This is a genomic window from Brucella anthropi ATCC 49188 (genome assembly GCF_000017405.1).
GTDB classification, from domain to species: Bacteria; Pseudomonadota; Alphaproteobacteria; order Rhizobiales; family Rhizobiaceae; genus Brucella; species Brucella anthropi.
The window spans coordinates 2834864-2887297 of the sequence record NC_009667.1 but is presented as its reverse complement, the minus strand read 5'-3'; the positions used below and the strand labels follow the sequence as shown (position 1 = coordinate 2887297).

Genomic DNA, 52434 nt, shown 5'->3' with positions numbered 1-52434 from the left:
ATCATGAAAGACCGAGAGTTGTGATCTCAGTCCCGATTTTCCTCCAGTAATTGGAGGAATCCGAGGGGCAATGCACTGAGTCCCAACATTGGCCGCGAGTTTTTATCCGCTCCCTCAAATACTATAATTGCTTCCCCATAGCAGAGGGCATTTAGTGCAGACCATATCGGGACGGGATGATTCCATACCGGGCTCTTTCAACGCCTCAATGTAACGGAGGGCGCGCGCCTCATAAGAAGCCGGATCGTTAACGTGATGCAACTCTGGTGAGACAATGCAAATGCGATAGCCCGCCTGTCTAAGCGCCAGAGCTTCATCTGGATGAAGCGGCATACCAGTAAAACTATCAGCCCAGATCCAGTTAATGCTACGGTTCTCACCGTGCAAATAGCTGGCAATGCGTAGCGCTGTTTCAATACTTTCAAGCTCTGAAACGCGTACCGCAAAATTTGGCAATCCCTCAAGTGCATATTTACGTATAAAGGGGATGCTTTCATCCAGAATGAAAAAATCGCTAACCCCATATTCAGCAAGCAAAGCAGTAAGGCGAGGCTCCAGCCCCTCTTCCTTCACATTGGCAATTAGAAAGCGATGCCGGTATTGCTTGAGCCAGTCCTGTAGCAGGACCGCGCGAGTTATAAATGGATCATGTGTCACCAATATATCATCACCATGATTACGCAGATCAATCTCCACGCCAAACTGCGGATCTGTATCAGCAAGTTCCGCTACTGTATTGCGGCGATGATGGATGACAATCATGAATCTTGCCCTTGCTGAGCCGCCAACTCGCGACGTAAATCAAAAATATAAGCAAAAGTGCGCCTGATAAGCTTAATGCGCGTTTTCCAGTTGCCACCACCCTTTGCCTCACCGTGAATACGTTTGGCAAAATAGACTGGTACTTCCAGAATGCGATAACCGTGTATCCGCGCTTGGTACAATAGGTATAAATCCAGCGAAAAATCATGCGGCGCGCGGGTCGAGATAAATTCCTGATAGAATTCGCATGAGAACAGCTTTGGCTGCGCATTAACATCATCAAACGGCACCCTAAGTACAACAGACGCAATCGATTGCATGCCAAAAGTAAAAAACCGTTCCAATAACTGGCGATTACGTCTTTTACCTTTTACAATAATCTTTTGCCCAGCATGCTCTTTATAAAGATCAAAAGCAATTAAGACATCGCGCGGGTCTGTCTGCATATCGGCATGCGTCCATGCAAGTACTTCACCACTCGCTGCTTCAAGGCCTCGCAGGATGCCATATCCATACCCTTGGTTAACCGGAACCGTTATAACGCGTATCGCATCGCCTTCCTGCAACTCGCGGCGCAGCACGTCGGCGGTATTGTCCTTTGAGCCATTATCAACCAGCAGAACCTCAACGTCGTCTCGTCCTACAATAATCTCACGTAGACGGGTAACGATAAGCGGAATGTTAAGCGCTTCGTTATAGCAAGGGATAGCAATCGATAGTTTCATGATGCCCAAGGCTCGTTCTGAATAAAGGAAGACCAATATGCGAGTGTATTCTCGTAAGCTTCATAATCACTCGGTGTGCCCCAGCAGTGATACCGCGCAACCTCAGTGACGCGGACGTCCCGTCCCGCATTGATGAGATAATCCATAACCTGGTCAACATAGAACTCGCCGTTGATCCGATCATCGGCAGCAATCATCTGATCGGCCGCAGCGACGAAATCACTACCTCGACGAAACCAGAATGTGCCGACAACAGCGTGATCCTCCATCGGAGTCTGGCTGATCGGCACTTTGATGGAAACACCGGTTGCCCGAGTATCCTGAGCTTTAATCCAGCCATAAGCCTGGGGCTTGGCCAATACAGCCTCATTATGACGAAATGTGAAAATGATAACCTCCGATGCTTGCGCAGCTTTGGCAAAAACCTCCCGGGCTATATCCATACCGTTGTCGCATGCGGCAATCAGCAATGGCTTATCGTTGTTAATCAGCGAACGGGCCAGCAAGCATGTGCTTGCCTGCCCCTCTGTTAATGCATCAACAGTTATAAATTGCGCACGTGGGAAGCGTTCGCGCAACACATCGCAAACACCATCCCTGACATGGAAGTCGCGCACAACAAAAATGAGATGCGTATCATCCGCATCAACATTCACCGGTAGATCCTCAACCGCCGCGACAACCATGGGCACATGCGCGTTGCGATGCCGACTGGAGACAGGAATGATAGGTTTATGCGTTTTGTAGCCTGCCTCGGAAAAGCGCGAGCCCGCACCGGCCATGGGGATAAGAATGTTCATGATTGGCGCTTCCGTGCGATTGCGGTCCAATAACGGTATTCGTCAAGATCCTCGGGAGTGCCCCATTGGCAAAAATGTGAAATGCCCTCAGGCACTGCAACTCGCAAACCGTCACGTATGAGGTGATTGTATACCATGCTGACGTAATACTCGCCGTTTAAGGAGTCGCCCATATCCATTAACCGAGTGCAATACTTCTTCATTAATCCACCAGAGTGGAAGTAATAGATACCTGGCGAATGTAACGCCTTGGTCTTGTCAGCTTCAAAACTATACTTTTCACGGATTTCGATCAAATTACCTTGCGCATCAACCCGACAAGAGGCGTAAAGATTTTTCACAGGCAACAGATGCGGATGAAACCCCTTATAACATGGTACCGCTCCAAGATAATCGTCAACTGCCATTGCGGCCTTGAATGCGTCGTAATCCCAACGCATGTAATAGTCGCAATAACTGACCAATACCGGACGATCATTATCAATTTCATCCGCGGCTGCCATTAGCGCTGCAACCGGCCCCAACTTGGCACCTTCTGTAACCGCAATTCGGCCATTTGGGCGAAGATCGGTTAGAATCTGCGCCATAGCTGTATTTTCAATATGCTCACGTCGGCAAATAAATAGAGGTTCTTCTTCGCCAGGAAACATCCTTAGCACCCACTCGATCATGGGATGATCATCAATCTTAATCAGGGGCTTTGGATCAGTGTAACCCACGCGTGCAAAGCGTGAGCCTTGACCTGACATGGGAATAACAAGCTGAAGTTTCATGTTTGAGCTACCTTTTGGCGGTGTTTTTCCGATTCCATACCAACCAAAACGGCCTTTTCCGCATCCTCGATAAAATTAAGGGTTAATCCCACAGCCGGAATCGCATGCAATAAATAGGAATAAGCCTGCGCCGTCTGATGACCCGCTATCGAAGCACTCAATTCAGGACTATATTGATAGACAGCTTGATCGGGAAATAGCAGTCCCTCATCGTGAAAATCACCAGATGTATTCAGCGGGAATACAGGCAGAGACGGAAAAAGAGCGCGCACCTTTTCGTTGACCGCAGCATGCAGTGCATAAGCTGCCTCCGGAGTATCCGCTGATATGACTAAACCATGGTTCTGCAGAAAAATGATGGAGGTTTCCGTCAGCTCTAGATGATCAGTGATCGCCAATGTCAACGGTAGACCCGGTGTAGCATAATCAACCCATACAGCCTCAGGAATAGTACGGGCAAGCAAATCTCTTCCTTCAACTGAACAGGTCAGAATGTTCGCCCAGATAGAATGTGAATGCACTACGCATTCGTCCAATAAGGCATGAAAGCCCGATTCAATAGATGGACGATGGTGTGTCTCACTTTCTTCCAACAAGCACCTCATCAAAAGGTTATTATAATCCGCTTCTGTGCGGCAAGTTCTAAGTCCATTGATCAACCGATGTTTATCAACCGCTAAAAATCCCGTATTAGCCTCGATGGCATCTAGATTAATACCTGAAGCCTTAATGTACATAAGATCGCTATCATTCATCTTGAGTGATGTGTTCCCACCACCCCCTTGCACAAAGGAAACATCTGCACCTAGGCGACGTGAAATAGCGGCAAGTTGCAACAACTCAGTTTTCATCAAGTGATTTCCACCCATGGAACATGCAGTAGCTTAAGATGAGTTGGATGACGCCTATCCAACCGGTGTGCCAATGCGGATCATAGACACCAAACTCCTCCAGCCCTCCAACGTGCTTTTCCGCTAGCGCTAGAATATCTTCAAAATCCACAGGCACTTTGAAATCAAGAACTTGCCTGTCATCATTGTCGTAGTAATGGTGAACGTCTGTTGAAAGGATAACATGCAGATCTTCGACAAGAGGATCAAGGAAATATGAATTGGAAAGCGTGACCCGCAGCCATTCACGCAATTCTACCGCAGAGTTACCGATCATTACGTCAGAGATCGGATCGTGCACCATCATAGACACCACGATATCAGCGTATTTCTCCTGTGTTGTAATATATTTGGCTGAGTCAGCTTCCCTGCGTTTGACAGCCGCGATGACTGTTTCCTTAGTATAATTACGCTTTTGCATATCTCGAATCACCTTGCGGTGCAAAAGCAGTGATGGATCGGGCTTCACGAAGACCTTGAGATCAAACAGCTCACGCGCGGGCTGCAAGTAAAATGTATGGAGTCCTTCCAGAACCGTGACAGATTTGGGGTGGATTGCCAACTCTTCAGTAAAATGGCCAGTATTGTGGTCATAATGTCGTCGCTTAATTGGCCGATTCTGACGCAAGGCATTCAAATAATGCAGTTCATTATGCAGTTCGTTAGCGCGCGGATCAAGATGAGTTAGCTCGCTCCACCGATCATGACCCCGTTGCCATTTATGCATATCATCACCGCAAACAACCGCGACATGCCGAGACCCGAACAGATCAGAAATTGCCGCCGATACAGTTGATTTTCCGGCACCTGAATCGCCAGCAACACCAAACATGAAGGGGCGCGCTGAGAACTTTCGCTGACGTGGCAAGTAGATACCGCGATAATACATTATGCAGCAGCAAATTAGCAGGGAGGTCTGCAAGGTCGTAAAAAGAAGATTCAGAACGACCTCAGCGTGTATGCCGATGCCTTGCAGATAGTTAAATAATGCCCCCAACTCACCAGTCTGCGACCATTGCCAGACCGTGGCGAAATCTGAAACCGGCGTCAAAGCAAAATAAGCCAGATAAAACACCTGAAAGGCAGCAAACGGCAGCAAATATGAAGGATCAAGCCGCACAAAGAAATACACGAAGAACGGCAAAACCCAGAAGTACCATCCCGGTGACGGCACAACAAACAACAGAATAATGCCAAACGCAAAGCCCGTAAAAGTCAGGAAACGGTCGCGATTATGAACTCGAATATGCATTGAATAGGCGATCAGACACAATAGAAGCGCCGGGATCAAATAAACAGCCAGCCCCGGTTGAGAGGTTGGAATGGCAGCGAGCCAAATCTTGTCCTGCTGGTGGTTTTGTAGCACCATATTGATGAAACCTGCACTTCCAAGGAAAGGTAGGTTTGTGATGACAAAAACCGCTATCGTAATCAGCAAAAAGCGTGCAACCGCCCATAAACTCCACTGATATTGCCAAATAAAAACTAATGCAAACGGCAAAATTAGCAATGTTTGTGTTTTCGCGCCAAGGGCAAGCCCAAATGTTACTGCCGCCAATGTTGGGCGACCGGATGTAATGCAATATACACATAGAAATTGCAGCGCAACGGGGATTACATCGAGCTGGCCATGTATATAGCTTATATAAAACAAAACAGGCGATGCCCAATAAAGCCAAAGAAGAATATCAATTTTTTGGCGCATCCAGCGGCACAAGATCAGAAATATAACCAGATCTGCCGCTAAAAGAGGAAGCCGATAAATGAGCAATAGTGCAGGCCGTGATAATTCGACAAAACCGGCCCAATAGACCAGAGTTCGCGGCAACGCCATTACATACAGCATCGCTGCAGGATAAGGAAAACTTACCTCCTGTCCAGCCTGCCAAAAAGTCTCATATGTGTTAGCAAGAGGGTTCGCGGCGAATGATTCGATAAATGGAATAAATAATTCCGTCATATACACCGAGCCAAAACTGGCCGATGCAACTAGCTTGAGTAAAAGAACACCCCAGAAAAAAGGGGAGCGCGTGACCTGCCCGGTCCATTCCAGAATTCTAGCACGAAACTGATAACGATCGACTGGAGTTGTATATTTCATTACCGGAATACTAGATATCTTGTGCCGATGAAGTTTGTGCAGGTTGTCAGAATGATAGACATTCCGTTCGCAACGAGCGGGTTGATCCGTGCGTAAGCAACTAATACGTGAATAGCGAGAAGCCCCAAGCACAAAGATGTCATATATACAACGATATAGCCAGCAATAATACTAGGACTAGAAGGCGCTGTAGCTCCAAAAGTCCAACGTTTGTTAAATATATAGCCAAAAGCCAAACCTACTAAAAACCCCATAGCAGAAGCAGGCATATAGCCCAGCATCTTACCGGAATATAAGCCCGTAAAGACCAGATAGTTGATAAAAGTCGAGGCACCGCCCACGATGAGAAAGCGCATTAGTGGCGTTGTCATAATCCGTTGCGCAATCACGATGCTTCTTCCGGTTTATCAAGGCAGACTAGATAGGGCCGAATGCCAAGAGCGGAAGCCCCCTGTATATCTTTGCGCAGATCGTCCCCAAGCATAATGGCTTCAAAAGCGCCAATCCCCAGCTTGCGTAATCCGGCTTCAAACATACGAGGATCTGGCTTTTCAACGCCGGTTTCTTCAGATGTCACTAGATGCGTGATCCTATTTTCCAACCGCAGACGCTTTAGCTTGTCGATCTGCACATGCACCGTCATATCAGTAACAACACAAACCGGTATATCTGCATCATTGCAACGCTCAAGGAGCCGCAACGCCTCCTGATCTGCTGTCATATGTTCGATAAAAGACTGCCAATAAATACGATCAAGCTCACGCGCAGCCAGAAAGGGTGCGCGCCATCCCAGCTCCTCCCCCATAAGCTGAAAGGCAAATAGCCGAGATCTTCCAGCGCCTTGGCTAGCTAGACGCGCTGTGACTCGATTGCGTGCATTTCGGTAAAGATTAAAGAATGCTTCCTGTTCCAGCCCATAAGATGCATACTCAAAGGCAGTTTTCAACGCATATTGGTGACAGGGCTTATAGGCATAAAGCGTTCCATCAAGATCCGTCAGAACGCCTTTTACGCCATCGAGCGAAATCTCTGAAAAACATGCAGCACTCGGCTGATCGCTATGCATCCTATAGAATCCCGCTGTCATGATAAAGCCCGGCGCGATATAGCACTGGCCACCCGCAGTGTAAACGGGGTAATCCCCCCGCCATGGCATTGACTGTGAGCGCAACGAATAGCCCACGTCTTTCGTGATTGACGGAATGGGTTTTGGCTGTCAGTCAGAACTTCTGCTTTGCCCGCTTCGGCATAAAGTAGGTCCGGATATTGACAAGTGCTTCGGCGACGTCAGTGACGTCCTTGCGGGTGGCTTTGCGTTTTGTCTCTCCGAGCTTTCGAATTGGCGCAATGATATCGCCAGTCCCGGCATGACCGCGAAGAACCGGCTGCCAAAGCCTCGGCGCGTATCCTGTTGCCAGCAAAAAGCAGAGGTCCCAATCGAACGGATCAAAGGTTTGGTCATCGATCCTGGTGAACCTGGGCCTGTGGTCTTTCGGGGTTTCGGAAAGGTTCGCGGAGATACGGTTATATTCCGCAACGATCGTCTGCACGGCCCGATGTTCGGTTGTTTCCATCGGCAGGTTCAGGGCGTCCGGGCCAGTCAGTTCCGGGATCCATTTGCGTGGGTCGATGAACTTCGGGCCGATGATGAGAGCCGTAAGATAACCATCGAGACCGCTCATTGACCAGATTGGCGATGCCGGACGACGTGCCCTGATAAAGGCTTCGAACCCCTCGTCATCGAGCTTCGGTCGTGCCGTCGTCGCCTGGCTGTTGTGCATCATGCCGCCCGTCGCTCCTGCTGCGTCATCGCTTCACGCTCAGCCTTCCAGGCCCACGGCAGGAGACTTTCCATTTCGTTGGCTTTCACTTTGCCGGAGATGATGCGCTCCAGCACATCGGCAAGCCAGACCTCGGGGTCCACACCATTCAGTTTACAGGTGTTGACGAGCGATGCGAGGACAGCGAAAGTCTTTCCACCCCGCTCGTTGCCCACGAACAACGAATTCTTCCTCGTCAGGGCCACGGATTTCATTGAACGCTCGACCACATTGGAGTCGACCTCGATCCGGCCATCATCAAGGCAGGCTGTCAACCCGCTCCAATGGTTGAGCGTGTAGCTGACGGCCTTGCCAAGTGCCGATTTCGCCGACACCTCGTCGCGCAGTTCGGTGAGGTGGGCCTTCAGCTCCCTCATGACTGGAGCTGCCTCGCGACGTCTCACGACGAGCCGGGTATCGGCGCTTTCGCCGCGCAGTTTTGCTTCGATCCGATAGATTTCCGCAATCCTGGCAAGGATCGACAAAGCCTCCGAAGAACCCGTCAGCTTGACGACATCAACGAACTTGCGCCGGGCATGGGCAAGGCAGAAGGCTAGCCGCATGGGTGCGACATTGCTCTTGCCCCGACGTTTGACCATGGTTTTATAGGCTTGGTATCCATCGACTTGAAGCACGCCGGTAAACGACGACAATTGTCCCTCGATCTCGCGGGCGCTGCGGCTTTCGGTAAAGATATAGGCCACAGCCGGCGGTGCCGGACCATTCCAGGGACGGTCGTCAACCGCCTGCGCCCATAACTGGCAGACCTTGGTTCGTTTGCGGCCCGGCTCGAGCCGGGGCAACGGCGTCTCGTCACAGAACACTCTCGGCTGCGAGCGGATAAAGGCGGTAAGCGCGTCATAGAGAAGCTCCAGCCACCAGGCGACCCGCATCACCCAGGCGCCAAGCGTACCGCGATCGATGATGACACCGCAGGAGGCCAGCATTTGCGCCTGTCGATTGAGCGGGAGATGCCAGGCAAACTTCGAAACAGCGACATGCGCGGCAAACGCAGTGGTCACCATGCCACCGTCCATCACGCGCGCCGGTGCAGGTGCTTGCACGATGGCACTCTCACAGGCCCGGCATGCATAGCGCGGCCGGATCGTCCGTTTGACCCGGACAACAGCAGGTACGATGTCGAGCGCCTCGCTGACGTCCGTGCCGATGCAATGCAGTTCGAACGAACAGCAGGGGCAAATCTTGCTCTCCGGCTCGATGATCTCTTCATGGCGCGGAAGATGCTTCGGCAAGCGGCCGATATTGCGGGCAGGTGACCGCCGTGCCTGTGTTTTGTCTTCACCGACCGGTGCGGCATCGTCATTGGCTGCAACGGGAATATCGCTTAGATCGCCCAGGTCGAGCGTTGCCTGGGCCGGATCGATGATCGTCATCTTCTCCGACTTCGTCCCGAAGAGCTGGCGCTCAAGGAAGGCAACACGCGCTTTGAGATCGGCATTCTCTTCGTCGAGCGAGAGAATAATCCGGGTCAATTGCGCAGCATCCTGGGGCAAGGGATCGGGTCGAAGCAGCATGACTGACCCTACCATATCAGCCTGAATTTTCAAGCAAAACCAATAGGATCAGCCTGTTTTTGAGGGGCGTCTCACCGCGTTTCGCCTGACCCGCGTCCAGTCAATGCCCGCCAGCAAAAGCGAGAACTCCTGGGCACTCATCTGTATTGCACCATCGCGGATCGGGGGCCAAACAAACTTTCCGCTTTCCAACCACTTCGTCGCCAGGATCATGCCTGACCCATCCCAGTAAATGCAGCGAAGCCGATCCAGACGCCTGGCGCGGAACACAAACACGTCGCCACAATAGGGATCGGCCATAAGTGCTGACGCCACCAACGCCACAAGGCCATTCATGCCGCGCCGGAAGTCGACCGGTTGCGTTGCCACCATGATCTTCACGCCACTCGGCGAAACGCCGATCACCGGCGACCTCGCAAGGCCGCCACCATCGCTTGCGCCAGTTCTGGTGCTATCGGGCCAATAACCGTCATGCGCGCGCCAGCAATCTCGACCTCAATTCGACCGACGCCAAAGTGGGCCACATCTGGCGGCGAGCCTGGGACCGACGCTTGATCGCCAGTCACCGTCACCGGCACGAACATCGCCTGTTGCGCACTGACCCTCGCGGATCGTTGAGACGTCAGCCCAGCGTCCCGGCGCCAGACGTTCAGCAAGCCGCGATTGACGCCCCAGCGCCGGGCAACGGCTGAGATGTTCACATCAGGTTCCGCGCTTTCCGCAAGGATCCGTGCCTTCTCCTCGTCAGTCCAATTGCGCCGCTGACGCCGGCCGGTAATCACCTCGATCCGATGGTACTTTCCCTCATGCCTGGCTTCATCCATGTCTTCAAGCATGGCATCAGCGCGATCTCCAATCATCTCGGTCCGCTCCTATCAATAAAGAAGCTTATCTCGCGGCATCATTCACAAAAGAAAAGGTGGGCTGTTCGTAGCGCTCACAACTGATCAGACAGCACATACCAACCGACATGGCAGCTGGTGTGGACGTCTCTGCACGTCCGCCAGAGACGCGAGGGTCTGTCTTGGAAAACCTGACACGAAAGCGGCTTCGATAATACGGATAGGAATAAGGGGAGAATGGCATGAAACTCTGGATCTGGTCTGATGTGCATAATGAACTGCAGGATGTTGCCTATCCACCACGGGAAGAAGCACCGGATTGCGATGTGATTATGATTGCTGGCGATCTTAATGCGGCTCCAGATATTCACATAACACTGGAATTCCTGATCAGGCGCTACGAAAAGCCCATTATCTATGTCCCCGGAAATCATGAATTCTATCAGAACAAATGGCTTATCGGTGATCGGGATCGTTCGCTTGAAAGCGATAGGCAGACCATCAAGGCAATCGAAACTCCTTCTCAGCAATGGCCGCAACGGTTTTATTGTCTCGATGCCGATACGGTGATTATCGACAACATTCGCTTCATTGGCGCAAGCTTATGGGTCGATTTTGAGATGAAACTCGCCGCGAAGTCTGATCTACGACAGCGAATGTTGATGGCGCGTCAGATGCTCAACGATTTTCATGCAATCTACATGCAAGATGGCAATCGCTTCACGCCTGAAAACATGCTCGACCTGCATCGTTCAGATGCAGCTTATATTCGACAAAAGCTGGCAGAAGCGTTTGATGGCCGCACCGTGGTGTTGACCCACCATATGCCGCATCCAGATTGCACACCGCCGGTCTATATGGGGCAAGATGCAAATTATCTGTTCGCATGCGGTGCCGAAGCCTTCAATGTCATCCTTCATTCCGACCAAGCCCCAGATCTGTGGATCTGTGGCCACACGCATCATGCTTTCGACGTTCAGATCGGCCAAAGCCGCATTGTCTGCAATCCTTACGGTTACCGATGGGAGCAGGGCAGAAACGGGTTTCGGTGGGATTTCGTCATCAATACCGAATCGGTTAGCGTGAAGTATCGCTGAAAGTTCGAAAGCTGAAGGGCTACATATCTCGAACTGCCTCTGAGGGGAAGGAGCTCCTAATCAAAACGATTGAAGAATGTTCGTTTATTTGTACCGAAAGGTAGTGCGATGGGGGAGATGAATGGGGCATAGCGCCCCAAAAGAACCTTATTTGGTGGAAACCAAGTAGTTGACTTGGGATAGCTATTTCTTCAATTACCGTACAATGCAATGGTAAAAATTTATTCGAGGAAGTGGCATTCGTGACAAATAGAAGATTGGCCCGGATAAAATCATGAGTACCGACATTTCCGCAGTAAATGCGGCCCGTGAGGTTGTAATAGCCGAGCCAACAAAAGGAGCTAAAGTCGCTCTTCGTGACATTTCGGAAGCTCTATTAAAATATCGGTTGGCTTTGATTTTCGGATGGCAGGATGTGGCGCAGCGCTATCGTCGCTCCCGTGTCGGTGCATTCTGGCTGACCTTGAATATGGCTGTATTCATCGGTGCGCTTGGTTTGATTTTTGGAACGCTTTTTCAAAGCGAGATGCGTGAGTTTCTGCCGTATCTTTGTGCTGGTGTTATTACTTGGGGCTTTATCTCAACGTGTCTGAGTGAGGGATGCACAACTTTTACCTCTTCAGACGGAATAATTCTGCAAGTTAGAATGCCTTTGTTTACTCATATTATGCGAGCTGTGTGGAGAAATGTGATAATATTCGCCCATAATATTATTATTTTTCCCGTTCTTCTTCTTATTTTGGGTAGAATGATCAGTTTCAATGCGCTTTGGGCCATTCCTGGTTTTCTCCTATTGTGTCTCAACCTATCGTGGATGATGCTCATTCTGGCTACTTTGTGCGCGAGATTCCGCGATATGACCCAAGTTGTAACAAATATTCTACAAGTACTATTCTACGCTACGCCCATCATGTGGATGGTTAAGATTCTACCTGATCATGTCTCCCGGGCATTCATTGAATTGAACCCATTTTATCACTTTATAGAACTTGTAAGGGCTCCACTATTCGGCTCCCCGCCATCCTTGCTTGATTGGATCTTTGGGGCTGCATGCGCGATAATCGGCTGGATTGTCGCAGTTGTATTCTTCGGGCGGTATCGTTGGCGCGTAGCGTATTGGTTGTAGAAAATGAGTTTGATTCATCTTCAGAATGTGAGTGTCGAGTTCCCTATTTATAATTCGACAAGCCGTTCGCTCAAGAATAGAGTTCTTAGCATCGCTACAGGTGGAAAAATCGAACGACGAAGTGATCGTCTGGTGATTGTGCGGGGCCTTGATAATGTATCTATGACGTTCAGGGATGGAGATCGCATTGGACTAATCGGTCACAACGGATCGGGAAAAACGACTCTACTGCGTGTCTTGTCGGGTATTTATACGCCTACACATGGAAGTTCAGTGATTAATGGCCACTGTGTGTCTTTGATCAATATCAACTTGGGAATAGATCCGGATGCCACGGGGCGGGAAAATATTCGTCTCCGCTCCGCAATGATGGGTATGTCACCTGAGGAGATTGCTGAGAAGTTCGATCAGATAGCGGAGTTTTCGGGACTTGGAGAGTTCTTGGATGTTCCGTTCCGCACTTATTCGTCTGGTATGCAGTTACGGCTTGCATTTGCAACTTCGACGGCTGTTAGACCAGAAATTCTGATAATGGATGAATGGCTTTCAACCGGTGACGAGGATTTTAAAGAACGCGCGAATGCGCGAATGCGCGATCTGGTCGATTCTACAAAAATACTCGTTCTCGCAAGCCATTCAAAAGATTTGATGGAAAAGAACTGTAATAGAATTATCTGGCTCGAACATGGGCGAGTTAAAATGGATGGATCTCCTGGTGAGGTGCTGACGACTTATTTTGGTGGATGACAGAATGAAGCTATCTATTGAAACGTGAAGGCCGGTTGAACGAATGGCCTGCGAGACCACCGTCGATCTTGGGGGGGGGTGAGTTAATCTTTCGTACTGTTGTGAGGTTATTGAATAGCCATGCCAAAACTTGCCAGCCGCTTTAGGCAGTTGACTAACGCGTTTCGCTATCTGGCTCGCGGGGATGTTTCAGGACTGTTTAAACGCCTGAAATGGTACGGGCGCGAGTATCATCATGTGAAATTGCGTAAGCGGCTCGCAAATGGAAATGGCATCGTTTGGGGGATTCTGTGTACGCCGCACACCCTTTTCATCGCTCGGGCAATATCTGAGCGTCTAGCAAGTCACGGGATCGAAAGTGAAATCGTAACATACTCTTTAAAGAGTTTTAATCACGATTTTTATATAGTTCTATGTGCGCAAATGTTTAAACATCTCCCTCCAGCAAATAAACGTATGATCTTTCAGCTCGAGCAATCGGTGAGTTCAAGGTGGTTTACTCCACAATATATGAATGCCCTAAAAGAATCTTTGGGGGTAATTGAGTATTCTTTAACAAATATTGATTTCTTGGCCCAAAATGGGGTGAGATATCCAGATGTGCATTATCTGCCTATTGGTGCGTTGCCGAATGAGGCTGTTGCGGGTAGTGCAAGGTCCAAAAAATATGACTTTGTATTTTATGGCGATAGCTTAAGCAGCGAGAGGCGGCGCAGATTTCTAGAGAAACTGCAGGAGAAATATAACGTAAAAGTATGTAACGATCTATTTGGCAGCGAGCTTTATGCTGTTATCCAAGAAGCTCGAGCTGTTATTAATATTCATTATTATGAGGGCGCTTTGTTAGAAATGCCTCGTATATGCGAGTGTATTTCTTTAGGGGTTCCGGTTCTTTCTGAAGGAACATCAGATCAGAACGAATACCCTGAACTTGAAGGTGCGGTGAAATTTTTCAAGGAAGGGTCAATTGATGATATGATTGTATCTGCATCAGAGATGCTAAGTAATTTGGAAGCTACAAATAAAGCCCTTGAATCCGCTGTTTCTGTGAGCGCTGCACGTTTCAATTTTATGATGGATCGCTTTCTGGCGGCAATTGGAGTTGTTCCAGCCAATGTTATTCTCAATCGTCCAATCTATGTCGCCAGAAAGAGTGATTTTTTAGCGCTTTCGCTGCCGGAAACAATAGAACGGCGCAGAATGATAGGTCAGTTGCTGCCGGATGGTTGTGAACTATTCGATGGCATTCGTCATAGTTCTAGTTGGATTGGCTGCGGATGCAGCTTTAGTGCGTTGTCACGATATGCTCTCGCAAATGATATAGCCAAGATGACAGTCATTGAAGATGATGTTGATCTTCCAAAGAATTTTAATGTTACCTTTCATGAAGTCAATGAGTATCTTAATGCGCGTAATTCAGATTGGGATATATTTTCAGGTTTGATGGCAGATGTTCATCCTGATACGAAGATTCTCGCTGTTGAGCATGTTGGTGATCGTACTTACGTTACTATCGACAAGATGATGAGTTGCGTTTTTAATATATATAATAAACGTGCTCTGGAAGTTTTATCGCAATGGAATCCGCTCGATACGGATGTCGCCACAAATACCATTGATAAATATTTAGAGCGCTGTGAAGGTCTTCGAGTTGTTTTGGCCTTGCCATTTCTTGCTGGCCATAAGGAGAACGTGACGTCAACGCTTTGGGGCTTTGAAAACGGGCGTTATACTCCAATGATTGCCGCTGCAGAGCGGAGAATTGAAGCCTTGGTTCAAGAATGGGACCGTACGCAAACACTGTGATACAGCAATCTCAACCGTACATCTCCTCCCCTTTTTTTAATGGTTTCTAGTCGTTAAGTTTCGCATATCGGCAATCGATCTGAAAGCCCCGCGAATCCCCCCCGATTTGATCGCTGACCCGAGGCGCTTAAAATTGGAAGAATAATAACTTGGCCGAAGTATGCAGGAAATCAGACCATGTAAAACACGAGTACTGGCTATGCTTTTCCGGTCCAACCAAGAAAGGTGAGGCCCCTGTTGACCAACGGTATACCCTCCGTGATGGCCTGATCGGGAAGCGAAGGCTTCTCCAATAGAGTAGGCAATATTGTTTGTCGAGTTCGCGCAAAGGTGGTGCGCCAGTTCAGCTTGCGATTGGTTCCACTTTGTCCGATCTGCCACATTTACAGTATTGGCGACATTGCTTCCAACGTCACGAATTGAAATGCCCGATAACAGCTTGGGAGCGCTGAAAAATATAGAGTGTGGGTTAAGCAAAGCGAAGAGCGAGACAGTGAAGTCCTCATAATAAGTTATCTTCTCATAGGTTTCTTTTGGTTGCTGCGATAAAACGAACCGACTATAAAACGCACCGCACATTGGGATATAATTATTCCCTGTGAAATTCTTCGGCCAATCCTGCGCAACAAAACGTCTCTGTGGGCGGAGCGATGAATTACGCCAGTCGGTTTCACCGGCGACTATGATCTCTTCGGAGAAGTGTTGGCTCTCAACCACAAGGCTCGCGTATCTTGGAAGGCACGTAAGCAAATCGGAAACGTATGCCGCCTCGTTTGGGAACACCCAATCGTCGTCATCAAGGAATAGAATGAAATCTTCGTTGATTGAATTGACCGCAACATTAATCAGATGATTTCTGGTATCCGCGCCCGATGGGCATTTTGCTGCGATCACTCCGACGTTGGCGGGTAGCTGGTCAATCTCAGCACGGTCAATACTTTCAGTTACAACATAAGTCTTGATAGACCGGTTCTCAGTAGCCGCTGCAAATGCCAATGTGCTGGTTATGGCACGCAGAAGCAGGGGAACATTGCGAAACTGTGATCTGAGCACAAACGCAATCTTTGCATCCGTTCGTCCTAATGCCGCGTTTCTTAACGAGGTTGTACAAATATCGAACTGCCCTCGCTTCTTTCCTGTAAAAGGTAATTTGAGAGTGCCATTCAAAGAGGTAATAGAGCGGTTGGAGAGCTTGCCGGAAAGGTACTCGATCAACGCTTTCGAGCCGAAAGCTCGATCAAATTCTGATTGGTTACCCTTGCTGTTATGGTAACAAGCCAGCTGTGGTGCCAATAGAACAGCCAAACCGGCAGCGAGTGTTTCAATCGATAGGCATATGTCATAGAACTGGAACCCTTCAAAATTGGGAAGACGGGCTCCAGCATCACGCAGTGCGCGACAGTTAATCAGAATAGAATTGCCGTCCACCGTCTCCGCTGGAAGGATGTAGCCGCCGAGCGATGGCCCCCCGTGGGGATCGGATAAAAAACGACAAGCGCGCCCACCGCCTGTTAAGGTTGGAGCGGTTATTCCCGCATTTCCGCAGATGCCCCAGTTAGGCCAGTTAGTATTGAGTTCTTCGATGAGTGTAGCAACATAATCATTTATAGACGACGGGAGAAAAACATCGTCATGGACGAACAATGCATAATCGTCGTCGCCATCAATGATCGTTTGCAGGAGTGTGAATAGGGAACTCGAACCACGGTGAAGAATTACATTATCAGCATTCGGGTTATTTCTTCCAAACTGTTGCGCATAGACTTCGTTTCGCGCCGCAACGTGAATTCTCATGAGCGTATCTCGTGAAACTGATTTATGCCTGTGATTTTGATCTGTGGTGTTTTGGTCAAGTCGATGCCTTTGATCGGGGAGAAAGATTGGAAATTCTCCCGGATATCGTTGATAGATGCCGCAACTACTTCCTTGTCTGGGAAATTTTTTAACATCTCAAGGGCCTTTCCCTCCCCATCCTCACCAAAGAACTTACGTGACAAAAGAATGAAGTTTCGAATCGAGAAGAACTTTTCGTTTTCCAGAAGATCATCCCGATAGAAATATCCCCCTGTGAAGTGGGTTGTAACTGCTCGTGGTTCATAAACCACCGATGCTCCCTGAAGCCACATGCGCCAGCTTACATCCACGTCTTCTAGGTAAAGAAAGAAACGCTCATCCATCCCGCCAATTGAACGATAGAGTTCCGTGTCAAAAAGACAAAATGCGCCGCTTGCCCACGGTGTGGTCAGGTCAAGTGGGTCGTATTCTTTCGGGTGCTCGAACGGCCACTGGCGTCCTTCTACGATGCCGACAGGCTTCTTTGTAGCAGCATATCGGTCAATTAATCGGTCAATTGCGCTGTCGTGAAGGATACAATCGGGGTTGATAATAACAAACACAGTGGACTGCGCGTTCTTGGCGAGTAAGTTATGTCCTTCTGCAAAACCTATTGCAGCTCCAGTTTCTTGCCGAACGACGGAAACCTCGATCCTTTCTGAAACATCCAGGAAAACATCTAGGTCGGAAGGGCCAGCGTAATTAACAACGTTGAAGCGAATGTTTCTCTTGGTGGCCTTGAGCAGGCTTGGGATCAGAATTTCATTCAGGTGGCGATGGTGATCGCGCCCAAATACGCAATTAACATCAATTGCTTGGTTCAACATTTCGTACCAATCTCATTCAATGATGCGATCCAAATTCGCTCCCCCTTTCCGTTTTCAGCTAAATGGATAGACTAAGTCAATGCCATAGAGGGAAATAGCGAATGGATTTTGTTGGGAGAGACGAAAGCATACTCAATAAAATTGGATCAAAGAAAGGGAAAACACTTGAAATAGGCCCTCTGTATCGTCCCCTCGTGGGGTAATCCCCCCGTTTTTAACGGGGCTCGTCAGTAGAATTCACGCGGCCATTTTCAGTTTCTGTGCGGGCGTTACGCCGCCGATGCCCATATTGGGACGTTCGTTGTTGTAGGTCCATAGCCACTGCGTGGCAAATTCCTGCGCCTCCTCAATGCTTTCGATGATATATTGGTCGAGCCATTCATTCCGAACGGTGCGATTGTAGCGCTCAACATACGCATTCTGTTGTGGCTTGCCGGGTTGGATATGGCTCAAGGCGATGCCTTGGTTGGCAGCCCATTCCATCAGTTTGCCACTGACGTATTCCGGCCCATTATCAACACGAATTGCGAATGGTTTGCCGCGCCATTCGATGATCTGGTTGAGGCTGCGGATGACGCGTTCGGCAGGCAGCGAGAAGTCTACCTCAATGCCCAGACCTTCGCGGTTGAAGTCGTCCAGGACGTTCAGCAGCCGGAATTGCCTTCCATCCTCCAGCCGGTCGGCCATGAAATCCATGGACCAGACCATGTTCGGCGCATCTGGCACGGTCAGAGCATCGGGCTTGTCCCGCTTCAACCGCTTGCGCGGCTTGATCCTGAGGTTCAATTCAAGCTCACGATAGATGCGGTAAACGCGTTTATGGTTCCAGTGATGCCCCCGGACATTGCGCAGATAAAGGAAACACAGACCGAAGCCCCAGGTCTTCTTTGCCCGCGTCAGTCCGATCAGGAGATCGGCAATCTGCCCGTTCTCGTCGTTCAGCCTGGCGCTGTAACGATAGCATGTCTCGCTGACCTCGAAGGTGCGGCAGGCAAGCGCAACGCTCACCCCTCGCAACGCCACTGCTTTCCCGGCCATCTCCCGGCGTTGAGATGGCCGTGTCACTTTTTTCCAAGAGCCTCTTTAAGCAGTTCCGCCTGCATGCTCATCTCCGCATACATCTTCTTCAGGCGACGGTTTTCGTCTTCCAGAGCCTTCATCTGACTGATCATCGAGGCATCCATGCCACCGTATTTGGATCGCCATTTGTAGAATGACGCAGTGCTCATTCCATGTTCCCGGCATAACTCGGGTACAGGAACGCCGCCTTCCGCCTGGCGAAGGATGGCAAGGATTTGTGGTTCGCTGAATCTGCTCGTCTTCATTAAAATCTCCTCGATCATATAGCCCGAGAAAATTCTACTTTTGAAGCCCGTTATTTGGTGGGGGGATTACCGTGGAGCGCGTTGAGGGGCGGGTATTCTTCGCTGACCACTGTTCTCACGAGGAATTAAAGGAGAAATATAAGAACGATCCCTTAGTCTCTCAGATGGACTTAGCGCCAGTCGATTTTGTGATTTCTGATGGCGATTTGGAGCGAGGGTGCAAGCGTGAAGCGCCGTATGACGTAATTATTGCGTCACACGTCATCGAACATGTGCCGAACTTGGTCGGATGGTTGGTTTCAGTGCGCAACTTGCTCTGTGATGGTGGTGTTCTGTGTTTGGCCGTGCCCGATAAAAGGTTCACGTTTGATTATCTTCGGAGACTGACAACGGTGAAGGACGTTGACGAGGCTCAGGCAGAAAACCGTATGAGACCGTCGTTAGATACTGTCTGCGACAGTTATAGAAATGTCATCGGGATCGGGCCGGGAACTCTGTGGGAAGCTAAACCTGACTTAAACGCAAACCCTGTCGGTTGGCCTAGCCATGTTGTGCAGGAAAAAATCAAAGCGCATCTTCGCGGCGAATATGTTGATGTTCACTGTTGGGTTTTCACGCCATGGCAATTTCTATCACTGATTGGTCATATAGTGTCCAGGTATGATGTCGGGTTTGATTTAAGGTACTTTCGGACCACTCAGCCGAACGAAGAAGAGTTTCACGTTCAGCTAGAGAAAGTGAAATCCACAGGTACAAAATGGTCAGAATTGGCTGAGTATCACAGAAAATATGCAGCAAGGCCGACCTTCAGTTTAGCGAATGACTGAAACATGAAATTGTCGGTCACTTAAAGTCGTCCCAGAGGGGCTGCTTTTTCTTGCCGTAATACGTTCAAGTTGAACTTGCGGAAAATAATAATGATTAAATCTAAATGTTGCATCAATAAAATAACATAATTATATTTATTAATTCTGTTTAGAAATATCTGGAGATTTTGATGTACCTTAATTCCCAATCACTTAAACCCTCTCTCCATATTCGCGATTCGGCGTGGCTGGAACATTCACCATTTGCCTTCTGGCTCATTGATGTTCTCCGACCGAACAAATTGGTCGAACTTGGCACGCACAATGGATTTTCTTTTTTATCACAATGCCAAGCAGTTAAATCTCTCAAACTCAATGCCTCAGTATATGCCGTTGATACCTGGCAAGGCGATGAGCATGCGGGTTTTTACGACAATAACGTATACGAAAGTCTAGAAGAAGAAGTACGCGCCCTGTATCCTGGCATCGGTAGGATGATCAGAGCAACATTTTCTGATGCTCGGAGCCAATTCGATAACTCTTCCGTTGATCTGCTTCATATTGACGGCCGCCACCGATATGAAGACGTAAAAGAAGATTTTCAAACTTGGGTTGATGCCTTGTCTGATAAAGGAGTCGTTTTGTTTCATGATACATCCGTTCGTCGTAGCGACTTTGGCGTCTATAAATTTTGGGCCGAAATTTCCTTAAATTACCCCTCGTTCGAATTTTACCACGGCCATGGCTTGGGGGTTCTATTGGTAGGTAAGAATGTTCCACAAATCTTGACAGATCTTTGCACCGGAAGTTTTGAACAAGAAAACTTCATCCGTGAAGCTTACGCCCGCCTTGGTTTTATAAACACTTGTCAATATGAAGAAAAGAAGTTTTATGGAATGCAGCAACAACTGCAACAAAAAATAAATATTAGTAATTCAACAATTGAGGATAAAAATTGCACTATAAATAAATTAAGTGAAGAGATTAAATTATTGCATAGAAAAATAAATGATTTAAATAATATTAATAAAATTAATACATGTAAACTTAATCAAGAAAACTTGGACTTAATTAATAAATTAAAGTGTGTCGAAGGATTAAATGAAAATATACTGTCATCGACCAGCTGGAGGATAACATGGCCTATGCGCGCAATCAAAACGATCTTCATCCGTTAGAGCCTGTTCCAAAAAGGATTGAGCGATTTCAGTAGGTTATGATTCAATCGGATTGCTTACATTCGATGGAGATCATGATGGCCTGGACTGCAACCGCTCGGCAACAATATGGACGACGCAACGCGCGCTATGCAAGCGATTTAACGGATGCGGAATGGACTGTCATCGAACCGATGATGCCTGCACCGAGCCGTCTCGGACGCCCTCGCAAGACGGATTTGCGAGAGGTGGTAAATGCGCTGCTTTATATTGCTTCATCAGGTGGCGCATGGCGGCTTTTGCCCACGGACTTCCCACCATTTTCCACGGTGCAAAAATACTTTTATCGATGGCGAGATGAAGGGATGCTGCGCACGATCAACAACGCGCTCGTGATGACAGCACGCGCGTTGACCGGAAAGCAGCCCAGCCCTACCGCTGGCGTGATCGATAGCCAGTCAGTAAAAACCACGGAAAGTGGCGGAATACGGGGCTTTGACGCGGGAAAAAAGATCAACGGTCGCAAGCGTCATATTGTGGTTGATACCCTCGGCTTGATGGTTGGTCTGGTGATCCATTCTGCGGGTATTCAAGACAGAGATGGTGCACCTGATGTCTTGAAAACCATCCTCAAACGCTGGCCGTGGTTACGGCATATCTTTGCTGATGGTGGATACGCAGGACCCAAGCTCAAAGGCAGGCTGGAAAAGGTCGGAAAGTTTACGCTGGAAATCGTCAAACGATCCGATCACGCTGCGGGCTTCAAACTCTTACCACGCCGATGGGTGGTCGAGAGGACCTTTGCATGGTTGGGACGTTGCCGCAGACTGGCTAAAGATTTCGAGAAAACCATCGTGTCTGCTGAAGCATGGGTCTACATCGCAAACATCCGCCTGCTTACCCGGCGCGTCGCAAGAGCCTGATATCGTTACGTTCATTATGATTCAGGCTCTTAGGTTCCATCTTCATACTTGCACCATCAGAAAACAACAGTAAGCGGTCAGCCGATGACGTCTTGCTTAAAATTCCAGGGCATGAGTGCTTCGATTTCGGTGACGGGCCAACCCTGAACGATGCGGGTCAAGGTCTGCGAGAGCCAGGCAAGCGGATCGACATTATTCATTTTGGAGGTCTGAAGAAGAGTAGCGTAACGTCCCGATTGCTGCCGCCTTTTGAACCAAGGCCTCGTGGCATAAGACACGTGTTTAACGACGTCGTTAGCGACGTGTCTTATGCGAGGATTGGATGCGAGTTGAGGTTCTTGGCGCGGAACGGCGTCGTCGCTGGGGCGATCAGAAGAAACTGGATATCGTCATGTCGATTGGGATCGGCGGTGCGACGGTCACGGATGTGGCTCAGCGGTACGATGTGACCCGTCAGCAGATTTACACATGGCGACGGGAACTGAAGAAGAAGGGTCTTCTGCTCTCTTCGCGGGAAGCCGTATTTCTTCCTGTTGATATGGGTAGTGAGCAGATCCCTTCTGGGGTTAGCGATGACGCTGATGCTTCGTCCTCAATGATTGAATTGCACTTGCGCTGCGGTCGCAGCCTTCGTTTCACGAGCACGCTGGAGGATACGGTGCTGGCACGGCTCATCCGGACGGTGGAACAGGCATGATTGGACCGGGCACTGGCGTTCGGGTTTACCTTGCCTGCGGCGTGACAGATATGAGGAAAGGTATTGAGGGCCTTTCGATGTTGGCGCAGGATGTCTTGCGCCAGAAGCCGACAGGTGGAGCTGTCTTCGCCTTTCGCGGGCGGCGTGGTGATCGGGTGAAGCTGTTGTATTTTGATGGCCAGGGATTTTGCCTTTACTATAAAATCCTGCAGAAAGGGCGTTTCCCCTGGCCTTCAGCGGCCGATGGGACGGCTCGACTGACAGCAGCGCAGCTGGCGATGCTATGGGAAGGAATAGATTGGAGACGTCCGGACTGGGGTGCTCCGCCCGCCCGCGTCGGTTGATTTTATCTTACTGAAACTACTTGTTTTTATGGCGTTCTGTCCTGACTTATGCTAGTCAGGATCATGTCGAATGCGAGCTCAATTCTTCCTGATGATCCAGCCTTTCTGAAGGCAATGATCACCGCCTTGCAGGCGGAGAATGCGAAGATGTCGGCGGCGTTGAAAGCACACGATCACCTGATCCAGGGTCTGAGGCTACGCATTGCGCGATTGAAGAAACAGGTCTTCGGCAAGTCTTCTGAAAAAATCGAGCGGGAAATTGCGCAACTGGAACTGGCGCTGGAGGATCTGTTGATTGCCAGCGCCGAACATGAGGCCGGGCCCGTCGAAGAGCTTGAAAACGATACGGCTTGCGGTCCGGAGGAGACTTTAAAGCCCAAGTCATCACGTCGGCGTCCACGTGTGTCGGAAAATGCTGTTCGCGAACGTCGTGAACTGGATCCCGGTCATTGCTGTCCTGCGTGCGGAGGCGAGTTGCGTTTTGTTGGAGAGGATGTCAGCGAAATCCTCGACATGATCGCAGCGACGATGAAGGTCATCGAGATCGCCAGGCCAAAGAAGTCATGCCGTTGCTGTGAGAAGATGGTGCAGGTTCCTGCTCCCAGCCGCCCGATACCGGGCAGTATGGCTGGTGCCGGGCTTCTGGCCTATATTCTGGTCTCCAAATTCGATGATCATCTGCCGCTCTATCGCCTCAACGAGATATTCGCGCGGATGGGGGCCGATATACCTGACAGCACACTGGTGGATTGGTGCGGTCGTGCCATGCAGGTGCTCCGTCCGCTGATCGAGCGCATTGAGATTGAGATCATGAAAAGCGATCTCCTCCATGCTGACGATACGCCGATCCGGGTGCTGGATCGCTCATTGCGCGACAAGGGATTGGGCAAAGGTGTGAAGAAGGGCAGGATCTGGACATATGTCCGCGATCAGCGTCCATGGGCAGGTAGTGCGCCACCAGGTGCGGTTTATTACTTCGCGCCCGACTGGAAGGAAGAGCACGTTCATCGCCATCTCGAAAAGGCGAGTGGCATTCTTCAGGCCGATGGCTACAAAGGCTATACGAAGCTATATGAGCCGGGATCGGACGGAAAGCGTCGGTTCTGGGAAGCTTCATGCTGGGCGCATTGGCGGCGTGACTTTCATGACATCTGGACCGCGAACAAATCCGGGATTGCGCGCGAGGCTCTCGATCGGATCGGTGCGCTGTATGATATCGAACGGGATATTGTAGGCCGGCCCGCCGATGTACGGCTCGCCACGCGTCAAAAGCACAGCAAGCCAAAGATCGATGAACTGCACGCATGGGCAGAAAAGCAGTTGCTTCGCATTCCGGGAAAAAGCGAACTTGCGAAAGCTTTGCGCTATGGGCTGAGCAGATGGCCGTCACTCTGCCTGTTCCTGGAGGACGGACGCGTGGCCATGGACAACAACGCTGCGGAACGAGCCCTCAGACCGATAGGAGTAGGACGCCGGAATTGGTTGTTCGCAGGCGCTGACACCGGCGCGGAAACCTTGGCACGCGCCATGACGATCATTGAAACAGCGAAGATGAACGGCATCAACCCGCAAGCTTATCTGGCCGATGTGCTCGACCGCATTCACGACCACAAGATCAATCGGCTCGATGAGTTGCTCCCGTGGAATTGGAAGCCCCTCGCAGCTGAACATGCAAAGGCAGCCTGATGACCACGGTCAGATTTGTTTACACGCTCGACTATGTCGCCGAAATGCTCGAAGAGGATGTCGATCTTCTTCAGGCGATCATCTACAATGATGACAACTTGACCTATGGCAATATCATCAGTGTCGTGACCGGAGACGACCAGTCTACAAGCGCCCTGACGGACGACGGCATTGATGAGCTAAGACAGATGCTGGCTGACGCCCGTAAATCAGTCGAAAAATGGCAAGAATTCCTCGAATGCTTTGTCGATGACGAAGAGATAGTCGCCCGCCTCAAGACATATTCACCACGGTAACAATCGGGCGGTTACAGAGTAGCCAGGGTTGCCCATGTTTTTCCTCCGCCTTCGCTACCAGCAAAGAGGCTATTTTTTCTCGTAATTGTCTGGGGCCTGATCGCTCGCTCGACAATGTTGGAGTCGATTTCGATACGGCCGTCCGTTAGGAAGCGCTCCAATGCCTCGCGCCGCTTGAGCGCATAGCGGATCGCCTCTGCGGTTTTTGATTTTTTCGAGACCTTGCCGAGTTCCGTTTCCCATATCTTGAAGAGATCGGCGACAATACTCGCGGACCTTTCCTGCCGCAGCACGGCGCGGGTCGCGGCGTCCTTGCCGCGAACCTCGTCCTCGATCTTCCAAAGCTCGCGCATCGCGATGACCATATCCGTCGCGGCCTGCGAGACCCCAGTGATGTGCAGGTTGTAGAACTTTCTCCTCACATGTGCCCAGCATCCGGCGAGCCGGATCGTTTCATTGTTGCCGGATTTCACCTGCGCCTCGGCCAGGCTAGTATAGGCGTTGTATCCGTCAACTTGCAGAATGCCGTTAAACCCGGCGAGATGACGCGCCACGCACTCCGTGCCTCGGCTGTCTTCAAACCGGTAGGCCACCATCGGCGGACTGGTTCCACCATAGGGTCGATCATCTCGGGCATAGGCCCAAAGCCATGCCTTCATAACCTTTCCTGAGCCGGGCACCAGGGTGGGCAAGGTCGTTTCGTCGGCGAAGATCCGCTCGCCCTCCTTGACCCGTTCAAGGATATAATCAGCGCATATCTGAAGCTCGAAGCCGAGATGCCCCATCCATTGCGCCATCAGGTTCCGGCTGATCTCGACACCATCGCGCAGATAGATCGCTTCCTGGCGATAAAGCGGCAGCCCATCAGCGTATTTGGAGACCGCGATGTAGGCCAGCAGCCGCTCCGTCGGCAGGCCGCTTTCGATGATATGCGCCGGTGCCAGCGCCTGCAGAACCCCGTCATGACCTCTGAATGCATATTTCGGGCGCCGCGTCACGATGACCCGGAACTTCGGCGGCACGACGTCCAGCCGCTCGCAGCGATCCTCACCAATCAGAACCTTTTCCAGTCCCTCGCATCCGGCCGGGATTTCCGGCTCGATGACCTCTTCGATGCGTTCAAGGTGTGCGGCAAAACCCTTGCGCGGACGAGGTGCGCGCTTCGGCTTGTCGCCAGACCCGCCCCGATCGATTTCACGCTGGAGCGCCGCAAGTCCCGTCTCAACCTCCTCGAAGGCAAAGGACACCTGCTCGTCGCTGACCCCAAGGCGAAGACGCTCGGAGCGCGTGCCATGTTGCGTGCGTTGCAATACCTTCATGATCGCCGTGAGATTGGCGATCCGCTCGTTCGCCGCCGCCTCGACTGCCTTCAGCCGTGTAACCTCTGCTTCGGCGATTTCAACGGCGGCCAGCGCTGCTTTTGTTTGTGCCTCAGAGGTCACAAGCCGGGCTTGCGCCAGAGCGATCCGCTCCTCATTTGCCGCCTGTTCTCTCGCCATCGCGAGGACCATCGCCTTGAGCGCATCAACGTCATCAGGAAGGGCGGAAACAGGCGATGTCATACGTCACAATAGAGCACAAAATCCCTGTTTTTCAAAGGGTTCGTATGCTCTCGGGGTCAATTAAAAAGACGATTTCATCCCGTCAGCTGTGGGCGTTTGACCCGCGCGGGACGGATTTTCTTCCAGTCAAGGCCAGCCAGAAGTGCCATCAGCTGAGAATGATCCAACCGCATGCGCGCCGCCGATATTCCAGGCCAGCAAAAGCCGGTTTCTTCAAGGGTTTTCGAATAAAGGCATACCCCGGAGCCATCCCACCACACGATTTTCAGCCGATCCGACCGCTTCGATCGGAATACATGAAGCGCACCGGAGAACGGATCGAGACCGCCGTCCCTTACAAGCGCCATCAAGGAGGCTGCGCCCTTGCGAAAGTCGACTGGCTGAGCCGACACGTAAACCACAACACCCGACGCGATCATGCCTGTCGCACCGCCCGAATGATACCCGCCAATTGTCGAGGTTCAATATTGCTGCCCACGCGCATCACCACATCCCCAACGACAATTTCCACCGCCGTACTGTTCACAGCATCAAAACGGGTAAACTTCACCGGCGCCTCTTTCTCATCCGTGGATGGAGCAATCATCCCCGATGAAAGCGCTTTCCGACGCCAGGCGAACACCTGCGAGGGATCAAGATCATGACTACGGGCTATCTGAGATACATTGGCACCAGGTAATAGTGTCTCTGCCACGATCCTGGCTTTTTCTTCCGGGGACCAGTGCCGAAAACGACGAGCTGGGCTATGTGCCAGCCGGACAGGATCGGCAGTGAGAACTTCGAAGTTCTTAGTGTCGGTCCACAAAGAAGTTGAATGATCTGAATCAGTTGTGATTCTATGTTGTTGATCTGAATCGATGAGGCATGGAAGCGATGTGGACGAAAGCGAACCGTGGGAAATACAAGCGTGATGGTCTGCGCTATCCGAGCGATCTGACGGACGCGGAATGGGGTCTAGTCGAGCCTTTGATCCCGCCCGCCAAACGAGGCGGGCGCAGGCGCGAAGTTGATGTGCGCGAGGTTGTCAACGGCCTGCTTTACGTGCTGAGCACAGGCTGCCAATGGCGAGCTGTGCCGAAGGATCTGCCGCCCAGGAGCACGCTGTTTAGCTATTTCGACCTATGGAACTGGGATGGCACACTTGCTCGCATACACGAGGAACTCTACGTGAAATGTAGGGAAGCCATGGGCCGTGAAGCCAGCCCAACTGCAGCGGTCATCGACAGCCAAAGCGTCAAAGGCGCTGAAAAAGGGGGCGTTGTATCGACCCGTGCGGGTATGATGCGGGGAAAAAGATCAAAGGCAAGAAGCGCCATATCCTCGTCGATACGGTAGGGCTTTTGCTGCATGCGTTGGTCCATCCGGCCGACATCCAGGATCGCGACGGCGGCGTTCTGGTTCTGAAGACGCTGTTTGGGCGTTATCCTTTTTTGAAGAAGCTGTTCGCTGATGGCGGTTATCAGGGCCCCATCTTCGCCAAGGGTCAGAAGAAGGCCATGCCTGGGGTTGCGACCGCCATCATCAAGCGATCTGATGTCGCCAAGGGATTTGAGGTTCTGCCGAGGCGTTGGGTGGTCGAACGGACTTTCGCGTGGCTGGGCCGATGCCGCAGGTTGGCCAAGGACTTCGAGAACCTCACCCGCAACGCCCTCGCTTTCCTCAAATTGGCCTCGATCCGCCTCATGCTGAGAAAGCTTTGTTCAAAATGAATAACTTTCCGGACAGACTCTTAGTATCAGACATATGTTCGTTCATATGACTCTCCGCATGATTCACGCAGAAAGAATGAACCGATCCTACCCGTCAGCGCTACGTGGGAAGCCGTGACCGCTTACAAACAACATGAGACTTCTGTCTCAAGCTTGAACTCGCGGCTGAACTTCGTTCTTCGCATTCCAACTCTCCAGTTCCGTTAAGCGCCTTATCTCGGTGTCCACGAACCCGGCAGTAGGTCAAGGCCTGCCGTTGGTTTTTTTGGATTGGAATGCATGGGCACGATAATCCCAAAAATTAGAACAGTTTAACTCCATATGCTCTATAAAAGGTGATCGCGGACTGGATAAATATTTTTATATGCCAGAAACCCTTCGTTGAGGCGTGCCCGCCTGCATGGATTACTCGGACTGTCGGCACATAAGCCGTATCGGCGATCTTATGCACTCTTAACGAAAGGTCAAAATCTTCAAAATATAAAAAGAAATTATTACTAAACCCTCCTGCTTTTCTTAAAATAGTGCTTCTAAAAAACATGAAACACCCACTTACAATAGGGGGGTGCCAATAGGTATCCTCTTGTGTTTCAGTTTGCATCTCATATCGCCCTAAACGTGCAGAGAAGAGTGAGCGGATTTTTCTGGGGGCGAAGCCTCTTAGTATCAAATCGAATACTGCCGGATAGCGCTTGCAAAGATATTGTCTTTGCCCATTCGGCCAAACTGCATACGGGCTCAACAATCCACAGTTTTCATTGGCTCTCATGAAAGTTAATGCGCTGACTAGTGCATCTGGTGCTAGTTGAATGTCTGGATTGAGAATTAGATGAAATTCACCCATCTGTTGAATTGCAATATTGTGGGCTCGGCCAAAGCCGATGTTGCCTTGTCCCTGCACTAACGTGATGGGTAAATCTGGATATTCGCGTCGCAGAAACGAAGCAACCTCATTATTAACGGAATTGTCAACGATTGTAATTGATAAGGATCCGGGTACGAACTGTTTGAGCGTAACTTTCAAGCTATCCAGAGTTTTTTTAAGCTCATCAAAATCAGGATTAAACGTAACAATTGAAATCGTTAGCAATGGCTGCTTGTTGATTTGAGGATCCGCAGCTAAAACATTATAGGTCATTCTTTAAATTCTCGGTTCGCTAGGTAGGCCGGGCGTCGTCAAAACGATGCCATCATCTTAGGCATATTAGGTGATTATATGAACGAAACAAAAGAAGTAAGATGATAGGAGTTGGAATCGGATGAAAGGGATTATTCTCGCTGGGGGTAGTGGTACGAGGTTGTTCCCTTTAACAATCGCGGTCTCAAAACAGATTCTACCGATTTATGACAAACCTATGATCTATTATCCCCTAAGCGTGCTCATGCTGGCGGGCATCCAGGATATTCTGGTCATTTCGACACCGCATGATTTGCCTCTATTTCAGAAATTACTCGGTGACGGTCATGAGTTCGGTGTGAATTTCTCGTATGCAGAACAGGCTCATCCGAACGGTCTGGCAGAAGCTTTCATCATTGGTAGAGAGTTTATCGGCGATGATAGCGTTGCAATGATCCTCGGCGACAACATTTATTTTGGTGACGGTCTTTCGAATCTTTCGCAACTCTCCTCTCAGCCGATGAAGGGTGGAACTGTTTTTGCTTATCGGGTGGATGACCCGCAACGCTATGGCGTGGTGGAATTTGATAGCAAGACCGGACAGGCAATCTCGATTGAAGAAAAGCCTGAAAAACCAAGGTCCCATTGGGCTGTAACTGGTCTCTATTTCTACGACAACAAAGTGGTCGACATTGCACGTTCGATCAAGCCTTCCGCTCGTGGCGAACTTGAAATCACCACGGTGAACAACGTGTATCTCGAACGCGGAGAGCTGAATGTTCAACGTTTCGGACGGGGATACGCGTGGCTCGATACGGGGACGCATGACAGCCTCCACGAAGCATCATCATTTGTCCGGACTATAGAAAAGCGGCAGGGTATTAAGATCGCTTGTCCAGAAGAAATTGGCTTGGATAAAGGGTGGCTGAGTGGTGAAGCTGTGCTCGAACGCGCGGCCAAGCTTGGTAAAACTGAATATGCTGCATATCTTCGTCGTCGTGTTGCAGAATTAGGAAAAGATTGATGCAAGTTCGTCCCTTAGGTTTAGACGGCGTTTTCGAGGTCAGCCCGCGTAAATTTGGTGATGACCGTGGCTTTTTTTCCGAGACCTACAATGCGAAATCATTCGCGGAGGCTGGTATTGATCTGACTTTTGTTCAGGACAATCATTCTTATTCGGCTGCCAAGGGTGTTGTGCGTGGGCTTCACTATCAGTTGCTACCATTTGCACAGGACAAACTGGTGCGTGTTACGCGTGGTGCAATTCTGGATGTTGCGGTCGATATCCGCAAAAGTTCGCCAACATTCGGGAAGTGGGTCGCGCTGGAGGTGTCCGCTGAAAAGTGGAACCAGATTCTGGTACCGAAGGGCTTTGCACACGGCTTCATGACACTCGTTGAAAACACCGAGGTTATCTACAAGGTCACGGATTACTATTCGCCGGAGCATGACCGCTCGATCCGGTTTGATGACTCTGCCATCGGTATCGATTGGCCAATAGCATCGTCAGGCGTCCAGCTTTCCGATAAGGATAGCAAGGCACCGCTGCTTGCCGACGCAGAAGTTTTTGCTTGAGGAAGTGATATGAATATTCTCGTTACCGGTGGAGCAGGGTTCATTGGTTCGGCCGTCTGTCGGCATCTGGCTTCTGATCCGAAGGTCAATGTCGTCAACCTCGATAAACTGACCTATGCGGGTAATCTGGCATCACTTCGCCAGATCGAAAACCACCCAAATTACAGCTTTCTTGAAGCCGATATTTGTGACGACACGAGCGTTCTGGAAGCATTGCGCGCCCACGAAATCGATGTGGTCATGCATTTGGCGGCGGAAAGCCACGTAGACCGTTCAATCGATGGTCCGGGTGCATTCATTGAGACGAATATCGTCGGAACGTTCCGTTTGCTCAATGCGGCACTTGCTTATTGGCGAGAACTGCCGGAGTCGCGCAAGTCGAACTTCCGCTTCCACCACATCTCGACGGATGAAGTGTTTGGCGATCTGCCGTTCGATAGCGGCATCTTCACCGAAGAAACCCCCTATCAGCCGTCCTCACCGTATTCGGCTTCAAAAGCCGCATCCGATCATCTGGTGCGCGCTTGGCATGAAACTTATGGTTTGCCGGTAGTGCTCACCAATTGCTCGAATAATTATGGGCCGTTCCATTTTCCGGAAAAGCTGATCCCGCTCGTCATTCTTAACGCGCTCGATGAAAAGCCACTGCCGGTTTATGGGGCAGGGGCAAATGTCCGTGACTGGCTCTACGTCGAGGACCATGCGCGCGCCTTGGCACTCGTTGCAACAACGGGTAAGCTGGGCGAAAGCTACAATATCGGTGGGCGTGCAGAGCGTACCAATCTTAGTGTCGTTGAAACGATCTGCGCTATCCTCGACAAGAAGCGGCCTCGTGCAAACGGTAAGAGCTACGCTGATCTGATAACCTTCGTGACAGATCGACCTGGTCATGACCGCCGCTATGCGATTGACGCTTCGAAGATTGAACGTGAATTGGGCTGGAAGCCGCAGGAAAGCTTCGAGACGGGATTGGAAAAAACTATTCAATGGTATCTCGATAATGCATGGTGGTGGGAGCCGATCCGCAGCGGTACATACGCTGGTGAGCGTCTGGGTAGCACGTCAGCAAAAGGGGCCAAGGCATGAAAATCCTTGTGACCGGGCGGGAAGGGCAGGTTGTTCAGAGCCTTCTTGAGAAGGCAGCTCAACGTTCCGATCTTGAGGTGATTGCGTTGGGTCGCCCGGAACTGGATCTGGCAAAGCCGGACACAGTGCGCAGTGCCATCGCGGCGATCAAGCCCGACATCGTCGTGTCCGCTGCCGCATACACTGCGGTGGATTTGGCCGAGGATAACAAGGAACTTGCGTTTGCGGCGAATGCCACTGGCGCTGAAGTAGTTGCCGAAGCCGCGAAGGCCTGCGGTGCTCCCGTCATCCATCTGTCGACGGATTATGTTTTTGCGGGCGACGCTGACGAACCGTACGTTGAAACGGACGCCACCGGACCTCGCGGTGTTTATGGTAGCTCCAAGCTTGAAGGCGAGCGTCTGGTTGCACAATCCAATCCGCAACACATCATTATGCGAACGGCGTGGGTTTATAGCCCCTTTGGCAAGAATTTTGTCAAGACGATGTTGAAGCTCGCAGAGACGCGAGATGCTCTCTCGGTTGTTTCCGACCAATGGGGTAATCCGACTAGTGCTCTTGATATCGCCGATGCGATTATCCAAGTCGCCGACCATTTGGCGGCTACGCCAGACTTTTCAGCTTATGGTGTTTATCATCTGGTTGGTATGGGCAATACAAACTGGAGTAGCTTTGCGCGCGCCATATTCGATGAAAGCGCCACGCTCGGCGGACCGACTGCGAATGTTACAGATATTACGACAGCCGATTATCCGACTAAAGCGGTACGCCCTGCCAACTCCCGCCTGTCGACTGCTAAATTCCAACAGGTGTTTAACTGGTCCGCACCGCATTGGAAGTCATCATTACGCGATGTAGTGGCCAGACTGATCTAACGTTTTGACATCAGAAATTCTCAGCGCGGCATCGTTCGGCGAACGGTGCCGCGTTTTTCGCTTACCACAGTTATAATTTCCGCTTGGTAAGCACTCTTGACGCTGTGCGCCAACTGTAGCACAAACCTATGACACATTTGGCGAATGCGAAAAAATGATTTATTGAAATCATTGAGGAATTTGGTCTGGCTGGGAATCCAGGCGTCCCGGTGGGCAAGATCACGCGGCCCATTTCAGTACTTAAGAGCGCGTCAATTCCATCGCGATTAGAGCGTTTCCCTGCCTGATTGAATCAGCAGGCTTTGCAAATCAGTTACTTTCTGATTCAAGCTATCTGCCGATGGAGGTCGGCAGATATGTCGCGAGCCCTTTCCATTGATCTTCGAATACGTGTAGTTGCTGCCGTTGATGGCGGTGCATCGCATCGAGAGGCTGCTGAGCGTTTCGGTGTAAGCGCAGCCAGCGTTAGCCGTTGGCGTAACCTTCAACTCCAGCAGGGAAATGTTCGACCCGGTCCACTGGGCGGCGACCGCAATTCTCACAAGACAGAAGCTCATGCTGATCAGATCATGATCTGGCTCGCCGAACACAGGGACGGTACTCTCTTCGAACTTCGCAGTGATTTGGCCGCCCAAGGCATCATAATCAGCAAGTCGGCACTGCACCGCTTTCTTGTCCGGCACGAACAAACGCGTAAAAAAAGACTGGCCATGCTGTAGAGCAAAGCCGTCCAGACGTTCTGGAAAAGCGGCAATGCTGGTTCGAGGAGCAACTTGATCTCGATCCAGAGCGGCTCGTGTTCATCGATGAGACCTGGACAGCGACCAATATGGCCCGTAGTCATGGGCGGTGCCGCAAGGGTGAGCGGTTGCGAATGGGTTTTCCTCACGGCCATCGCAAAACGACCACGTTGGTTGCGGGGCTGCGCAATACGGGAATGGTCGCGCCACTTGTCATCGACGGCCCCATCAACGGTGATTGGTTCGAGGCGTATGTCGCTCAGGTGTTGGTTCCAACATTGAAACCAGGTGATATTGTCATCCTCGATAATCTGTCCAGCCACAAACGACCGGCAGCAAGAGAATTGATCGAGGCGGTCGGCGCGACAATGATGTTCCTTCCACCTTACAGTCCAGACTTCAACCCGATCGAAAAGGCCTTCTCCAAGCTGAAGGCGCTTTTACGAAAGGCTGCCGAGAGAACAGTCAATGGGCTTTGGGATCGCATCGGTCAGATGGTTGAACTCATCGAACCGCAAGAGGCTCAGAATTACTTCAACTCGTGCGGATATGATCCAACTTGAAAGGGAAACGCTCTAGAACAACGTGCCAAACTCCACAGCAATTATTAACGCAGACTGCGTTAAGGATTTGAAATTGCCTGCCTATACGGATTATGACCCACAATAAGGTGCATATGATTGCACCATTGTGGGGATCATAGTTTTCAGGTTCACGTTATAAGATGATAAAACTTTTGAGCTGGGGGGCGCTTGCGGGCGTTACTTCTTTGACATTGGAAAAGAACTGGCGGAAAGCATGAGCGGCACATCCCTTAAATTTGGCACAAGCGGTCTGAGGGGATTGGCGAACGAACTGAATGGTTTGCCCGCTTATGCCTATTCTCTTGCTTTCGTTGAAATGCTGTTGAAAGCTGGAAAGCTGCAGAAGGGCGACAAGGTTTTCGTTGGTCAAGACCTTCGCCCATCCAGTCCGGCTATTGCAGCACTTTGCATGGCGGCAATCGAGGATGCGGGGTTTCAGCCGGTCGATTGTGGTGTTCTGCCAACCCCGGCTTTGAGCCACTTTGCGATTTCGCAGCAAGCGCCATGCATCATGGTTACGGGCAGCCATATTCCGGACGACCGCAACGGGCTTAAGTTCTATCGCAATGACGGAGAAATCGACAAGAATGACGAGAGCGCCATCAGCGCGATCTATGCCGCTCTGCCAGAAAATCATGCCTTTCGTCATCTGCATGATGTGCCCCTTAGCAGTGATGCAATCGACCGCTATGTGAAGCGTTATGTTGATTTTGTCGGACTTGAGAGCCTTCGCGGCTTGCGCGTCGGGGTCTATCAGCATTCGTCTGTGGCGCGTGATCTCATTATCCGTATCCTCACCGAGCTTGGCGCAGAAGCCGTACCGCTCGGTCGATCCGATGTATTTGTGCCAGTCGATACGGAAGCTTTGCGCTCCGAGGATATCGAACTTCTCGACCAGTGGGCGAAGGAAAGCCGCTTTGACGCCATTGTTTCCACGGATGGTGATGCCGACCGCCCGTTGATCGCGGATGAGAAGGGCCGCTTCGTTCGGGGCGATCTGGTGGGGGCGATCACTGCCGACTGGCTTGGCGTCAAAACGATTGTGACGCCGGTGACGTCCAACTCCGCTCTTGAAGAAAATTTCGAGCGCGTCATCAGAACACGGGTGGGGTCGCCCTATGTCATCGAAGGCATGGCGCAGGTCATCGCCTCGGGCATATCAGCGGTGGTCGGCTTTGAGGCCAATGGCGGTGTGTTGCTGGGCACGGATATCAGCCGGGACAATCGCACATTGACTGCGCTTTCGACCCGCGATGCGTTGCTGCCAATTCTCAGCAGTCTTGGTTCCGTCAAGGAGCTTGGCAAGCCATTGTCCGAAATCGCAGCCCGCTTCCATTTCCGTGTTGCTCTCAGCGACAGGCTGCAGAACGTCCCGCAGGAACAGAGCCTCGCGTTTTTGTCCCTGTTGAAGAATGAGGCGAAGCGAAGTGCACTGTTTCAGATGGACGATCCGATTGTCCGCTCCGAAACGATAGACGGCGTGAAACTCTTCTTCCGTTCCGGTAATGCAATTCATTATCGCGCTTCCGGCAATGCACCGGAACTGCGATGCTATGTGGAAGCTTCAGACGAGAGCCAGGCCGAGACGCTTCTGGAAACGGGACTTGCTATCGCCCGCAACGCAACGAAGGACAACTGAGCAATGAGCTTTATTCCTGTCATTATCAGCGGCGGTTCCGGTTCCAGATTGTGGCCGCTTTCGCGCGATGCGCATCCGAAGCCGTTCATCGAACTGCCCGATGGCAGCACCTTGATCGGCAAGACCTACAAGCGCGCGGCTCAGCTCTACGGTGTGGACCATATCCTCACCGTGACTAACCGCGACTTCCTGTTCCTGACGCTCGATGCCTATGCCGATGCCAAGGCGCCCAAGGTCGATAATGCGTTTCTGCTGGAGCCGCTCGGACGCGATACGGCACCTGCTGTGGCGGTTGCGGCTCTGCATGCTGCGGCGACTTACGGCCCGGACGCGACATTGCTTGTCATGCCCGCCGACCACCTGATCGAGGATGAGGCTGCTTTTGCCGAGGCTGTGACAAGGGCCCGCCAGCTTGCTGAAACGGGGCGCATTGTCACTTTCGGTATTGTGCCCGATCATCCGGAAACAGGCTTTGGCTATATTGAAGCCGAAGGTACGGATGTGCTGCGTTTTGTTGAAAAGCCTGATGCCGAGACCGCGCAAACCTATGTTGAGAGCGGTCGATATTTCTGGAACTCCGGCATGTTCTGTTTCACGGCCGGAACCATGCTTGCAGCAATGCAGCATTTTGCGCCGGAAATCTTCAATGCCGTGCAGGCCTCGCTTGAACATGCCCGGCGCGGCGTCAACGGCGAGACCAAGACCATCGAAATCGCAAAGGACGACTTTGCGACTGCTCCTGCGATTTCCATCGATTACGCGATCATGGAAAAGGCCGACAACATTGCCTGTATTCCAGTGTCCTGCGGCTGGTCCGATATTGGTTCCTGGGCGGCGATGGCCGATCTCGTCGCGCCGGATGACGACGGCAACCGTCTGCGCGGTGAGACGGTTATCGAAGACACGACCGACAGCTTTGTCTTGTCCGAAACCCGGCTGGTCAGCCTTGTCGGCGTTCACGATCTGCTTGTGGTGGACACGCCTGATGCGTTGCTTGTAGCTCATCGTGACAAGGCGCAGGAAGTGCGCAAGGTCTTCAACAAGCTGCGGGCAAGCGGCCATGAAGCAGCCAAGCTTCATCGCACGGCCCATCGCCCATGGGGCACTTATACGGTTCTTGAGGAAGGCGACGGCTTCAAGATCAAGCGGATCGAAGTGAAGCCGGGGCGTCGCCTGAGCTTGCAGGCGCATCACCACCGCTCCGAACACTGGATCGTCGTTTCCGGAACCGCAAAGGTCACCAATGGCGACCGCGAGATTCTGCTCACGACCAACCAGTCGACCTATATTCCTTGTGGTTTCCGCCACCGGCTGGAAAATCCGGGCATTCTGCCGCTCGTGCTTATCGAGGTGCAAAGCGGCGAATATCTGGGCGAAGACGACATCGTGCGTTTCGATGATGTCTATGGCCGCACATAGGGTTGTCTGACCGGTAGGGAATAGAAGCGGGCCGAATTTATTCGGGAACCATTCGCCATCGCGGATGTTTGCCTTAACATGCCCAGCAAGGAACAGGACCCGGCAACCGATCAGATCGGTATGCCGGTCATCGACTTTCAAAAACACGCTCTTTTCTTCGATGTGGACGGAACCCTGCTCGATATCGCCGCCAGTCCGGATGGCGTTATCGTTTCAGTTGGTCTGCAAAAATCGCTTTCGTCCATTTCGGCGCGGCTGTCTGGCGCAATGGCGCTGGTCACGGGCAGGGCGATTGCGTTTATCGAGGAACGCCTTCCCGATTATACCGGCCCAATAGCTGCGCTGCACGGTGCCGAGTTTCGCCACGCATCCGGGCTGGTCGAACGGATCGAACCGGATGAGCATTTTCTGATTGCCAAGGATTTTCTACGTCAGGCTGCACTGCGTGTCAGCGGCTTTCTTGCCGAAGACAAGGGGAGCGCGGTGGCGCTTCATTATCGCGCCGCGCCTGAAAAAGCCGATCTGGCGCATGATCTCGTCAACAAGGCATTGAAGCTCGCCGGGCCGGGCTGGGTCGTGCAGTCGGGCAAGATGGTTTTCGAGTTGCGCCCGGCGATCAGCGACAAGGGCGTGGCCTTGCGCCGCTTCATGAAGGAAGAGCCGTTTGCGGGTAGGGCACCGATCGCATTCGGTGACGATCTGACAGATTTATCGATGCTTGACGCTGCAGACGAACTGGATGGCACTGCGGTCGTGATCGGTCGCGCAATCGACCGTCCGGGCGCCACGCGGTTGGCGAACCCGGCAGAGCTTCGTCTCTGGCTATCCCGCCTTTGTGGCGATGAACAAGCAAAACAATGAGAGGATTTGATATATGGGTCGGCTGATCGTGGTCTCCAATCGTGTTCCCTTGCCTGACGAACAGGGCAAGGCTCCTGCGGGTGGGCTGGCGGTGGCATTGCAGGCCGCGCTCAGCGAACGCGGTGGCATATGGCTCGGGTGGTCCGGCAGGACCCTTCCCAATCGCCAGGTGCAGGAACTGGCGATCCGCGATGTGGGCTCCATTCGCTACGCGCTGCTCGATCTCCACAAGAAGGATATCGATGAATATTATGCCGGCTTCGCCAACCGCATGCTCTGGCCGCTTTGTCACTATCGCCTGGATCTGATCGATTACACGCGCAAGGACATGGCCGGATATTTCCGGGTCAATCGCCTGTTTGCAAAGCATCTTCTGCCGATGATCGAGCCGGATGATGTGATTTGGGTCCACGACTATCATCTCATTCCGCTGGCGGCCGAACTGCGTAATCTCGGTGTCACCAACCGCATCGGCTTCTTCCTGCATATTCCCTGGCCGCCTGCCGATATCCTGTTCACGCTACCCGTGCATGAGACCATCATGCGCGGCCTCGCATCCTATGATGTGGTGGGCTTCCAGACCGAGAACGATGTCGATAACTTCATCGGCTGCCTGCGGCGAGAGAAGATCGGCAAGCCGCTCAATGATGACGGATTGTTCGAAGCGTTCGGGCACCAGTTTCGTGCCGAGCGCTTCGGTATCGGTATCGAGACGGCGTCCTTCGCGAAGATAGCCGATAAGGCGCAACGTCATTCAACCGTAAAGCGCATGCGTGACAGCATGCTTGATCGCGATCTAATCATCGGCGTCGACCGGCTCGATTATTCCAAAGGCATCACCAATCGCATGGAGGCTTTCGAGCATTTCCTGAAGGTCGATCCCGGCAATCGCGGCAAGGTCATCTTTTTGCAGGTCACGCCGAAATCTCGCTCCGAAGTGCCGGAATACAAGGATATGCAACGCGCCGTGGCAGAACTAGCCGGTCGGGTGAACGGTGCAAACGCTACGGTCGACTGGACGCCGATACGCTATATCAACCGTTCCCTGAACCGCGAGGTGTTGGCCGGGCTTTATCGGCTGGCGGCTGTCGGACTGGTCACGCCGCTGCGTGACGGGATGAATCTTGTCGCCAAGGAATATGTCGCGGCACAGGACCCTGAAAATCCCGGCGTGCTGGTGCTGTCCCGTTTTGCTGGCGCCGCGCAGGAACTCGACGGCGCGCTTCTGGTCAATCCCTATGACACCGAGGCGATGGCCTATGCCATGGCCCGCGCGCTTGCCATGCCGCTTGCCGAACGCAAGGAACGGTTTGAAAGCATGATGGCTTTTCTGATCACCCACAACGTCAATCACTGGTGCGATGACTTTCTGGACCGTCTTTCCCCCGGTTGATGGGTTACGGTTTGACAACGCCGAGTTTGGCGGCTTCTTCCGCAAGATGTATCGTATAATTGAAGTTGCCCATATCTGACGATAGCAGGGGGGCTTTTGTCTCGCGAGCTTCCTTTGGCGACATGCCAAAACGAGTTTTGAATGCTCTGGTAAACTGTGCGCCGTCATGAAATCCGCAGCGATAAGCGATTTCCTTGAATGACACGTGTCTGCCACACTCGCCGACCAGAATGCGATAGGCATGATCGAGCCGCTTCTCACGAATGATTGTGGCAATACCACCCTCTGTATCAAATGTCCGGTAAAGGCGTGAGCGGGAGACGCGAAGATTCTGGACGATAAGATTTGGCCCCAGCAGAGGATTGAATAGATTATCGTCGATATAGGCGAGGACGCTTTTGCGCATGGGAAGATTGACGGGAAGGCGCTGCATTTCTTCCCTGTCAACGCCGTTGATGCCGGCGCCAAGCAGCGTCAGCATTGCTTCCTGCGCTGATTTTGCTTCGGCCTTGCCCAGTTTGCCAATCAACGATTGCAAACTATGGAGATAATCAAAAAGCAGACGCGTCAGTGGTGCATTTGCTGATAAGATAAGCCCGTGCAAATTACGCCAGCCTACCATCCCTTCCAGGTCATTACGGGGGATTGTGACTGTGGTAATCCCCCCACCAAATAACGGGCTTCAAAAGTAGAATTTTCTCGGGCTATATGATCGAGGAGATTTTAATGAAGACGAGCAGATTCAGCGAACCACAAATCCTTGCCATCCTTCGCCAGGCGGAAGGCGGCGTTCCTGTACCCGAGTTATGCCGGGAACATGGAATGAGCACTGCGTCATTCTACAAATGGCGATCCAAATACGGTGGCATGGATGCCTCGATGATCAGTCAGATGAAGGCTCTGGAAGACGAAAACCGTCGCCTGAAGAAGATGTATGCGGAGATGAGCATGCAGGCGGAACTGCTTAAAGAGGCTCTTGGAAAAAAGTGACACGGCCATCTCAACGCCGGGAGATGGCCGGGAAAGCAGTGGCGTTGCGAGGGGTGAGCGTTGCGCTTGCCTGCCGCACCTTCGAGGTCAGCGAGACATGCTATCGTTACAGCGCCAGGCTGAACGACGAGAACGGGCAGATTGCCGATCTCCTGATCGGACTGACGCGGGCAAAGAAGACCTGGGGCTTCGGTCTGTGTTTCCTTTATCTGCGCAATGTCCGGGGGCATCACTGGAACCATAAACGCGTTTACCGCATCTATCGTGAGCTTGAATTGAACCTCAGGATCAAGCCGCGCAAGCGGTTGAAGCGGGACAAGCCCGATGCTCTGACCGTGCCAGATGCGCCGAACATGGTCTGGTCCATGGATTTCATGGCCGACCGGCTGGAGGATGGAAGGCAATTCCGGCTGCTGAACGTCCTGGACGACTTCAACCGCGAAGGTCTGGGCATTGAGGTAGACTTCTCGCTGCCTGCCGAACGCGTCATCCGCAGCCTCAACCAGATCATCGAATGGCGCGGCAAACCATTCGCAATTCGTGTTGATAATGGGCCGGAATACGTCAGTGGCAAACTGATGGAATGGGCTGCCAACCAAGGCATCGCCTTGAGCCATATCCAACCCGGCAAGCCACAACAGAATGCGTATGTTGAGCGCTACAATCGCACCGTTCGGAATGAATGGCTCGACCAATATATCATCGAAAGCATTGAGGAGGCGCAGGAATTTGCCACGCAGTGGCTATGGACCTACAACAACGAACGTCCCAATATGGGCATCGGCGGCGTAACGCCCGCACAGAAACTGAAAATGGCCGCGTGAATTCTACTGACGAGCCCCGTTAAAAACGGGGGGATTACCAGGGGACCGGCTCTTCCGGTACAGTGACGAGGCCGTCCTGGGCCATGCCTCTGTGGAATTCACCGTCAGTTCCCGCTAGTCAACGGTCGCAGCGTGCTATTGTCTATCCGCAGGCGGTGCCGTCGCGGAAGCTTTACCGTTATGATTGTACGCCGATGCCCGCAGAACCGAATGCGGTTCCGCGGGCTGATTTCAGCGGTCAGTAAGGGCTGTCGACTTTACCCATCTCGACATAGACGGTCTTGATCTGGCTGTAATGAGCGAGGGCGGCAATGCCGTTCTCGCGTCCAATGCCGGATTGTTTGTAACCGCCGAAGGGCACTTCCACCGGTGTCAGATTATAGGCATTGATCCAGCATGTGCCGGCCTTGATCTGGCCAATTACGCGATGGCCGCGTGCGATATCGGCGGTGAACACGCCTGCCGCCAGACCGAATTCGGTATCGTTGGCGCGCGCAATCACTTCATCCTCGTCGGAAAATTCCAGGACGCTCATCACCGGCCCGAAGATTTCCTCGCGAGCGATGGTCATGTCGTCGGTTACATCCGTAAAGATGGTCGGCTCGATGAAATAGCCTTTATCGAAGCCTTGCAGCTTTGGCACGCCACCGCCGCAGGCAAGCGTTGCGCCTTCTGCCTTGCCTTTTTCGATATAGGACAGCACCTTGTCACGCTGGGCTCTATTGACGAGCGGCCCCATCTGGGTGGCTTCATCGAGCGGGTCGCCGATGCGAATTTTGCGCGTGCGTTCGACCAGCCGTTCGACAAAGCGCTCGCGCAGGTTCTTATGAACAAAGACGCGGGTGCCGTTTGAACAGACCTGCCCGGTCGAATAGAAATTACCCAGCATCGCGCCGCCAATGGCGCTTTCAATATCAGCGTCGTCGAACACGATGATCGGGGACTTGCCGCCAAGTTCCATGGTGACATGCTTCAGATGTTCGCCAGCCTGCGCCATGATACGCTTGCCGGTCGGCACCGAGCCGGTCAGCGAAACCTTGGCCGTGAGGCGATGATTGACGAGTGCCGCGCCGACATCGCCGAAACCCTGCACGACATTGAACAAGCCGTCAGGGAGGCCGGCTTCCTTATAGGCTTCAGCCAATGCGAGCGCTGAAAGCGGCGTATTTTCGGACGGCTTGAAGATGAAGGCATTGCCCATGGCGAGTGCAGGCGCCGATTTCCACGCGGCGATCTGGATCGGATAGTTCCATGCGCCGATACCGACGCAGATGCCCAGCGCTTCGCGGCGCGTATAGGCGAACGAGCCGCCAAGTTCCACGAACTCGCCGTTGAAGCCGGAAATGATACCCCCGAAAAACTCCAGCGCATCGGCTGCCGAAGCGGCATCCGCCACCAGAGTTTCCTGAAGCGCCTTGCCGGTATCGAGCGTTTCGAGCTTCGACAGCTTCTTGTTCTTCTCACGCAGTATGTCTGCCGTGCGGCGCAGGATGCGTCCGCGCTCGACAGGTTTCAGCGCTGCCCATTCGCCCTGGGCTTTTAGCGCTGCCGCATAAGCCGCTTCGATCACATCCGGCGTTGCCGAATAGAGCCTGGCAATTTCCTCGCCGGTTGCCGGATAGATGACCGGCGAAGGCTTGCCTGTCTTGTCTTCAACGAATGCGCCGCCGATGAAATGCGAGGCTTTGGGTTGTGCTTTCATTGTGTGTTCCTACTTCGGAATGAAGGGAATAGGAGAGTAAGGAAATAAGGCAGTATGTTTGTGCGCAAAAAGCACGACCTGACATACTGCCTTATTCCCCTATTCCCTTACTCCCCTAACGATCAGATACTTGCCACCGCGGATTGATCCATGGCTCCTGATCGGAGCGCGCGAGCGGCGTACGACCGAGAATATGATCGGAGGCCTTTTCGCCGACCATGATCGACGGGCCGTTGAGATTGCCGTTGGTGATGCGCGGGAAGATGGATGAATCCGCAACGCGCAAGCCTTCGACACCGATCACCCGGCATTCAGCATCGACCACTGCCATTGGATCGTCAACCGCACCCATTTTGCACGTGCCGCATGGATGGAATGCGCTTTCGACGTGTTCCTTGATGAAATTATCGATTTCATCGTCGCTCTGAACATGTGCGCCCGGCTGGATTTCTGCTCCCCGATAAGGATTGAACGCGGCCTGTCCGAAGATTTCGCGGGTCAGCCGTACGCAATGGCGGAAGTCGGCCCAGTCGTCTTCATGCGACATATAATTGAACTTGATGACAGGCTTTTCACGTGGATTGGCCGAGCGAAGCGTCACGCTGCCACGTGATTTCGACCGCATCGGGCCGACATGGGCCTGAAAGCCGTGCGACTGCGCTGCCGCCTTGCCGTCATAGCGTATAGCTACAGGAAGGAAGTGATACTGGATATCTGGATATTCCACGCCAGCTTTCGAGCGCAGGAATGCTGCGGATTCGAAATGGTTGGTGGCACCGTCGCCGGTCTTGAAGAACAGCCATTCCGCGCCGATCTTCGCTTTCGAGAACAGGTTCAGTTTGGAGTAGAGCGTGATTGGCTGCGTGCATTCCTGCTGGATATAGACTTCCAGATGGTCCTGCAGGTTCTGGCCGACGCCGGGGCGATCGGCGACCACTTCAATTCCGTGTTCTTTCAGTTGTGCGGCAGGGCCAATGCCAGAGAGCATCAGGAGCTTCGGCGAATTGATCGACGAGGCGGCAATGATGACTTCACGCCGCGCACGGATGGTCGAGAAGCTGCGGCCCGCCTCGATCTCAACGCCAACCGCGCGCTTGCCTTCCAGCACGATCTTGCGTGCAAGGCCCTTGACCAGCTTGACATTCGGGCGCTTGAGGGCGGGTTTCAGATAGGCGTTGGCGGCAGACCAGCGACGACCGTTGTGGATCGTCTGCTCCATCGGGCCGAAGCCTTCCTGCTTCTCGCCATTATAGTCTTCGGTGACTTCAAAGCCCGCTTCGTGGCCAGCCTCTACAAAGGCATGGAACAGGGGATTGTCGCGTTTGCCGCGCTGGATATAAAGCGGGCCATTGGTGCCGCGCCAGCCTTCCTGGCCACCGCTCGAATTTTCCATCCGCTTGAAATAGGGCAGTACATCTGCATAGGCCCAGCCGCGCGCACCGCTTTCCGACCAGTGGTCGTAGTCGCGTGCATGGCCGCGCACATAGACCATGCCGTTGATTGAAGATGAACCACCAAGCACCTTGCCCCGCGGCGTTACAAGGCTGCGCCCGCCAATATGCGGCTCCGGTTCGGTCGAAAAACCCCAGTCATAGGTTTCCATATTCATGGGGAAAGAAAGGGCGGCTGGCATTTGGATCAACGGACCGACATCGGGCACGCCATATTCGATGACGATCACCGAATAGCGACCGTCTTCAGACAGGCGATAGGCCATGGCGGATCCGGCAGATCCGGAGCCGATGATGACGAAATCCGCTTCCATACTCATTTCTCCCCCATAAGCTGAACCGCGATGTAGTCTTCCACCAACGCAATGGCTGAGGCAGCATTGGGCGCATCGGCGCCAAGTGCGTGACGAATGTAGAGCCCGTCGATCATGGCACCTGCACCCTCGGCAATGCGGCTGGCCCGCTCGCGCGAGGTCAGTTGTTCAAGTGCGAAAACGAGGTTTGAATGCAGGCGGCGCGCGTAGATGCGCAAGAGTCGGCGGGTGTCCTCCGACTGTTGCGCATGCACATAGAAGGTAAGCCAGGCGGCAATGGTTTCCTGCGCGAACTGCGATGCGGAAAAATTGACCGCAATGATGGCCGCGATACGTTCCCGCGGCGTCTCGGTTCGTCCGATGGCGGCGTTGAGATCCTGCCCCAGTTCACGCAGCAAATGCCGCATGGTGGCGAGAATGAGCTTGTCCTTGCCGCCGAAATAATGATGCGCAAGCGCAGGTGAAACGCCCGCCTCATGCGCGATCTGCGCGACGGTCACGTCCAGCGAACCACGCTGGCCGATGGTACGAATGGCGGCATCGATCAACTCGCGCCGCCGCAAGGGCTCCATCCCGATCTTGGGCATAATCCTGGTCCGTTCTCAGTCTAACTGAGCGGCCAGTTTAACGTTGATTGACTCATCAATCAATAGAAACCGATATGCAAATCATGCATTTGCCGGCGCAACAGCGGGCAGCTTGTATGACGGGGAGGCTTGTCGGGGAGGTGCCGACTGCTTACATTCAACTGATGAGCAGAGCTTTCACCAAAGAACAGGACGATGCGCCGACCGACCTCGGCGAGCGTCCGGTCAGCCCGCATCGCAATCTCGTCACGCCGACGGGCTTGACGATGATCGAGGATGAAATCGCCCGGCTGCAGCGTGAGCTGGCGGACGCCAATGTCGCGGGCGAGCGTTCAGCGATCGCACGTATCTCGCGCGATCTGCGTTACTGGACGACACGGCGCGAAAATGCAGAACTTTCCGTGCCTGTTCCCGACAGTGATGTCGTGCGTTTCGGCATGACGGTGGAACTGGAAAATCTGGACGACGGCAAGGTTCGCCGCTGGACCATCGTGGGCGAGGACGAGGCCGACCCATCAAACGGCAAGATTTCCCATGTCGCACCCGTTGCCATTCTGCTGTTCGGCAAGCCGGTCGGCGATGTCGTGAAAATCAATAATGTCGAGTGGGAAATCGTGTCGCTGAAGATTGTTTAGTCTTCGTCTATAGCGACAGTATGGTCACGGAAAAACGCTGCTGCGCCGGCTTCATCGATTTCACTCGTCGAAACCATCAGGACGAGCTGAATAATGTCTTCCTGTACGGCTTCAAGACTGAAGCCGTTGAAATAAAGAAACAAGTCAGCGGCAGCCAGTCCAGTTCTCTTGTTGCCGTCCACGAAAGGGTGGTTCTTCAGCACACCGAACAGATAGGCCGCCGCCAGATCGAAGATATCCGGATCGCCATAGGCTTCCTTTTGCAACGGACGCGCAAGCGCTGAATCATGCAAACCGGAATCGCGAATACCCGCTGCACCACCATGCAGACGCAACTGCTCCTGATGCAGCGCTTCTATGAAAGCCCGCGAATGAAAGTCGATCATTGAGCGAGCACGCGATAAGCGGTCTCATATTTTTTCATCCGCTCTCGGGCAATCTTCATTTTCTTCTCGAAGACCTCCGGATCTTCCGTGCTCCTGGACAGTCTCAGTCCATCCTTGTCTGCGGTCAGGACCAGAGTGTCGCCAGTTTGCACGTTCAACTGCTCCAGCACTTCCTTTGGGATGATCACACCGTCGGAATTGCCGATCTTGCGCAGGGTTACGTTCATGGCTGCTCTCCTATGTTATAACGCATGATATAACATGGTGCGCCTGCGTTGTCACCACAAGCTACAGCCAACCCTTTCGGCGGAAATAGTAAAGCGGCAGCAGGGCGGAGGCGATCATCAGACCAAGCGCCATCGGATAACCCCATGGCGATTGCAGCTCCGGCATGAAGGAAAAGTTCATGCCGTAGATGGAAGCCACTAGCGTCGGCGGCATGAAACCGACCGCCGCCACAGAGAAAATCTTGATGATGGCGTTCTGTTCTACCGAAATCAGACCAACGATCGTATCGAGAAGGAATGTGACCTTGTTGGACAGAAAATCCACATAGGCGGTCAGGGATTGCGTGTCGCGTTCCAGCGACTTGATCCAGCTGCGCGTTTCCTTCTTGCCGGCTGCGGGATTGTTGATGGCCGACAGATAGACCAGCATGCGGCTGATCCCCGCCAGACTTTCGCGCATTCGCGAGAGAAATGTTCCCTGTCCACCGATCTGGGTCAGTATGTGACGGAAATCCTCCGTCGTCATCGGGCGGGCTTTCGGCTGGCGGCGATAGATGGAGTGCGAGGCCGCATCGATTTTGCCCGCCACGCCTTCCAGAATATCGGCAAGCCGGTTCGTGGTGGCTTCGGTGATGCCAAGCATGATCGACAGGCCCGAGCACTTGGCTGATATCAGCCCGTTGCCCGGCTTGGTCGAACGGAGGATATAGGTGCTGAACGATTTCGGATTGGCATAGCGCACGGTTATCAGCCGTGATCCGTGCAGAATGAAGGTGACCGGAGCAAGCTCGCGATGGTCGAGATCGACCGCGTGCAGGATAGGCACGGTGAGATATTGTGCGCCGGTTTCCGTATAGAAGCGGCTCGATTCCTCGATCTCCGTCATGTCTTCGCGGGTCGGGATTGAAATGCCCATCCATGCCTCGACAATACTGTCTTCGTTGACGCCGGGAGCAAACAGATCGATCCAGATCACATTCTCGGGCAACGGAGTACCGGGCTCTACTTCCACTTGTTCGAGGTGGTCTCCGGAAAGGCTGTAAAGTGTGATCATACTGGCACCTGAAGTCTGGCCCGAAATCTCGAGCGGCTGGATTATGGGGCACTTTGCGCGAAAATTGTTAACGGAATGCGGCAGTGGATACCAGTGTGACAACAGGATTATCAAATCCGCCTCACCAGCCCGCAATCAGCTTTCTTCATGACGGTTGACAGCTTCATTACGCAGGTCTAATTCATCAAGTCATCAGATGACTTTGGTGAAGGTATGAAGGCAATATCCCGCAAGACATTGACGGATTCGGCCACGCAGGCATTGCGCGGAGAAATCACGTCGGGACGCTGGACGATAGGCGACCAGTTGCCAAATGAAGCAGCACTTTCCGCAACGCTCGATGTCAGTCGCGGCACGGTGCGGGAAGCTGTGCGGGCGCTGGTGGCACAGGGAATGCTGGAAACCCGGCAGGGTTCGGGAACATATGTCCGTTCCACTACCGACACGGCACGCAGCCTCGACCGCATCCGCCATACCAGCCTGCGCGACCGCTTTGAGACCCGGGCAGTTCTCGAAACGGAAGCCGCACGTCTGGCCGCCTTACGCATCAAGCCGAAGGGGATTGTGCATCTGGAGAAAATGCTGGCACAACGCGGCAATCGCGATGAACTCGACCGGGCAACGTTCGTGGCCCGAGACTTTGCCTTTCATGAGGCCATCGTCGCTGCCTCGGGCAACAGCGCACTGATCGAGGTCTATGCCTTTTTCTCCGCCTCCATTCGCGAATCCATAGAAGCTACGCTCGACGGCGAACTGCCCGAGCCAAACCATGAGGCGCACCGCCAGATCGTTGAAGCTATCGCTTCGGGCGATCCTGACCAGGCCGGTGCAACGGTTCGCCGCTTCATGGCGCCCCTGATTGAAGAACTTGAAAGGTTGCTGGCATCATGAGCCACACGAACACAGGCCTGTCGGAAGCGGCAGAAAGCGAGGCGATATTTCAGCCCGAGGCGCTGGTCGACGCTGAGGCGGACAGCGTTCCGCCGCCGCCAGTCCAGCAACCGCCAAGCAAGGCGATGCGCATTTTGCTGGGTCTGAGCCTCGTGCTGATCGCCGCCAATCTGCGACCGGTATTTTCCAGCGTTTCCGTGCTTTTGCCGGAAATCATCGATGCCACCGGCATGTCATCCGTTGCAGCCGGTATCCTGACCACGTTGCCGGTTGTCTGCCTTGGCGTCTTTGCGCCATTCGCACCACGGCTGGCGCAGCGTTTCGGCGCCGAACGCGTTCTGCTTTTCGTGCTGGTCGTGCTGACTGTCGGCACCGCCATTCGCGGCTTCGGTTCGTTCTATTCGCTTTATATTGGCGCAGCATTGGCCGGTGCCGCAATTGCTACTGGCAACGTGCTGCTTCCGGGCGTCGTCAAGCGTGATTTCCCGAAAACTGCGGCCATCATGACCGGTCTTTATACGATGGCGCTATGCGGCGGCGCTGCCTCCGCGGCCGGATTCACCATTCCCATCAAGGGGATGCTCGGCGGTTCCTGGAATCTTGCTCTGGCATTCTGGGCTGTTCCGGCGGCAGTCGTTCTGCTGTTGTGGCTGCCGCAGGCCATGCGTGCGAAACACAATGTCGCCCATTCGGGTTTCAAGGTGATCGGCTTGTGGAAGGATAAGCTGGCCTGGCAGGTAACCCTGTTCATGGGTCTGCAATCCTCCACCGCCTACATCGTTTTCGGATGGCTGGCGCCGATCCTGCGCGAACAGGGCCTGAGCCCGGCAGCGGCCGGCGGTCTGGTCTCTTTTTCGATCCTGGCTCAGGTCATCACCTGTCTCGCGGTACCGTCGATTGCTACCCGCCAGAAGAACCAGAGCCTGCTCAATGTCATTCTCTGCGCTTGTGCGGCCTTGCCGCTGATCGGCTTTCTCTATCTGCCGCTATGGACCTATTGGGGACTGGCGGTCATTCAGGGCATCGGGCAGGGCGGTCTGATCGCCGCCGCCATGATGGTGATCGTGCTGCGGGCGCCGGACTCACACACGGCGGCGCATCTGTCCGGCATGGCGCAGTGCGTCGGCTATACGCTTGCCGCAATCGGCCCGCTCATCGTCGGGCTGATCCACAGCGCAACGGGCAGCTTTACCGCCTGTGGTCTTTTCTTCGCTGTGTTGGGGCTGGGGGCTGCCATCGCCGGATGGGGAGCCGGGCGCGCGCAACATGTAGGTGTGCAGGTAATCAAGGAATAGCAGCAACAAAAAACCCCGGCAAAACCGGGGTTTTTCTTTATTGTTGTATGAAGGCTCAGGCCTTTTCGTACAGTTCTTCGACGAATTCCCAATTGATGAGGCTATCGACGAAGGCCTCGAGGTACTTCGGACGCAGATTTCGATAATCGACATAGTAGGAATGTTCCCACACGTCGACGCCGAGGATCGGCGTTGCGCCATGAACCAGCGGGTTTTCGCCGTTCGGGGTCTTGGAGATTTCAAGCTTGCCGTCCTTGACTGACAGCCAGGCCCAGCCTGAACCGAACTGGCCGACGCCGGCAGCGATGAAATCCGCCCGGAACTTGTCATAGCCGCCAAGATCGGACTCGATTGCCTTTTCAAGCTTGCCCGGCAGCTTCTTGCCGCCACCGTTCTTCTTCATCCACTTCCAGAACAGGATGTGGTTGTAGTGCTGGCCGGCATTGTTGAAGAGGCCCTGGTTCTTGCCGTAGCTTTCCTTGACGATCTCTTCTAGGCTCTTGCCTTCGAGGCCGGAGCCTTCGAGCAGCTTGTTGCCGTTGGTGACATAGGCCTGATGGTGCTTGTCGTGATGAAGTTCAAGCGTCTCGCGCGACATGAAAGGCGCAAGGGCGTCATAGTCATACGGCAGGGCGGGCAGTTCGAAAGCCATTGGAAACTCTCCTCTTTTCTTTGAGCTTACATGGGCAGCTTGCGGCGGGCCGAGCAGATGCTGCCTCAAAACTTGCGTGCAGAATCTACATAGGCCGCATCGGTGCGGGCGGCAATGGCGTGAATGAGCAATTCAGCTTCAAGACAATGAATTATTATTGAAATCACAGTAGGATGGCGCAATTCTAGATTTTATGCTTCGCCATGCGTGGCGGACCCTCACAGGAGGAAACGGTGTCCCACAGTTCTTATGTCTTCGACGCTTATGGCACATTATTCGATGTCCATTCGGCGGTGCGGCGACATGCAGACAAAGCCGGGCCGGACGGCCGGGCATTTTCCGAACTGTGGCGGGCCAAGCAGCTCGAATATTCCTGGGTGCTCAGCCTGATGGGTGCCTATAGCGATTTCTGGAAACTCACCGAGGAGTCGCTCGATTTCGCATTCGCGCGTTACCCGTCCGTAGATCCGGCACTGCGCAATGATTTGCTCGATGCCTATTGGAAGCTCGATTGCTATCCGGAAGTGCCCGCTGCTCTCAAAAGCCTGAAGGAGAAGGGCGCACGGCTTGCGATCCTTTCCAATGGTTCGCCCGCCATGCTCGAATCCGCAGTGCGTTCGGCAGCGCTCGACGTCCTGCTGGACGACGTGATTTCGGTTGATGAAGTCAGGAAATACAAGACTGCCCCGGCGGTCTATGAGCTCATCACTCTGCAATGGCGGCTTTATCCTTCCGCAATCTCGTTCCAGTCCTCGAACCGCTGGGACGTGGCAGGGGCGGTGCGGTTCGGCATGCGCGGGGTCTGGATCAATCGGACCAACCAGCCCGACGAATATAAACAGTTTGCTCCGGCACTGATTCTGCCAAGCCTTCAGTTGCTTGATTGAGTTCTCACTAAAATTTGAACTCGCCGGGTTTATGGAAAGCTGGCTCCTGCACCCAAAATTGTGTCGCGGCTGCAACACGAGCCATGCTGGTGGGCTTTCGCCACGTTTAGGCCGCATTACGAACGGGCGTACGCCACATTTTTCGGGCGTTTTCCGTGCAACCAAACACCGGAAACAGCCGTTTACGGCCTTTTCGATGGCTCACTGCGTATCTGCCACAATTGGCCGGGTCGCAATTCGTTAACCCTGAATGTGTATCTGTAACTCCTCCCGTCACTAAACTGGTTTTCATATGCAAACGACCCTTACCCGCCGTTCCTTTCTGACGGCAATGACAGCAACAGCGGCCGCCGGTCTGGCCGGTTGCGCTCAGTTGGGGCAGAATGTTCCAATCATTGATGTGGATCAGTCGGGCAACCCGATCAACCGCACCCCGCAGGCTAATGTCGATTCCTCCTATGGCGGATGGACGCAGATGTATGCTGCCGTCGAGGATGGCGGCTTCCAGCTTCCGGCAATTCCGATCCAGAAGATGGACAAGCGCTTCCTGCGTCAGGTTGTGCAGGATCCAACCGGCGAACTGCCCGGTACATTGGTCATCGATACGGCCAACCGCTTCTGCTATCTGGTCCTCGAAAACGGACAAGCAATGCGCTACGGCGTGGGCATTGGCCGCGAAGGTTTCGCGTGGTCGGGTCGCGCTGTGATCCAGTACAAGCGCCAGTGGCCGCGCTGGACCCCACCGGATGAAATGGTCGCCCGTCAGCCGGAACTGGTGCAGTACAGCGCCAGGAACGGCGGCATGGCTCCGGGCCTCAAGAACCCGCTCGGCGCCCGCGCTCTCTATATTTTCCAGGACGGCAAGGACACGCTGTACCGCCTGCACGGCAATCCGGAATGGTGGTCCATCGGCAAGGCAGTCTCTTCGGGCTGCGTACGCTTCCTGAACCAGGACATCATCGACCTCTATGATCGCGTTCCGGCGAAATCGCCGATTCTCGTGATGTAATAGCGATTGTCTGAACGACAGATTGCAAAAGCCCCGGATAGCCAGCTGTCCG

General features: G+C 52.8%; 52 protein-coding genes and 3 pseudogenes. 27 read left to right on the top strand and 28 right to left on the bottom strand.

All coding sequences use genetic code 11. From position 1 onward, the window contains the following. Positions 1-114: 114 nt before the first annotated feature. The 12 genes from OANT_RS14285 to tnpA (OANT_RS14230) form a co-directional block, all read right to left on the bottom strand. Complete coding sequence (locus OANT_RS14285; RefSeq protein ID WP_012092513.1) at positions 115-762, bottom strand: phosphatidylinositol-specific phospholipase C/glycerophosphodiester phosphodiesterase family protein; 648 nt, start codon at positions 760-762, stop codon at positions 115-117. Continuing rightward, the gene (locus OANT_RS14280; RefSeq protein ID WP_012092512.1) at positions 759-1487 is read right to left on the bottom strand and encodes a glycosyltransferase family 2 protein; all 729 of its coding nucleotides are present in this window, start codon (positions 1485-1487) and stop codon (positions 759-761) included. Before OANT_RS14280 ends, OANT_RS14285 begins: the two co-directional genes overlap by 4 nt. Beyond that, positions 1484-2287: a glycosyltransferase family protein gene (locus OANT_RS14275; protein WP_012092511.1), complete on the bottom strand. Its 804-nt coding sequence runs from the start codon at positions 2285-2287 to the stop codon at positions 1484-1486. Before OANT_RS14275 ends, OANT_RS14280 begins: the two co-directional genes overlap by 4 nt. Then, positions 2284-3060 carry a glycosyltransferase family 2 protein gene (locus OANT_RS14270; RefSeq protein WP_012092510.1) on the bottom strand — a complete coding sequence of 259 codons (777 nt, stop codon included), beginning with the start codon at positions 3058-3060 and terminating at the stop codon, positions 2284-2286. The genes OANT_RS14275 and OANT_RS14270 overlap by 4 nt, the downstream gene beginning before the upstream one ends. Further along, positions 3057-3911, bottom strand: a complete 855-nt coding sequence (locus OANT_RS14265; protein WP_012092509.1) for a class II aldolase/adducin family protein — start codon at positions 3909-3911, stop codon at positions 3057-3059. Before OANT_RS14265 ends, OANT_RS14270 begins: the two co-directional genes overlap by 4 nt. After that, positions 3901-6051, bottom strand: coding sequence for a phosphoribulokinase/uridine kinase (locus OANT_RS25120; RefSeq protein ID WP_012092508.1), 2151 nt, complete (start codon positions 6049-6051; stop codon positions 3901-3903). The genes OANT_RS14265 and OANT_RS25120 overlap by 11 nt, the downstream gene beginning before the upstream one ends. Then, on the bottom strand, positions 6051-6440 hold the full coding sequence (locus OANT_RS14255; RefSeq protein ID WP_012092507.1) for a GtrA family protein: 390 nt from the start codon (positions 6438-6440) through the stop codon (positions 6051-6053). The genes OANT_RS25120 and OANT_RS14255 overlap by 1 nt, the downstream gene beginning before the upstream one ends. After that, complete coding sequence (locus OANT_RS25755) at positions 6437-7117, bottom strand: HAD family hydrolase (protein ID WP_012092506.1); 681 nt, start codon at positions 7115-7117, stop codon at positions 6437-6439. Before OANT_RS25755 ends, OANT_RS14255 begins: the two co-directional genes overlap by 4 nt. A gap of 154 nt (positions 7118-7271) precedes the next feature. Next, entirely contained in the window at positions 7272-7835 is a 564-nt protein-coding gene (locus tag OANT_RS14245) for a UPF0149 family protein (protein ID WP_012092505.1), read from the bottom strand. Then, a complete protein-coding gene (gene tnpC / locus OANT_RS14240) occupies positions 7832-9406 on the bottom strand; it encodes an IS66 family transposase (RefSeq protein WP_012092504.1) in 1575 nt (524 codons plus the stop codon). Before tnpC (OANT_RS14240) ends, OANT_RS14245 begins: the two co-directional genes overlap by 4 nt. Before the next feature lie 48 nt (positions 9407-9454). Further along, the gene (tnpB, locus tag OANT_RS14235) at positions 9455-9811 is read right to left on the bottom strand and encodes an IS66 family insertion sequence element accessory protein TnpB (RefSeq protein ID WP_012092503.1); all 357 of its coding nucleotides are present in this window, start codon (positions 9809-9811) and stop codon (positions 9455-9457) included. After that, positions 9808-10266, bottom strand: a complete 459-nt coding sequence (tnpA, locus tag OANT_RS14230; protein WP_011983064.1) for an IS66-like element accessory protein TnpA — start codon at positions 10264-10266, stop codon at positions 9808-9810. Before tnpA (OANT_RS14230) ends, tnpB (OANT_RS14235) begins: the two co-directional genes overlap by 4 nt. A gap of 224 nt (positions 10267-10490) precedes the next feature. On the opposite strand from tnpA (OANT_RS14230), the gene OANT_RS14225 reads away from it, so the two are divergent. The 4 genes from OANT_RS14225 (at position 10491) to OANT_RS14210 (ending at position 15024) form a co-directional block, all read left to right on the top strand. Then, positions 10491-11345 (top strand): metallophosphoesterase, encoded by an 855-nt coding sequence (locus tag OANT_RS14225; protein WP_012092502.1) that lies wholly within the window; start codon positions 10491-10493, stop codon positions 11343-11345. A gap of 274 nt (positions 11346-11619) precedes the next feature. Then, a complete protein-coding gene (locus tag OANT_RS14220; RefSeq protein ID WP_012092501.1) occupies positions 11620-12471 on the top strand; it encodes an ABC transporter permease in 852 nt (283 codons plus the stop codon). 3 nt (positions 12472-12474) lie between these two features. Further along, entirely contained in the window at positions 12475-13218 is a 744-nt protein-coding gene (locus OANT_RS14215) for an ABC transporter ATP-binding protein (protein WP_012092500.1), read from the top strand. A 120-nt stretch (positions 13219-13338) separates the two neighbouring features. Next, a complete protein-coding gene (locus tag OANT_RS14210) occupies positions 13339-15024 on the top strand; it encodes a hypothetical protein (RefSeq protein ID WP_012092499.1) in 1686 nt (561 codons plus the stop codon). A gap of 36 nt (positions 15025-15060) precedes the next feature. Here the strand turns inward: OANT_RS14210 and OANT_RS14205 are convergent, their stop codons facing one another. The 3 genes from OANT_RS14205 to OANT_RS14195 all read right to left on the bottom strand — a co-directional run bounded on the left by OANT_RS14205 (position 15061) and on the right by OANT_RS14195 (position 19009). Beyond that, positions 15061-16818 (bottom strand): hypothetical protein, encoded by a 1758-nt coding sequence (locus OANT_RS14205; protein ID WP_012092498.1) that lies wholly within the window; start codon positions 16816-16818, stop codon positions 15061-15063. Continuing rightward, positions 16815-17684 (bottom strand): glycosyltransferase family protein, encoded by an 870-nt coding sequence (locus OANT_RS25110; protein ID WP_012092497.1) that lies wholly within the window; start codon positions 17682-17684, stop codon positions 16815-16817. Before OANT_RS25110 ends, OANT_RS14205 begins: the two co-directional genes overlap by 4 nt. Positions 17685-17921: 237 nt before the next feature. Then, positions 17922-19009, bottom strand: a protein-coding gene (locus tag OANT_RS14195) for an IS3 family transposase (protein ID WP_086000475.1) whose coding sequence is annotated in 2 segments (ribosomal slippage) — positions 17922-18748 and positions 18748-19009 — 1089 coding nt in all. Because the reading frame shifts where the segments join, the coding sequence is not laid out codon by codon here. Between the two features lie 71 nt (positions 19010-19080). Here OANT_RS14195 and OANT_RS25105 point away from each other — a divergent pair. The 3 genes from OANT_RS25105 (at position 19081) to OANT_RS14175 (ending at position 21895) form a co-directional block, all read left to right on the top strand. Next, the gene (locus OANT_RS25105) at positions 19081-19836 is read left to right on the top strand and encodes a class I SAM-dependent methyltransferase (RefSeq protein WP_012092496.1); all 756 of its coding nucleotides are present in this window, start codon (positions 19081-19083) and stop codon (positions 19834-19836) included. Between the two features lie 170 nt (positions 19837-20006). Beyond that, on the top strand, positions 20007-20993 hold the full coding sequence (locus tag OANT_RS25100; RefSeq protein ID WP_049768407.1) for a class I SAM-dependent methyltransferase: 987 nt from the start codon (positions 20007-20009) through the stop codon (positions 20991-20993). A 77-nt stretch (positions 20994-21070) separates the two neighbouring features. Further along, on the top strand, positions 21071-21895 hold the full coding sequence (locus OANT_RS14175; protein WP_012092494.1) for an IS5 family transposase: 825 nt from the start codon (positions 21071-21073) through the stop codon (positions 21893-21895). 77 nt (positions 21896-21972) lie between these two features. Here OANT_RS14175 and OANT_RS25750 read toward each other — a convergent pair. Continuing rightward, positions 21973-22119: pseudogene (locus tag OANT_RS25750) on the bottom strand (transposase domain-containing protein); the annotation flags it as partial. A gap of 98 nt (positions 22120-22217) precedes the next feature. Between OANT_RS25750 and tnpA (OANT_RS14170) the strand changes: the two are divergent. The 4 genes from tnpA (OANT_RS14170) to OANT_RS14155 all read left to right on the top strand — a co-directional run bounded on the left by tnpA (OANT_RS14170) (position 22218) and on the right by OANT_RS14155 (position 24918). Further along, on the top strand, positions 22218-22592 hold the full coding sequence (gene tnpA, locus OANT_RS14170) for an IS66-like element accessory protein TnpA (RefSeq protein WP_011982989.1): 375 nt from the start codon (positions 22218-22220) through the stop codon (positions 22590-22592). Beyond that, complete coding sequence (tnpB, locus tag OANT_RS14165; RefSeq protein ID WP_011982990.1) at positions 22589-22936, top strand: IS66 family insertion sequence element accessory protein TnpB; 348 nt, start codon at positions 22589-22591, stop codon at positions 22934-22936. The genes tnpA (OANT_RS14170) and tnpB (OANT_RS14165) overlap by 4 nt, the downstream gene beginning before the upstream one ends. A gap of 63 nt (positions 22937-22999) precedes the next feature. Continuing rightward, a complete protein-coding gene (tnpC, locus tag OANT_RS14160) occupies positions 23000-24622 on the top strand; it encodes an IS66 family transposase (protein WP_041545235.1) in 1623 nt (540 codons plus the stop codon). Further along, complete coding sequence (locus OANT_RS14155) at positions 24622-24918, top strand: hypothetical protein (protein ID WP_012092492.1); 297 nt, start codon at positions 24622-24624, stop codon at positions 24916-24918. Before tnpC (OANT_RS14160) ends, OANT_RS14155 begins: the two co-directional genes overlap by 1 nt. 14 nt (positions 24919-24932) lie before the next feature. Here OANT_RS14155 and tnpC (OANT_RS14150) read toward each other — a convergent pair. The 3 genes and pseudogenes from tnpC (OANT_RS14150) to OANT_RS14140 form a co-directional block, all read right to left on the bottom strand. Next, positions 24933-26480, bottom strand: a pseudogene (gene tnpC / locus OANT_RS14150) (IS66 family transposase); the annotation flags it as partial. Between the two features lie 74 nt (positions 26481-26554). Further along, the gene (gene tnpB, locus OANT_RS14145; RefSeq protein WP_012092490.1) at positions 26555-26899 is read right to left on the bottom strand and encodes an IS66 family insertion sequence element accessory protein TnpB; all 345 of its coding nucleotides are present in this window, start codon (positions 26897-26899) and stop codon (positions 26555-26557) included. Then, positions 26896-27285, bottom strand: a complete 390-nt coding sequence (locus OANT_RS14140) for a transposase (RefSeq protein WP_012092489.1) — start codon at positions 27283-27285, stop codon at positions 26896-26898. Before OANT_RS14140 ends, tnpB (OANT_RS14145) begins: the two co-directional genes overlap by 4 nt. Before the next feature lie 59 nt (positions 27286-27344). On the opposite strand from OANT_RS14140, the pseudogene OANT_RS25745 reads away from it, so the two are divergent. Further along, positions 27345-28189: pseudogene (locus OANT_RS25745) on the top strand (IS5 family transposase). Positions 28190-28490: 301 nt separating this feature from the next. On the opposite strand, the gene OANT_RS14125 reads toward OANT_RS25745, so the two are convergent. Next, entirely contained in the window at positions 28491-29327 is an 837-nt protein-coding gene (locus OANT_RS14125; protein WP_012092487.1) for a glycosyltransferase family 2 protein, read from the bottom strand. A gap of 121 nt (positions 29328-29448) precedes the next feature. Here OANT_RS14125 and rfbA point away from each other — a divergent pair, with 121 nt between their 5' ends. The 9 genes from rfbA (at position 29449) to otsA (ending at position 39478) form a co-directional block, all read left to right on the top strand. Beyond that, the gene (gene rfbA / locus OANT_RS14120) at positions 29449-30330 is read left to right on the top strand and encodes a glucose-1-phosphate thymidylyltransferase RfbA (RefSeq protein ID WP_012092486.1); all 882 of its coding nucleotides are present in this window, start codon (positions 29449-29451) and stop codon (positions 30328-30330) included. After that, the gene (gene rfbC, locus OANT_RS14115) at positions 30330-30881 is read left to right on the top strand and encodes a dTDP-4-dehydrorhamnose 3,5-epimerase (RefSeq protein ID WP_012092485.1); all 552 of its coding nucleotides are present in this window, start codon (positions 30330-30332) and stop codon (positions 30879-30881) included. The genes rfbA and rfbC overlap by 1 nt, the downstream gene beginning before the upstream one ends. A 9-nt stretch (positions 30882-30890) precedes the next feature. Beyond that, positions 30891-31967 (top strand): dTDP-glucose 4,6-dehydratase, encoded by a 1077-nt coding sequence (rfbB, locus tag OANT_RS14110; protein ID WP_012092484.1) that lies wholly within the window; start codon positions 30891-30893, stop codon positions 31965-31967. Beyond that, the gene (gene rfbD, locus OANT_RS14105) at positions 31964-32842 is read left to right on the top strand and encodes a dTDP-4-dehydrorhamnose reductase (protein WP_012092483.1); all 879 of its coding nucleotides are present in this window, start codon (positions 31964-31966) and stop codon (positions 32840-32842) included. The genes rfbB and rfbD overlap by 4 nt, the downstream gene beginning before the upstream one ends. A gap of 356 nt (positions 32843-33198) precedes the next feature. Continuing rightward, positions 33199-34145, top strand: a protein-coding gene (locus tag OANT_RS25740) for an IS630 family transposase (protein WP_011982578.1) whose coding sequence is annotated in 2 segments (ribosomal slippage) — positions 33199-33538 and positions 33538-34145 — 948 coding nt in all. Because the reading frame shifts where the segments join, the coding sequence is not laid out codon by codon here. A 235-nt stretch (positions 34146-34380) separates the two neighbouring features. Further along, positions 34381-35805 (top strand): phosphomannomutase, encoded by a 1425-nt coding sequence (locus tag OANT_RS14090; RefSeq protein ID WP_012092482.1) that lies wholly within the window; start codon positions 34381-34383, stop codon positions 35803-35805. A 3-nt stretch (positions 35806-35808) separates the two neighbouring features. After that, complete coding sequence (locus OANT_RS14085; RefSeq protein WP_012092481.1) at positions 35809-37224, top strand: mannose-1-phosphate guanylyltransferase/mannose-6-phosphate isomerase; 1416 nt, start codon at positions 35809-35811, stop codon at positions 37222-37224. A 78-nt stretch (positions 37225-37302) separates the two neighbouring features. Next, positions 37303-38085, top strand: a complete 783-nt coding sequence (gene otsB / locus OANT_RS14080; RefSeq protein ID WP_012092480.1) for a trehalose-phosphatase — start codon at positions 37303-37305, stop codon at positions 38083-38085. Between the two features lie 13 nt (positions 38086-38098). Beyond that, positions 38099-39478 carry an alpha,alpha-trehalose-phosphate synthase (UDP-forming) gene (gene otsA, locus OANT_RS14075; protein WP_012092479.1) on the top strand — a complete coding sequence of 460 codons (1380 nt, stop codon included), beginning with the start codon at positions 38099-38101 and terminating at the stop codon, positions 39476-39478. Between the two features lie 4 nt (positions 39479-39482). Here otsA and OANT_RS26915 read toward each other — a convergent pair whose 3' ends face one another. Then, complete coding sequence (locus OANT_RS26915; protein WP_258029052.1) at positions 39483-40007, bottom strand: helix-turn-helix domain-containing protein; 525 nt, start codon at positions 40005-40007, stop codon at positions 39483-39485. Positions 40008-40204: 197 nt separating this feature from the next. Between OANT_RS26915 and OANT_RS14060 the strand changes: the two genes are divergently transcribed. Beyond that, a protein-coding gene (locus OANT_RS14060) for an IS3 family transposase (protein WP_086000475.1) occupies positions 40205-41292 on the top strand; the annotation gives its coding sequence in 2 pieces (ribosomal slippage) (positions 40205-40466 and positions 40466-41292; 1089 coding nt in all). A gap of 238 nt (positions 41293-41530) precedes the next feature. Here OANT_RS14060 and betB read toward each other — a convergent pair. The 3 genes from betB to betI form a co-directional block, all read right to left on the bottom strand. Beyond that, positions 41531-42994, bottom strand: coding sequence for a betaine-aldehyde dehydrogenase (gene betB, locus OANT_RS14055; protein WP_012092478.1), 1464 nt, complete (start codon positions 42992-42994; stop codon positions 41531-41533). Between the two features lie 115 nt (positions 42995-43109). Beyond that, positions 43110-44759, bottom strand: a complete 1650-nt coding sequence (gene betA / locus OANT_RS14050; protein WP_012092477.1) for a choline dehydrogenase — start codon at positions 44757-44759, stop codon at positions 43110-43112. 2 nt (positions 44760-44761) lie between these two features. Next, positions 44762-45346, bottom strand: coding sequence for a transcriptional regulator BetI (betI, locus tag OANT_RS14045; protein ID WP_012092476.1), 585 nt, complete (start codon positions 45344-45346; stop codon positions 44762-44764). A gap of 164 nt (positions 45347-45510) precedes the next feature. Here betI and OANT_RS14040 point away from each other — a divergent pair, with 164 nt between their 5' ends. Beyond that, the gene (locus tag OANT_RS14040) at positions 45511-45981 is read left to right on the top strand and encodes a GreA/GreB family elongation factor (RefSeq protein WP_012092475.1); all 471 of its coding nucleotides are present in this window, start codon (positions 45511-45513) and stop codon (positions 45979-45981) included. Here the strand turns inward: OANT_RS14040 and OANT_RS14035 are convergent. The 3 genes from OANT_RS14035 to OANT_RS14025 all read right to left on the bottom strand — a co-directional run bounded on the left by OANT_RS14035 (position 45978) and on the right by OANT_RS14025 (position 47648). Continuing rightward, on the bottom strand, positions 45978-46367 hold the full coding sequence (locus OANT_RS14035) for a type II toxin-antitoxin system death-on-curing family toxin (RefSeq protein WP_012092474.1): 390 nt from the start codon (positions 46365-46367) through the stop codon (positions 45978-45980). The two genes, OANT_RS14040 and OANT_RS14035, sit on opposite strands and share 4 nt — an antisense overlap. Beyond that, on the bottom strand, positions 46364-46594 hold the full coding sequence (locus OANT_RS14030) for an AbrB/MazE/SpoVT family DNA-binding domain-containing protein (RefSeq protein ID WP_012092473.1): 231 nt from the start codon (positions 46592-46594) through the stop codon (positions 46364-46366). Before OANT_RS14030 ends, OANT_RS14035 begins: the two co-directional genes overlap by 4 nt. Positions 46595-46655: 61 nt before the next feature. Beyond that, positions 46656-47648 carry a magnesium transporter CorA family protein gene (locus tag OANT_RS14025; protein WP_012092472.1) on the bottom strand — a complete coding sequence of 331 codons (993 nt, stop codon included), beginning with the start codon at positions 47646-47648 and terminating at the stop codon, positions 46656-46658. A 213-nt stretch (positions 47649-47861) separates the two neighbouring features. Between OANT_RS14025 and OANT_RS14020 the strand changes: the two genes are divergently transcribed. Next, the gene (locus tag OANT_RS14020) at positions 47862-48539 is read left to right on the top strand and encodes a FadR/GntR family transcriptional regulator (protein ID WP_012092471.1); all 678 of its coding nucleotides are present in this window, start codon (positions 47862-47864) and stop codon (positions 48537-48539) included. Next, positions 48536-49834: a CynX/NimT family MFS transporter gene (locus OANT_RS14015; protein WP_012092470.1), complete on the top strand. Its 1299-nt coding sequence runs from the start codon at positions 48536-48538 to the stop codon at positions 49832-49834. Before OANT_RS14020 ends, OANT_RS14015 begins: the two co-directional genes overlap by 4 nt. Before the next feature lie 55 nt (positions 49835-49889). Here OANT_RS14015 and OANT_RS14010 read toward each other — a convergent pair whose 3' ends face one another. Next, complete coding sequence (locus OANT_RS14010; protein WP_012092469.1) at positions 49890-50486, bottom strand: superoxide dismutase; 597 nt, start codon at positions 50484-50486, stop codon at positions 49890-49892. Positions 50487-50719: 233 nt separating this feature from the next. Here OANT_RS14010 and OANT_RS14005 point away from each other — a divergent pair, with 233 nt between their 5' ends. Both OANT_RS14005 and OANT_RS14000 read left to right on the top strand, forming a co-directional pair. After that, positions 50720-51373: a haloacid dehalogenase type II gene (locus tag OANT_RS14005; RefSeq protein ID WP_010661566.1), complete on the top strand. Its 654-nt coding sequence runs from the start codon at positions 50720-50722 to the stop codon at positions 51371-51373. 292 nt (positions 51374-51665) lie between these two features. Beyond that, positions 51666-52382, top strand: coding sequence for a L,D-transpeptidase (locus OANT_RS14000; RefSeq protein WP_012092467.1), 717 nt, complete (start codon positions 51666-51668; stop codon positions 52380-52382). The last annotated feature ends 52 nt before the right edge of the window (positions 52383-52434 follow it).

Bases quoted from the DNA above. Each gene is read 5' to 3' on its own strand.
- OANT_RS14285 (WP_012092513.1), bottom strand. From the start codon at position 762: ATGATTGTCATCCATCATCGCCGCAATACAGTAGCGGAACTTGCTGAT.
- OANT_RS14280 (WP_012092512.1), bottom strand. From the start codon at position 1,487: ATGAAACTATCGATTGCTATCCCTTGCTATAACGAAGCGCTTAACATT.
- OANT_RS14275 (WP_012092511.1), bottom strand. From the start codon at position 2,287: ATGAACATTCTTATCCCCATGGCCGGTGCGGGCTCGCGCTTTTCCGAG.
- OANT_RS14270 (WP_012092510.1), bottom strand. From the start codon at position 3,060: ATGAAACTTCAGCTTGTTATTCCCATGTCAGGTCAAGGCTCACGCTTT.
- OANT_RS14265 (WP_012092509.1), bottom strand. From the start codon at position 3,911: ATGAAAACTGAGTTGTTGCAACTTGCCGCTATTTCACGTCGCCTAGGT.
- OANT_RS25120 (WP_012092508.1), bottom strand. From the start codon at position 6,051: ATGAAATATACAACTCCAGTCGATCGTTATCAGTTTCGTGCTAGAATT.
- OANT_RS25755 (WP_012092506.1), bottom strand. From the start codon at position 7,117: ATGCATAGCGATCAGCCGAGTGCTGCATGTTTTTCAGAGATTTCGCTC.
- OANT_RS14245 (WP_012092505.1), bottom strand. From the start codon at position 7,835: ATGATGCACAACAGCCAGGCGACGACGGCACGACCGAAGCTCGATGAC.
- tnpC (WP_012092504.1), bottom strand. From the start codon at position 9,406: ATGCTGCTTCGACCCGATCCCTTGCCCCAGGATGCTGCGCAATTGACC.
- tnpA (WP_011983064.1), bottom strand. From the start codon at position 10,266: ATGATTGGAGATCGCGCTGATGCCATGCTTGAAGACATGGATGAAGCC.
- OANT_RS14225 (WP_012092502.1), top strand. From the start codon at position 10,491: ATGAAACTCTGGATCTGGTCTGATGTGCATAATGAACTGCAGGATGTT.
- OANT_RS14220 (WP_012092501.1), top strand. From the start codon at position 11,620: ATGAGTACCGACATTTCCGCAGTAAATGCGGCCCGTGAGGTTGTAATA.
- OANT_RS14215 (WP_012092500.1), top strand. From the start codon at position 12,475: ATGAGTTTGATTCATCTTCAGAATGTGAGTGTCGAGTTCCCTATTTAT.
- OANT_RS14210 (WP_012092499.1), top strand. From the start codon at position 13,339: ATGCCAAAACTTGCCAGCCGCTTTAGGCAGTTGACTAACGCGTTTCGC.
- OANT_RS14205 (WP_012092498.1), bottom strand. From the start codon at position 16,818: ATGAGAATTCACGTTGCGGCGCGAAACGAAGTCTATGCGCAACAGTTT.
- OANT_RS25110 (WP_012092497.1), bottom strand. From the start codon at position 17,684: ATGTTGAACCAAGCAATTGATGTTAATTGCGTATTTGGGCGCGATCAC.
- OANT_RS25100 (WP_049768407.1), top strand. From the start codon at position 20,007: ATGTACCTTAATTCCCAATCACTTAAACCCTCTCTCCATATTCGCGAT.
- OANT_RS14175 (WP_012092494.1), top strand. From the start codon at position 21,071: ATGGCCTGGACTGCAACCGCTCGGCAACAATATGGACGACGCAACGCG.
- tnpA (WP_011982989.1), top strand. From the start codon at position 22,218: ATGCGAGTTGAGGTTCTTGGCGCGGAACGGCGTCGTCGCTGGGGCGAT.
- tnpB (WP_011982990.1), top strand. From the start codon at position 22,589: ATGATTGGACCGGGCACTGGCGTTCGGGTTTACCTTGCCTGCGGCGTG.
- tnpC (WP_041545235.1), top strand. From the start codon at position 23,000: ATGTCGAATGCGAGCTCAATTCTTCCTGATGATCCAGCCTTTCTGAAG.
- OANT_RS14155 (WP_012092492.1), top strand. From the start codon at position 24,622: ATGACCACGGTCAGATTTGTTTACACGCTCGACTATGTCGCCGAAATG.
- tnpB (WP_012092490.1), bottom strand. From the start codon at position 26,899: ATGATCGCGTCGGGTGTTGTGGTTTACGTGTCGGCTCAGCCAGTCGAC.
- OANT_RS14125 (WP_012092487.1), bottom strand. From the start codon at position 29,327: ATGACCTATAATGTTTTAGCTGCGGATCCTCAAATCAACAAGCAGCCA.
- rfbA (WP_012092486.1), top strand. From the start codon at position 29,449: ATGAAAGGGATTATTCTCGCTGGGGGTAGTGGTACGAGGTTGTTCCCT.
- rfbC (WP_012092485.1), top strand. From the start codon at position 30,330: ATGCAAGTTCGTCCCTTAGGTTTAGACGGCGTTTTCGAGGTCAGCCCG.
- rfbB (WP_012092484.1), top strand. From the start codon at position 30,891: ATGAATATTCTCGTTACCGGTGGAGCAGGGTTCATTGGTTCGGCCGTC.
- rfbD (WP_012092483.1), top strand. From the start codon at position 31,964: ATGAAAATCCTTGTGACCGGGCGGGAAGGGCAGGTTGTTCAGAGCCTT.
- OANT_RS14090 (WP_012092482.1), top strand. From the start codon at position 34,381: ATGAGCGGCACATCCCTTAAATTTGGCACAAGCGGTCTGAGGGGATTG.
- OANT_RS14085 (WP_012092481.1), top strand. From the start codon at position 35,809: ATGAGCTTTATTCCTGTCATTATCAGCGGCGGTTCCGGTTCCAGATTG.
- otsB (WP_012092480.1), top strand. From the start codon at position 37,303: ATGCCCAGCAAGGAACAGGACCCGGCAACCGATCAGATCGGTATGCCG.
- otsA (WP_012092479.1), top strand. From the start codon at position 38,099: ATGGGTCGGCTGATCGTGGTCTCCAATCGTGTTCCCTTGCCTGACGAA.
- betB (WP_012092478.1), bottom strand. From the start codon at position 42,994: ATGAAAGCACAACCCAAAGCCTCGCATTTCATCGGCGGCGCATTCGTT.
- betA (WP_012092477.1), bottom strand. From the start codon at position 44,759: ATGGAAGCGGATTTCGTCATCATCGGCTCCGGATCTGCCGGATCCGCC.
- betI (WP_012092476.1), bottom strand. From the start codon at position 45,346: ATGCCCAAGATCGGGATGGAGCCCTTGCGGCGGCGCGAGTTGATCGAT.
- OANT_RS14040 (WP_012092475.1), top strand. From the start codon at position 45,511: ATGAGCAGAGCTTTCACCAAAGAACAGGACGATGCGCCGACCGACCTC.
- OANT_RS14035 (WP_012092474.1), bottom strand. From the start codon at position 46,367: ATGATCGACTTTCATTCGCGGGCTTTCATAGAAGCGCTGCATCAGGAG.
- OANT_RS14030 (WP_012092473.1), bottom strand. From the start codon at position 46,594: ATGAACGTAACCCTGCGCAAGATCGGCAATTCCGACGGTGTGATCATC.
- OANT_RS14025 (WP_012092472.1), bottom strand. From the start codon at position 47,648: ATGATCACACTTTACAGCCTTTCCGGAGACCACCTCGAACAAGTGGAA.
- OANT_RS14020 (WP_012092471.1), top strand. From the start codon at position 47,862: ATGAAGGCAATATCCCGCAAGACATTGACGGATTCGGCCACGCAGGCA.
- OANT_RS14015 (WP_012092470.1), top strand. From the start codon at position 48,536: ATGAGCCACACGAACACAGGCCTGTCGGAAGCGGCAGAAAGCGAGGCG.
- OANT_RS14010 (WP_012092469.1), bottom strand. From the start codon at position 50,486: ATGGCTTTCGAACTGCCCGCCCTGCCGTATGACTATGACGCCCTTGCG.
- OANT_RS14000 (WP_012092467.1), top strand. From the start codon at position 51,666: ATGCAAACGACCCTTACCCGCCGTTCCTTTCTGACGGCAATGACAGCA.